This is a genomic window from Streptomyces sp. ISL-36 (assembly GCF_018614205.1).
In the GTDB taxonomy this organism is placed as follows: domain Bacteria; phylum Actinomycetota; class Actinomycetes; order Streptomycetales; family Streptomycetaceae; genus Streptomyces.
In genome coordinates, this window is the sequence record NZ_JAGGOS010000060.1 from 1 (window position 1) to 55786 (window position 55786).

Genomic DNA, 55786 nt, shown 5'->3' on the forward strand with positions numbered 1-55786 from the left:
GGTGCGGGGCTTTTCTGCGTTTAGGGTGGCGTGCATGCGCTATGAACTGGTCGTCTTCGACAACGACGGGGTGCTCGTCGACAGCGAGCCGATCTCCAACACCATCCTCGCCGGCTATCTGACCGAACTCGGCCACTCCACCTCCTACGAGGACTCGCTCCGCGACTACATGGGCGCCGCGGTCCACCGCGTGCACGACCTGATCGGGGAGCGGACCGGGCAGCGGCTGCCCCAAGATTTCGACGAGACGCTGCACGCCCGCGTTTTCGCCGCCTTCGAGCGGGAGTTGGAAGCCGTCGCCGGGGCGACGGACGTGCTGAAGCAGCTGGTCGAGGCCGAGGTTCCCTACTGTGTGGCCTCCTCCGGGAGCCATGAGCGGATTCGGGTCGGGCACCGGAAGACCGGCCTCGATGCCTGGTTCCGGGACGAGAACATCTTCAGCGCCGAGGACGTCGGCCGCGGCAAGCCGGCGCCGGACCTGTTTCTGCACGCCGCCGCCCGGATGGGAGTCGCCCCCGAGCGGTGCGTGGTGATCGAGGACAGCCGGCTCGGCGTCCAGGCCGCCCTCGCCGCCGGGATGGAGGTGTACGGATTCACGGCGATGACACCGCAGGACAGACTGGCGGGAGCCAACGGCTTCTTCGACGACATGGGGAAGTTGCTCGAACTGCTCCGCTGAGATTGATCCGGTGATCCACCTACCCATGGGTAGACCCGGGACCTACGCTGTGCCGCCATGACGGATGCGCGGTTGCGGCGTGGGCGGGGATCCCTGGCGGTCAGTTTCTTCGTGCAAGGGGTGACGTTCGCGCTCCTTGTGACCCGAATACCGGCGATCCAGGACCGGTACGGGATCTCCGACGCGCTGCTCCCGGTGTTCCTGGCGGCCGTGCCGATCCTGGCCGGTGTCGCCAGTGTGGTCAGCGAGAAGGTCGTGGCCAGGGTGGGGCCGGGGGTGGTGCTGCGCTGGGCGCAGCCGTTCGTCCTGCTCGCGCTGCTCGGGGTCGGCGCCGGCGACGAGATGTGGCAGGCCGCCGTGGCGCTCGGGGTGTTCGGTCTCGCGGTCGGCGCGCTGGACGCGTCCATGAACATGCTGGGGGTGAGCCTGCAGCGGGCGTACGGGCGGAGCATCATGCTCGGCTTCCACGCCGCGTACAGCCTGGGAGGGATCGCTGGAGCGTCGCTGGCGTGGGTGGGGGCCCACTGGGATCTGGCGCTGTTCGTCTCCTATCTGCCCGTGGTGGCGGTGCTGCTGCCCGTGGTGCTCGTCGCGAGCCGGTGGTACGTGGGTGGCGAGCCGGCGCCGGGGGCGGAAGAGGGAGCGAAGGCCGGCGGTGGGGTCGCGTTCAAGCTGCTGCTGCCGCTCTGTCTCGTTATGACCTTCGCGTACATCGGTGACTCGACGGTGTCGAACTGGTCCGCGAAGTATCTGCAGGACGTGCTCGGCAGCTCGGAGGAGCTGGCGACCGTGCCGTACAACGCGTACATGGTCACCACGCTGCTCGGGCGGGCCGTGGGCGACTTCGGTGTGCGGAGGCTGGGGGCCGCCGTGGTCGTGCGGTGTGGGGCCGTTCTCGCGGCGCTCGGATTCGCGGTCGTCGCGGCCGCTCCGGGGGCGTGGGCGGGGATGGCGGGCTTCACTGTCCTCGGGCTCGGGCTGAGCGTGATCGTGCCGCAGACCTTCGCCGCCGCGGGGCGGCTCTTCCCCGGGGCGAGTGATGCCGCCGTGGCGCGGCTGAACGTCTTCAACTATGTGGGGTTCCTGATCGGGTCTCCCCTCGTCGGGGCGCTGGGGGACGCGTGGAGCTATCGGGGGGCGATGCTGGTGCCGATGGTGTTGGTGCTGGTGACGGTGGCGTACGCCACGTCGTTCGGTTCTCAACGGGCCCGATACGGTGGCGGGCATGAGCGGCCGCGCACTGTTGATGTGGGATGAAGCTGTCACGGGGTACGACTTCGGGTCCGAGCATCCGATGGATCCGGTGCGGCTCGCGCTGACCATGGGGTTGGTGCGGGCGTACGGACTCGACCGTGCCGTGGACGTGGTGGCGGCGAAGCCGGCCGGGGACTCGACGCTGCGGCTCGTGCACCGCGAGGACTATGTCGCGGCGGTGCGGGCGGCCTCAGCGAACCCGCGCAAGGCGGACCAGGCGTACGGGCTCGGGACGGTCGACGATCCGGCCTTCGCCGGGATGCACGAGGTGTCCGCGTTGATCGCCGGGCAGTCGGTGGGGGCCGCGGAGGCGGTGTGGCGCGGCGAGGCCGGGCACGCGGTGAACTTCGCCGGTGGACTGCACCACGCGATGCCGGGGAGCGCGTCCGGGTTCTGCATCTACAACGACGCGTCGCTGGCGATCGCCCGCCTGCTTGAGCTGGGCGCGGAGCGGGTCGCGTACGTGGACGTCGACGTGCACCACGGGGACGGGGTGCAGGCGGCGTTCTGGGAGGACCCGCGGGTACTGACGATCTCGCTGCACGAGCATCCGCGGACGCTGTTCCCGCAGACGGGATGGCCGGAGGAGACCGGCGCGGCGGGGGCCGGCGAGGGGTCCGCGGTGAATGTGGCGCTGCCGGCCGGGACGGGGGACGCGGGGTGGCTGCGCGCGTTCCACGCGGTGGTGCCGGAGCTGATCGCGGACTTCCGGCCGCAGGTGCTGGTGACACAGCACGGGGCGGACACGCACTTCGAGGATCCGCTGGCGCATCTGGCGGTGTCGCTGGACGCGCAGCGGGCGGTGCAGACGGCGTGCCACGAGCTCGCGCACGCGCATGTGGAGGGCGGGAAGTGGGTCGCGCTCGGGGGCGGAGGGTACGCGGTGGTCGATGTCGTTCCGCGGTCCTGGACGCATCTCGTGGGGATCGCGGCCCATGCGGAGATCGCTCCCGAGTCGGTGATCCCGTCGTCGTGGCGGGACGAGGTGTACGCGCGGACGCGGCAGTTGGGGCCGGCGCGGATGACGGACGGGCGGTGGCCGGTCGGTTGGCGCGGCTGGGAGGAGGGCTACGACCCGGCGGACCGACTGGACCAGGCGGTGCTGGCGACGCGGCGGGCGGCCTTCCCGCTGCGGGGGTTGCTGGCGTAGCGGTCGCTCCGGCTCGCCGGATGTCCGCTTTCGGTTACGCCAACGGTGGGGAGGCGAACGGTTTCTGTCCCGGCGTCAGCTCCGCTCGGGCAGCATCGAGAGGGTGCTGAGTACCGGGGTGTTGCGGGCGCATTTGTTGGCGGCGGGGTTGGCGGGGAGGGTGGCGACCTCGCGGGAGGAGAGTCTGCGCAGTTACCGGCTCTTCGCCGCGCGGGACCCGCGGGTGATGCTGGGTCTCGATCCCCAAGGGGGCTGGGGGGAGGGCGATGTGCTGCGGCTCATGGCCGACCGGTGTGGGGTGTCGGGGGATCCGTCGTACCGTTCGGGGCCCGATGTCATCGATCCCGAGCGGACGCTGAGCGGTCTCGACGCGTTCGCCGCGCGGTTGGGCGCGGCGGCGCGGCGGCGGGCCCCGGTGCTGCTGGGGACCGGCCATCCGCATCGATTGCTGGGGTTCTACGCAGCGCTCGCAGACGCTTTGTCGGCGGTGGGATGTCTTGTCCTCACCCCCGCGCAGGGGAGATGTGTCGACATAACGACCCGGTTCGGTCTACGCACGCACATCCTCGACTACGTACGGGGTGTCGCCCTGGTGCGAGAACTCGGTGTGTCGGGCGCGGGGCGCGAGACGGGGGCGCACACTCACTCGCCGCTGCCGGTCAGGGCCGTCCTGGAGAGCGCTGTGGAGGGTGGCCGGCCGCTTCCGGAGCTCGTCGTCGGGGACCACGGTTGGGTCTGCGGTGCTGGTCAGCTGGGTATCGAGGCCATCGGGCTGGCCGATACGGACGACCCCGCGCTGTTCGTCGGTGAGGCGGAGGGGCAGGTGTCTGTGGCCGTTCCGCTTGATGACGCCGTCCGGTCGGATTACTACCGGCCGCTTACTCGCTATGTACTCAATCGAGCGTGTCTGTCACGGTAAACGGCCGATGGTTGCTCCTCTTCCCCACTCGTACCACCCGCCCCTAGTCTGGAGCGTGAGCGCACAGCGACGCAGGGTCACCGGAGGGGAAGCCGGTGGGCGTCGTGTGCGGAAGGTACAGGTGGGTCATGGCTGCTGGCGATCGGCCTCTCAACGAGGTCAAGTTTCTGACCGTGGCGGAAGTCGCCTCGGTGATGCGAGTGTCGAAGATGACCGTGTACCGCTTGGTGCACAGCGGTCATCTGCCGGCGATCCGGGTGGGCAGGTCCTTCCGGGTCCCGGAACAGGCGGTTCACGAGTACCTCAGGGTGTCTTTCGTGGGGGTGGAGACCGCGTAGCGAGCGCGCGGCGGGAGCGCACTCCCCCCTCGGATTACTAGTGCGGTGCTCGGGGCGGTAGGCTGACCCCTCGTAGGTCGTGTGGGCCCAGACGCCCCGCACCAGTGAAGAGAAGTGAGCGAGGGTAGTCGTGGGCTCTGTTATCAAGAAGCGGCGCAAGCGGATGGCCAAGAAGAAGCACCGCAAGCTGCTCAAGCGCACCCGCGTTCAGCGTCGCAACAAGAAGTAAGCGACGGCTGTAACGACGGCTGTTTGTGCGTCGGGCGTGGCCCTCCACCGTTTCGGTGGGGGGCCACGCCTTTTTCGGTCTTCTTGTCCACGGCGGTCGTGGCAGGGCGACAGCGAGGCGCTACGGTGGCGCACAGACCCCGGTGAGACGCCGGGGAGCAGACCGACGGAAACCCGACGGAAGGCGCGGATCTTGGGCAAGGTCGTGCTCGTCACCGGTGCGGCCCGGCATCTCGGGGGCCGTTTCGTACGGCGTGTCCAGCGGGACCCCGAAGTCGACCGGGTGGTCGCCGTGGACGCCGTGGCGCCGACGCACGACCTCGGCGGAGCCGATTTCGTCCGGGCGGACATCCGCCAGCCGGCCATCGCCAAGGTGCTCGCCGAGTACGACGTGGACACGGTGGTCCACATGGACGTCACCGGCACGGCGCTCGGCGCCGGCGGCCGGACGTCGGTCAAGGAGACCAACGTCATCGGCACCATGCAGCTTCTCGGCGCCTGCCAGAAGTCGCCCCGGATCCAGCGGCTCGTCGTCAAGTCCAGTACGAGCGTCTACGGCTCCGCGCCCCGCGACCCGGCCGTCTTCACCGAGACGACCCCGCCCAAGTCGCTGCCGAGCGGTGGTTTCGCCAAGGACGCCGTCGAGGTCGAGGGGTACGTACGGGGTTTCGCGCGCCGCCGTCCGGATGTGGCGGTGTGCGTGCTGCGGTTCGCGAACATCCTGGGGCCCAGGGTGGACTCGCCGCTGGCCGAGTATCTGTCGCTGCCGGTCATGCCGACCGTCTTCGGGTACGACCCGAGGCTGCAGTTCGTCCACGAGGACGACGTGATCGACGTCCTGGAGGTGGCCGCGCACGAGCCGCGGCGGGCGACGCTGAACAGCGGCACCTTCAATGTGGCCGGTGACGGTGTGCTGTTGCTGTCGCAGTGCGCGCGGCGGCTCGGGCGGCCGACGGTACCGGTGTTGCTGCCCGCGGTCACCTGGGTCGGCTCCGCGCTGCGGACGGTCGGAGTCACCGACTTCTCACCCGAACAGATCCGGCTCCTCACCCACGGCCGGGTCGTCTCCACCGTCCAGATGCGCGAGACGCTGGGGTTCGCGCCGCGGTTCAGCACGGCCGAGACCTTCGCGGACTTCGCCCGCAGCCGCGGTCCCGGACTGCTTCCGCCGGAGACGCTCGCAGGGGCCGTGGACCGGGTCGCGGCCCGGCTGGATCAGAAGGAGCCCACGTAACGATGGCGGACGCCAAGGTCATTCCGTTCGACGACGACCGTTCACGGGCGCGGAGGCGGCCTGCCAGGGCGGGCGGGGACGCCGCCGTACGCGCCCTGCCGGGGCAGCACGGGCCCGAGGAGACACCGAAGCCCCTGGAGCCCGTCGCGGAGCCCGTCGTGGACCCTGTGGAGCCCCAGGGCGTCGAGGGTGAGCCGCGCGGCGGCGAGCGACGTCCGCAGGGCGGTGGCGGCTGGGAGCGGCGGCTCGCCGGCGGACTGGCCTTTCTGCGGCGGCGGGTGACGGGTGAGTACGAGGTCGACGAGTTCGGTTACGACAAGGAGCTCACCGACCAGGTCCTGATGTCGTTGGTGCGGCCGCTGTACGAGAAGTACTTCCGGGTGGAGGTGAAGGGGATCGAGAACATCCCCGCCGAGGGCGGGGCCCTCGTCGTCGCCAACCACTCCGGGACGCTGCCGCTGGACGGGCTGATGATGCAGGTGGCCGTCCACGACAACCATCCGGCCGGCCGGCACCTGCGGCTGCTCGCCGCCGACCTCGTCTTCATGCTGCCGGTGGTGAATGAACTGGCCCGCAAGGCCGGGCACACTCTGGCCTGTGCGGAGGACGCCGAGCGGCTGCTGCAGGCGGGCGAGATCGTGGGAGTGATGCCGGAGGGGTTCAAGGGCATCGGAAAGCCGTTCAGCGAGCGCTACAAGCTCCAGCGCTTCGGCCGCGGCGGGTTCGTCTCGACCGCGCTGCGGGCCGGGGTGCCGATCGTGCCGTGCTCGATCGTGGGGGCGGAGGAGATCTACCCGATGCTCGGGAACGCGAAGACCCTCGCGCGGGTGCTCGGCTTCCCGTACTTCCCGCTCACGCCGACCTTTCCCTGGCTGGGGCCGCTGGGTGCGGTGCCGCTGCCGACGAAGTGGACGATCCAGTTCGGTGAGCCGATCGCGACGGACGGCTATCCGCCGGAGGCGACGGAGGACCCGATGCTGATGTTCAACCTGACGGACCAGGTGCGGGAACAGATCCAGCACACCCTCTACAAGCTGCTGGTGCAGCGGCGGTCGGTGTTCTTCTGAGCGTACGAAGGTGGGGTGCCCTCTCCTCCGAGAGGGCACCCCACCTTCGTCTCAGCGCGCGTCCTCGCCGTCGACGCCAATGCCCGGGAGCAGGCCCGGCAGCAGCGGGGGGAGGGTGACGTCCGGCATCGGCGGGGCCGACCGGTAGCCCGGGGGTGCCGGGAGGGTGTCCGTCGGCGGGGTGTCGAGCAGGTCGCCCGTGTTCCCGCCCAGCAGGCCGTCGTCCTGCGGTGAGCCCGTGCCCGAACCGGAGCCCGAGGGTGTGGGTCGGGTGGAGTCTGCGCCGCCCGCCGTGGGGGCGGTGGAGGAGGACGGGGTGTGCTGGGTGCGCATACTCGGGGTGTCCTGCGGGGAGCCGGTGCCGCCGGTGCCGACCGCGCCCTTCTCCGGAGTCCGCGGGAGGATCCCCTGGAGCGGCTCGACGTCTTCGTCTATGGCGACGAAGACGTCGTTCACCTCGTTGCCGACGTCCGTGAGCTGGACGGGCAGGCGGTCGCGCAGGCCGTTCCAGATGTCGCGGTGGGCCTGGGCGAAGGAGTTCAGCCGGGCCATCGGGGCGATGGCACCGTCCTTCACATACGCCTGACGCAGCAGTCGGTGGCCTTCCGAGGCGTCGTGCTTCATGCCGCCGAGGACCCGGCGGATCTCGCCGAGCGACTCGTGGTCGAGAGCGCCGGCGCGGCCTCGCTCCATGAGTCGACGGGCCTCGCTGAGCCGGGTCGATGCCTGGTCCAGATAGATCCCGCCCCGGTCGGCGTCGTCGTCCGCCATCCCGAGCTTGATGTCTTCCATGCCGCGCTTCAGCCCGTAGAGCGAGTCACCGGGAAGGGCGTCGGAACTGGCAGCGGCCACACCGCCGAACGCCCCCGCGGCCACACCGACCGTGAGGCCGCCCGCGGCGATGCCCTTCGACCAGCGGGAGCGGGGGCGCAGTTTCCTGAGCGGGGAGGCCCGGTGGGTCCCCCGCCCGCTGGATGTCCGCTGTTCCGGCACCGTAGGGCCCGCGGCCGCGCTCCCCTCCGCGAGCATCGCTTCCATGGCGGCGACGAGCTGGGCCCGTTGCACCACCTTGACCTCGGGGTCCATCGCCGGCTTCGGCAACTCGCCGAGGCCGTTCGCCAGGGCCAACAGCCGTCCCTGTTCGGCCGGTTCGGCCGACACCTCGGGCGGCTCGGCAGCCGCGCCCTCGGACGCCCGATCCTCCAGGGCCTGGGCGAAGGCGTTCGCCCGCCGGTGCGCCGATACGTTCGCGATCACTGGCGGCACCTCCTCTCGTCATGACGGTCGACTCCCCGGGGTGTCCGGAAGGTTGCACGCCTTGAACACATCCACCCGAACGAGTGAGTGGCTGTGGGCATGGCGTGACCACAGGGAGCCTGCATTCCGCACAACGAGCGGCGCGGCACTTGGGTTACGCGCGAAAGATGATCGGACCAGTGCGTCATCGAGGCGTCACCGACTGTGAGTTGGGCGGGGGGTCGGGGATGGGGGCGCGGTGGTGGGGGTGGCGCGGCGGTGGGCGCGACGCGGTCCGCGGTGGGTGCGCGTGTGGGGGGAGCGAAGCGGTCAGCGGGCGTCGTCCGGGAGCAGGCGGGCGAGGGTGCGTACGGCCCGGTACTGGAGGGTCTTGATCGCCCCCTCGTTCTTGCCCATGACCCGGGCGGTCTCGGCCACCGACAGACCCTGCAGGAAGCGCAGGGTCACACACTCCTGCTGCTGGGGGTTGAGTCGGCGGACGGCGTCGAGGAGCGCCGCGTTGGAGAGGGACTCCAGGACGGAGTCCTCGGGGCTGCGCTCGACCTCGTTGGCGTCCAGCATCTCGCCGGTGGTCACTTCCAGTCGGAAGCGGCTGGACTTGAAGTGGTCGGCGACCAGGTTGCGGGCGATGGTGACCAGCCAGGCGCCGAAGTCGCGGCCCTGCCAGGTGAAGGTGGAGATCCGGCGCAGGGCGCGCAGGAACGTCTCACTGGTGAGGTCCTCCGCCGTCGCCTTTCCGCCGACGCGGTAGTAGATGTAGCGGTAGACGGTGTCGCTGTACTGGTCGTACAGGCGGCCGAAGGCCTCGGCCTCACCGGCCTGGGCGCGCTCGACGAGGTCCATCATGCGCGCGCTGTCGCTGTCGGCGGTGGGGCGGCGGGCGGCGGTCGAGGTTCCGGTGCCGCCGCGGCTGCCCCGTCTGCCGACAGCGGCACCGCTCTCGGCAAGGGCATAGCAGGGACCGGCGGGTGCCGGTGCGGCGAAGGCAAAGGCGGGGACAGGGACGGCGTACGCGGTGGGGACGAAGCCGCGCAAGTGGTCGAGGACCGTTGCGCGCAGCGTAGCCAGGCCCGAGGCGTCAACCCCGACGTGTGGGTACACGGGACTCCCAGAGGCAGAGCTTCCATCACGTGCAGTGCGGGACCGTTCACTCGTCGTGGCGACGTGTGGGTTCCGTTGTGCGTCTGAGGAGAATAACGCTTCGTACAGGCAGCGCTACACCCAGTTGCTCAAATCATCGATTCCGTCGCTTCTCTTACCGCTTGCGGACGGTTCAAGGCGCACTTAGTGACCGATTGTTGATCGGATTGCTTCCGAGTGTGACTGCGTGCACGCACTGTTGTGGTCGAGTGCGGGGCGGCCGAATGATCTGGGCCGTTGCTGGGTAGGGAGCGGCGAATGGACCGGAGTCGACCTGTGCGGCGTTGTTCGACCACGTACGGGTGAGGGGCGCTGGTCCGGGGTTGTCGCAGATGATCGCAGCCGGAACGTATCGGCAGGTCGGCGGCGCTCCGAACGTGAGAGCGGGCGCGTGCCGGGTGGAAAGCGGGGTCAGCGGCGGCGGCGGTGAAGGGCGACCGCGGCGGCCGTGCCGCCCGCCAGCGCGCCGACGCCGGCCGCGGCGGGGATCCCGACCTTGGCCGCCTTGCGGCCCGTCCGGTAGTCGCGCAGCCGCCACTCCCGCGCCTTCGCGTACTTGCGCAGCTTGGTGTCGGGGTTGATGGCGTAGGGGTGCCCGACCAGCGAGAGCATCGGGATGTCGTTGTGGGAGTCGCTGTAGGCCGCGCAGCGGTTCAGGTCCAGGCCCTCGGCGGCGGCCAGGGCCCGTACCGCCTCCGCCTTGGCGGGTCCGTGCAGCGGTTCGCCGACCAGCTTTCCCGTATAGACGCCGTCGACGGACTCCGCGACCGTGCCGAGCGCGCCGGTCAGGCCGAGACGGCGGGCGATGATGGTGGCGGTCTCGACGGGGGCGGCCGTGACGAGCCAGACCTTCTGGCCGGCGTCGAGGTGGGCCTGGGCGAGGGCGCGGGTGCCCGGCCAGATCCGGTCGGCCATGTACTCGTCGTAGATCTCCTCGCCGATCGACATCAGCTCGGAGACGCGGTGGCCCTTGACGATGGACAGGGCGCTGTCGCGGGCGTCCTGCATGTGCTCCGGGTCCTCGACGCCGGCCAGCCGGAACCAGGCCTGCTGCCAGGCGAACCGGGCCAGCTCGCGTCGCTGGAAGAACTTCCGCTTGTACAGGCCGCGGCCGAAGTGGAAGATCGCGGCGCCCTGCATCACGGTGTTGTCGAGGTCGAAGAAGGCGGCGGCGTGGACATCGCCCACGACCGGGAACTCGGGCTCGGCGGGCTCGGCGGCAGCGGCCGCCTCCCGCTCCAGTTCGAGCTGCTGCGAGGTCTTCCGGGCAGCCTCGGCGGCGGCCTCGCCTGCCAGGACGCTGCGCGCGGTGGCGGAGCGCCTACGGGGGGTGAGCCATCCCAATGCGGCCATGCGGTGAGCATAGCCAGTCTGTTCGGTCCTTCCGGACGGGAAGGGATGCCATGGGGGTGAACACTCCGAGACCCTCCTGTTAAACGGATGGCGGGGGAGCAAGCTGGATAAAGGGGGTACACCGGCGCTCCGGGCGCGGCGCAGAATGGACGGCATGTTGGGACGGATGAAGAAGAAGGCCACCTCCGCCGCTCCTGTCGCGGCCTCGCGGACCGTGACGCTGATCGGGAAGCCGGGCTGCCATCTGTGCGACGACGCACGGGCCGTGATCGAGGCGGTGTGCGCCGAGACCGGGGCGCGCTGGGAGGAGAAGGACATCACCCAGGACGAGGCGCTGCACCGGGAGTACTGGGAGCAGATCCCCGTGGTCCTGATCGACGGTGAACAGCACACCTTCTGGCGCGTGGACGCCGGGCGGCTCCGTCGTGAACTGGGTGCCTGACCGGAAGACGGTTACCATCGTGGACGTTTTGCTGGCGTCCGGGGGCGGGGTCGTGAGGAGAGTGTGCGGTTTTGCCCCCTTCGGGTTCTCAACGGGCTGAGGCGCTCCACGGTTCCGTCATGACGCGAACCGGACGCGTGACCCCGGTCACTTTGGCCGGACAAAACGGACACCATCTTTGTGCACGCGTTCACAAAGACATAGCCTGCATTCGACGGGGCGGTCCTGGGACATATGGCCGCCTGCAGCCCCGCTCATCCCGCAGGAGCACCGTGGCAACTGGCCGAACTCACCGACCGGCGACCCGCAGCCGAGGAATTCCCGAGGCCACCGTCGCCCGCCTTCCGCTGTATCTGCGTGCGCTCACCGCACTGTCGGAGCGCTCCGTACCCACGGTCTCCTCCGAGGAGCTCGCAGCCGCCGCGGGGGTCAACTCCGCGAAGCTGCGCAAGGACTTCAGCTACCTCGGCTCGTACGGGACGCGCGGCGTCGGCTACGACGTCGAGTACCTCGTCTACCAGATCTCCCGCGAGCTCGGCCTGACCCAGGACTGGCCCGTCGTCATCGTCGGTATCGGTAACCTCGGCGCGGCCCTCGCCAACTACGGCGGGTTCGCCTCCCGTGGCTTCCGCGTCGCCGCGCTGATCGACGCCGACCCCGCCATGGCCGGTACGCCGGTCGCCGGGATCCCCGTCCAGCACACCGACGAGCTCGAGAAGATCATCGTCGACAACGGGGTCTCCATCGGCGTCATCTCCACGCCGGCCGGCGCCGCCCAGCAGGTCTGCGACCGGCTCGTGGCCGCCGGGATCACCTCCATCCTGAACTTCGCGCCGACCGTGCTCTCCGTGCCCGACGGCGTGGACGTGCGCAAGGTCGACCTCTCCATCGAGCTGCAGATCCTCGCCTTCCACGAGCAGCGCAAGGCCGGCGAGGAGGCCGAGGCCGAGGCCGCGGCCGTACCTTCCGCCACCGCGGCCCTCGGCGCGCCGACCGCGCCCGGCCGCAAGGGCACCGACCGCAAGGGACCCGACGGGGACGTCCCCGCCGTGATGCCGGCATGAGCCTCCTCGTCGTCGGACTCAGCCACCGCAGCGCCCCGGTCAGCGTCCTGGAGCGGGCCTCGCTCGCCCGGGACACCCAGGCCAAGCTGCTGCAGGACACCCTCGCCGCCGAACCGGCCGCCGAGGCCGCCGTCCTCGCCACCTGCAACCGCATCGAGCTCTACGCCGACGTGGACAAGTTCCACGCCGGTGTCGCCGAGCTGTCCACGCTGCTCGCCCAGCACAGCGGCGTCGGGCTCGAAGAGCTGACCCCTTATCTGTACGTGCACTACGAGGACCGGGCCGTCCACCACCTCTTCTCGGTGGCCTGCGGGCTCGACTCCATGGTCGTCGGCGAGGGCCAGGTCCTCGGCCAGATCAAGGACGCCCTCGCGCTCGGCCAGGACCTGCACACCGCCGGCCGGCTCCTCAACGACCTGTTCCAGCAGGCGCTGCGGGTCGGCAAGCGCGCCCACAGCGAGACCGGCATCGACCGGGCCGGACAGTCGCTCGTCACCTTCGGCCTGGAACAGCTGGCCGACGGCACGGACGTGGACGCCTGGGCCGCGGGCAAGCGCGCCCTGGTCATCGGCGCCGGCTCGATGTCCTCGCTGGCCGCCGCCACGCTCGCGCGCGCCGGGGTCGCGGAGATCGTGATCGCCAACCGCACGACGGCCCGCGCCGAACGCCTCGTACAGATCCTGACCGAGCCCGGAAGCGCGGGTGTGGCCGCACGCGCGGTCGAGATGGTTGCCGTCGGCGACGAACTGACACGTGCCGACATCGTCGTCTCCTGCACCGGAGCCACCGGACTCGTCCTGACCGGCGAGGCCGTCGAGACGGCGATGAAGGACCGTACGGCCCCGCTCGCGCTGCTCGACCTCGCCATGCCCCGCGACATCGACGCCGCCGCCCACCGCATGCCGGGCGTCCGGCTCGTCGACATCGAGTCGCTCGCCGATGCCTCGGCCGACGCCCCGATGGCCGCCGACGTCGACCAGGTGCGCGCCATCGTCTCCGACGAGGTGGCCGCCTTCGGCGCCGCCCAGCGCGCCGCGCACATCACCCCGACCGTGGTCGCCCTGCGCACCATGGCCGCCGACGTCGTCGCGGGCGAGGTCGCCCGGCTCGAGGGCCGGCTGCCCGACCTCGACGACAGGCAGCGCGCCGAGATCACCCAGACCGTGCGCCGGGTGGTCGACAAACTCCTGCACGCGCCGACCGTGCGGGTCAAGCAGCTGGCCAGCGAGCCCGGCGGCGCCGGGTACGCCGACGCGCTGCGGACACTCTTCGACCTCGACCCGGAGACGGTCGCCTCCGTCTCCCGGGCCGACCTGAATGACGCCGACGTCAAGAACCGAGGGCGAGTATGACCGAGAGGGCACTGAGGCTCGGGACCAGGCGCAGCAAGCTCGCCATGGCCCAGTCCGGGCATGTGGCCGATGCCGTCCGGCAGCTGACCGGCCGGCCCGTCGAGCTCGTGGAGATCACGACGTACGGGGACGTCTCCCGTGAGCACCTCGCGCAGATCGGCGGTACGGGGGTGTTCGTCGTCGCCCTGCGCGACGCGCTCCTGGCCGGTGAGGTGGACTTCGCCGTCCACTCCCTGAAGGACCTGCCGACCACCCAGCACCCCGACCTGGTGGTGGCGGCGATCCCCGAGCGGGAGGACCCGCGCGACGTGCTGGTCGCCCGGGACGGACTGACCCTCGACCGGCTGCCGGACGGCGCCCGGGTCGGGACCGGTTCGCCGCGCCGGATGGCCCAGCTCAACGCGTACGCGCGCAGCCACGGCCTGACCATCGAGACCGTGCCGATCCGCGGGAACATCGACACCCGTGTCGGATACGTGCACAAGGGCGAGCTGGACGCGGTGGTTCTCGCCGCGGCCGGTCTCAACCGCATCGGCAGGACCGACGAGGTGACCGACTTCCTGTCGGTCGACTCCGTCCTGCCGGCCCCCGGCCAGGGGGCCCTGGCGATCGAGTGCGCGGCGGCCGACGCCGACCTCGTCGCCACGCTCGCCGAGCTCGACGACCCGCACACCCGGGCCGCCGTGACCGCCGAGCGTTCCCTGCTCGCCGCCCTGGAGGCCGGCTGTTCCGCACCCGTGGGTGCGCTGGCCGACCTGCTGGCCGAGGATTCCGGCCGCGGGCAGATTGTCACTGAAATGCGCCTGCGTGGCGTCGTCGGTACCACCGACGGCTCGACGCTGGTGCAGCTGTCCACCACCGGTCCCGTACCCGTGTCGTACGACGAGGCGATGGCACTCGGACGCGAACTCGCGGACGAGATGCTCGCCAAGGGTGCGGCCGGTCTTATGGGGGAGCGAGCACATTGAGCCCCACCAGCCCCACCGTCATCCCCGCGTCCTCGGCCTTCCCCGGCCACGGAAGCGTCACCTTCCTCGGCGCCGGACCAGGCGACCCCGGACTTCTGACCCTACGGGCCGTCGAGGCCCTGGCCGGAGCGGACGTCCTGATCGCCGAGCCGGAGGTGCTCGAGGTCGTCCGCGGCCATGCGCGAGCAGGCGTGAGCACGCCTGAGCTGACGGTTGTTGACGAGGCGTCAACAACCGCCGGTGTCCCCGTGTTGAGGGATGCGACCAATCTTGTCATGGAGGCCGCGCGGGGCGGCAAGCGGGTCGTCCGTGCGGTGACCGGCGACCCCGGCCTCGACGGAAACGCAGGTCAGGAGATGCTGGCCTGCGCCGCCGAGGGCATCCCCTTCGAGGTCGTGCCCGGTGTCGCCACGGCGGTGGGCGTGCCCGCGTACGCCGGTGTCCCGCTGCGCGACGCGCAGGGCACCGACGTGCGGTTCGTGGACGCCCGTACCGCCGACGACCGGTGCTGGACCGAGGTCGGCGCCTCGGACGGGACCGTCGTCGTGTCCACCTCGCTGGACTCCGTGGCGGCGGCGGCCGGAGAGCTGGTGGCGGCTGGCCGTAAGCCGGACACCCCGCTCACCGTGACCATCGGCGGTACGACGACGCGGCAGCGGACCTGGACCGCGACGCTCGGCACGATCGCGCAGGTCTTCAAGCAGGGGAAGGTCCTCCCCTCGCCCGAGGGCCACCGGCCCGTCATAGCCGTGGTCGGCGAGCGCAGCGCACCGGCGCAGCGGGACCAGCTGGCGTGGTTCGAGTCGAAGCCGCTCTTCGGGTGGCGGGTCCTCGTGCCGCGCACGAAGGAGCAGGCCGCGTCGCTCTCCGACCAGCTGCGGAGCTACGGCGCCGTGCCGCACGAGGTTCCGACGATCGCCGTCGAGCCGCCGCGGACGCCGCAGCAGATGGAGCGTGCGGTCAAGGGTCTGGTGACCGGCCGCTACGAGTGGATCGCCTTCACGTCGGTCAACGCGGTGAAGGCGGTGCGGGAGAAGTTCGAGGAGTACGGGCTCGACGCCCGGGCCTTCGCCGGGATCAAGGTCGCGGCGGTCGGCGAGCAGACCGCGGCGGCGCTGGTCGACTTCGGTGTGAAGCCGGACCTGGTGCCGAGCGGCGAGCAGTCGGCGGCGGGGCTCCTGGAGGACTGGCCGCCGTACGACCCGGTCTTCGACCCGATCGACCGTGTCTTCCTGCCGCGGGCCGACATCGCGACGGAGACGCTGGTCGCGGGGCTGATCGAGCTCGGCTGGGAGGTCGACGACGTCACCGCCTACCGGACCGTGCGGGCCTCGCCGCCGCCGGCGGACACCCGTGAGGCGATCAAGGGCGGCGGTTTCGACGCCGTGCTGTTCACGTCGTCCTCGACCGTGCGGAACCTGGTCGGGATCGCCGGGAAGCCGCACAACGTGACCGTGATCGCGTGTATCGGTCCGGCGACCGCCAAGACGGCGGAGGAGCACGGGCTGCGGGTGGACGTGCTCTCGCCGGAGCCCTCCGTGCACAAGCTGGCGGAGGCGCTGGCGGACTTCGGTCTGCGGCGGCGCGAGGCGGCGCTGGAGGCGGGCGATCCGGTGACGCGGCCGAGCGAGCGGAGGCCGGGCGCGAGACGGCGCCGGACGACGTGACGCTTGTGGCGTGAGGCCATGAGTGTGACGTTCGTAGCGTGACGCTTGTGGCATGACGCTTGTTGTGTGACCAGGGGTGCGGGGCCTTGTGGAGGTCCCGCACCCCTGGTGCGTTGCGGGGGTGCGTGCGGGGGCCGGGGGTGCGGGTCGCACGGGGCGCCCGGCGAGCGCGGAGGTCCGGCGGGGTGTCGGTAAAAGCGGTCCTCGCGCGGGCGTAGCCTCGGGCGTATGAACTCGTACGGATCCTTTCCCGGGGCGCGGCCGCGGCGGCTGCGGACGACGCCCGCCATGCGGCGGATGGTGGCCGAGACGCGGCTGAATCCGGCCGATCTGATCCTTCCCGCGTTCGTGCGGGAGGGTATCGGCGAGCCCGTGCCGATCGCCGCCATGCCCGGGGTCGTGCAGCACACGCGGGACACCCTGCGGAAGGCCGCCGTGGAGGCGCTGGAGGCCGGGGTCTCCGGGATCATGCTCTTCGGCGTGCCGCAGGACGAGAAGAAGGACGCGGCCGGTACGGCGGGCACGGACCCGGACGGGATCCTGCAGGTCGCGATCAGGGACGTGAAGGCCGAGGTCGGCGACGAGCTCGTGATCATGTCCGACCTCTGCCTCGACGAGTACACGGACCACGGGCACTGCGGAGTCCTCGACGCGAGCGGGCGGGTCGACAACGACGCCACGCTGGAACGTTACGCCGAGATGGCCCAGGTCCAGGCGGACGCCGGAGTCCACGTCGTGGGGCCCTCCGGAATGATGGACGGACAGGTCGGGGTGGTCCGCGACGCGCTGGACACCATCGGCAAGGAGGACGTGTCGATCCTCGCGTACACGGCGAAGTACTCCTCCGCCTTCTACGGCCCCTTCCGCGAAGCCGTGGGCTCCTCGCTGACCGGGGACCGCAAGACCTACCAGCAGGACCCGGCGAACCTCCGCGAGTCGATGCGCGAGCTGGCGCTCGACCTCGAGGAGGGCGCCGACATGGTCATGGTGAAGCCCGCCGGGCCCTACCTGGACGTGCTCGCGAAGGTCGCCGAGGCCGTGGACGTGCCCGTGGCGGCGTACCAGATCAGCGGTGAGTACGCGATGGTCGAGGCCGCGGCGGAGAAGGGCTGGATCGACCGGGACAAGGCCATCCTGGAGACGCTGACCGGGATCAGGCGGGCCGGCGCGCAGATGATCCTGACGTACTGGGCGACGGAGGTCGCGCAGAAGCTCGGCCGCGGGGTCTGACGACTCCGCGTACGACACCTCGACAGGGGCGGAACCGCACTGCGGTTCCGCCCCTGTCGCTCTCGGGTACGTCGTCGTCCGCCCCGTCGTGGGCGGGAGAAGTCGTGGGTGGGAGAACATGCACGCCGCTGCCGTCCTAACGGACGGTGAGCATCTCCGCGAGGCGCGAGAGACCGTCGGCACCGTGGCCTGCCGCGATCGAGCGGTCCAGCAGGGCCTGCAAGGGCTCGAAGAGTTCGCCGCTGACGCCCTGGTCCTTGAACGCGGCGAAGATGTTGGGGAACGCGGCCTGGTTCACGGCCAGGCTGGAGACATCCGTCAGATGCTGTCCGGCATCCAGGTCCCGGGCGATCTCAGGGACGATGCCGAGCATCGCCGTGATCCACGGGACCAGCAGCCCGGCGTACTCCTCGGCAGGGATGTTCTCCGTACGGACGAGGGCCAGGGCCTGGACGACACCGACGAACATCCCGTACATGCCCGTCAGCAGGCCCAGGTCATTGAGGGCCGCGAGGCCCGGGTCCGTGCCGGTCCACTTGGTGCCGCCGAGGGCCGCGAGCGTCGGGCGGTGCGTCTCGTACGCCTCCTCGTCACCGCTGTAGAAGACGTACGCGTCCGGTCCTGCGATCATCTGCGGGACGGCCATGATGCCGCCGTCGATGTAGCGCGCGCCGAGCTCCTCCGCACGGGCGGAGAGCGAACGGGCCTGCGCCGGGGTGCCGTTCGTGAGGTTGACCAGGGTCCTGCCCGCGAGCTGCTCACCCGGGAGGCCGGCGAGGACCTCGTCCACGTTGTCGTTGGTCAGCAGGCACAGGACGACGAGCGGGCTCGCCGCCACCGCCTCCGCGGCCGTGGCGGCGGGCAGAGCGCCCTGCGCGACCAGCGGGCCGGTCCTGGACGGGGAACGGTTCCAGACGGTGACCGGGTGGCCGCCGTTCAGGAAGGCAGATGCGAGGGCGCTGCCCATCATGCCCAGGCCGAGGACGGAGACCGGGGCGGAGGCGGGGGATCCGGAGACCGCCGGGGCGGAGACGGGGGCGAAGGAAGGGGTGAAGGGCGTTTCGGGCATGGGGGTGCTCCAGGGCTTGGGATCGGGGCTTCGAGCCGTCCTGCGGCTCGCGTTCGATCCTTCTCCGGGGCGGTTCGTCCCACAAGTACCGACTTTTTGGTCAGCTACGCACCGGTTGGTAAGGAAGGGCCGGGCGGCGCACCCTGGAAGTACCTCAGGAGGTGGTCCTCGTGATGCACACACTCGTCGGATGGCACATCGAGATGGAATTCCAGGAGGACGGCGACCGTACGAAGGCCGCCGCCATGGTGCGGCTCGGTGACGGCACCGAGTTCCGCGCCCAGGGCACGGCGCACCGGCATCCGTCCGACCCGGAGCAGCTGCGGGTCGGCGAGGAGATCGCCGGCGCACGCGCGCTCATGGATCTCGCCTCGCAGCTGCTCCAGAAGGCGCACACCGAGATCGACGAGGTGTCGGGCAGGACGTCGCACCCGATCCGCTGACGTCCTGACGCCGGACGTCCCGACACGTCCCGACACCCCTCGCCGGGCGGCGCTGTCAGTACATCAGCGCGTCGTCCATGTCGTGCTGCCAGTACGAGACGGTGGCGTTGTCGTCGGCGTAGGTGCCGCTCGGCGCCGCGACGGTCCTGGCGGGCCCCACCGAGCCGCCGGAGCCGTCGCCCGGCGCGAAGTGCACGGAGATCTTCCGCACCGTACGGCCGCCGGTGGACTCGCCCGGGTCGCCGGTGAGGATGACGGAGGCGTAGCCGGACTCTCCGGGGGCGAGGGTGACGACGGCCTGCGGCTTGCTGTCCTGGAGCACGTGCAGGGGTGACTGGGCGTCGTCGAAGCCGACGAACGGGGCTCCGTAGGCGTTGCAGGGCCGGCTGCCGACGTTGGTGACGGTGAGCAGGAGATGGTTGATGGGCCGGCTCACCTTGCTGGCCGTCACCTTGGCCGTGGAGCCGGTGCAGGGTGCGGTGGTCGGCCCGCTGCCGTCGCTCGGGCGAGAGGTGGGGCGCGTGGTCGGCCGGGCGGAGGGCTTCGTGGTGCCCGCCGGCTTGTCGGAGCCCGGCCGCGCGGTCGGGGAGTGGGTCGCCTCCTGCGTGGGCGTCGTGGTGGCCGACGGCGTGGGGACAGCGGTGGTGGTGGCGGGCGGATGCGTCGGCGCCGTCGAGGTGGTGCCGTCCGCCTGGCAGGCGGTGAGCGAGAGCCCGGCGAGAAGAGCGGTCGCGGCGGCGGTGACGCGGATCGTGCGGATGGTGCGCATGAGTTCCCCCGTGAGCTGTTGGTGAGTCGCTGAGTTGGTGAGTGCTTGAGTGGCGGTTTGCTTCAGTGGCGGTTGATCAGAGCGATCACGATCGCCGCACAGGTGATCAGCACCGCCACCGCTACAGCGTCCGTGAGGCGGCTGTTCGGCATGGGTCACACCTTGCGGGCCCGGCCGAGCCACCCGCAATCGGCACGGGACAATGGGGGAAGCTGGAACGCTCGCACAGGCTGTGACCTGGGGAGACAACCCTTCCCTGGAACGCGTTCCCGGAACGGCGAAGCAAGGGGGAACGGGGCGAGTGGCCACAGAAACGGACGGTTTCGCGGATCGCGTGAGGGCGCTGAAGGAGCGATCCGGGCTCAGTTACGGGGTGTTGGCGAAGAAGCTCCATGTCAGTACGTCGACGCTGCACCGGTACGGCAACGGGGACGCCGTTCCCACGGAGTTCGCCCCGGTGGAGCGGCTGGGACGGCTGTGCGGGGCCTCGCGTGAGGAACTGGTCGAGCTGCACCGCAGCTGGATCCTGGCGGACGAGGCACGCAGACGGGGGAAGGGCGCTCCGGTGGTCAGCGAACCGGAGGCCGAGCCCGCGGCCGATTGCGAGCCCCGGTCCAACGGCGAGGGTCAGTCCGGCGGCGAGCCCGGGATCGGGCCCGAGCGCCGGTCCGGCTCAGGGGACGACCCCGGGACCGTCCTCACCGTTCAGCCGCCCTCTTCCCCAGCCCCTTCACCTGCCTCTGCCGCGAGCCGCAGACGCCTGCGCACGGTCCTTGCCGCCGCCGCGGTCGTCGCACTCGCCGTGCCCCTCTGGTACGCGGTGGGGAGCCCGGACGACGACGGCGGCGGCGCCCGGGGAGCGGCCGGGACCACCACCACCCCGCCGGTTCGCGGGCATGCCGACGCACCGGTGAACGTGGGCATCAGCGCGTACAACTGGGCCGCCCCCTGCGGTCAGTACTACGTCCTCGACCAGCGGCCCGGCCAGGTCCCGCCCCCACCCCCTCCGCAGGACACCCGCCCCTGGGCACGCGCTCTCGGCGGCGTGGACGGCGGCCATCTGCGGCTCCAGCTCACCGTCACCGGCCGCACCCAGGAGGCCGTGGTCCTGAGCCGTCTCCACGTACGTGTCGTGGAGCGCGGCGCACCCCTGAACCAGCCGGTGTACTCCATGGGCGAGGGGTGCGGAAGCGGCGTCACCCCGCAGACCTTCGACATCGATCTCGACGCCCCGCTCCCCTTCGTGAAGCCGGTCGCGGGCCAGGACGGCGACCTGGTGGTGCCGGCCAAGGACTTCCCGTACAAGGTGTCCACCGGCGACCCCCAGATCCTCAACCTCGACGTGCACACCGAGGCGCACGTCGCCGCCTGGTACCTGGAGCTGGACTGGAGCAGCGGCGAACAGCACGGGACGCTGCGCGTCGACGACGGCGGAAAGCCGTTCCGTACGAGCGCGGTCGAAGGGAAGACGATGTACGACTACTGGCCCGACAAGGGCGAGTGGGTCGTCCGCTCCTGACACGAAAAGGCCTCGGCACCGAACGGAACGGTGCCGGGGCCTTCGTACGCCGGACGTGTGTCAGAGACGCTCGGGGGTCCGGATGCCCAGCAGGGCCATGCCCTGGTGGAGGGTCCGAGCGGTCAGCTCGCACAGGAAGAGACGGTTCTCGACCTGCTCCGGGGTGTCCGCCTTCAGGACCGGACACTCCGAGTAGAACGTCGTGTACTGCGACGCCAGCTGGTAGAGGTACGCGGCCAGCTTGTGCGGGGCGTACTCCGCGGCGGTCTCCGCGATCAGCTCGCCGAAGCCGTCCAGGTGCAGGCCCAGGGCGCGCTCGGCCGGCGCCAGCGCCACCTCCGGGTGGGCGGCCGGCTTGGCCTCGCCCGCCTTGCGGAGGATCGACTGAATACGCGCGTACGCGTACTGCAGGTACACCGACGTGTCGCCGTTCAGCGACACCATCTGGTCCAGGTCGAACTTGTAGTCCCGCGCCGCCGACGTCGACAGGTCCGCGTACTTCACCGCGCCGATGCCCACCTGGGCAGCCCGCTCGGTGATCTCGTCCTCCGTCAGGTCCTGCGCCTTCTCACGGACCACGGACGCGGCCCGGTCGATCGCCTCGTCCAGCAGGTCCACCAGCCTTACCGTCTCGCCCTCACGGGTCTTGAACGGCTTGCCGTCCTTGCCCAGGACCGTGCCGAAGGCCAGCTGGACGGCCTTGACCTCGTCGTTCAGCCAGCCGGCCCGGCGGGCGGTCTCGAAGACCATCTTGAAGTGCAGCGACTGGCGGGCATCGACCACGTACAGCAGGGTCGACGCCTTCAGGTTCTGCACACGGTCCCGGATCGCCGACAGGTCGGTGGCCGCGTAGCCGAAGCCGCCGTCGGACTTCTGGACGATCAGCGGGGTCGGATTGCCGTCCGGGCCCTTGACGTCGTCGAAGAAGACACACAGCGCGCCGTTCGAGCGGACCGCGACGCCCGACTCCTCGAGGATGCGGCAGGTCTCCACCAGCATGTCGTTGTAGCCGGACTCGCCGACCACGTCCGGGTCGTTGATGTCCATGTCGAGCTTGTCGAAGACCGAGTAGAAGTAGATCTTCGACTCGTCGACGAACCGCTGCCACAGGGCGCGCGTCTGCTCGTCGCCCGCCTGGAGGTCCACCACCCGGGCTCGCGCCCGCGTCTTGAACTCCTCGTCGGAGTCGAACAGCGCACGCGAGGCCTTGTAGAGCCGGTTGAGGTTGGACATGGCCTCCTCACCGGAGACCTCGGCGTCCGACTTGTGGTCCAGCTCGTGCGGGTGCTCGATCAGATACTGGATGAGCATGCCGAACTGGGTGCCCCAGTCGCCGATGTGGTGGCGGCGGACCACCGTCTCGCCCGTGAACTCCAGGATCTGGACCATCGCGGCGCCGATCACGGCGGAGCGGAGGTGACCGACGTGCATCTCCTTGGCCACGTTCGGCTGCGCGTAGTCGATCACCGTCGTGCCGGCGTTCTCCGCGTACGGCACGCCGAGGCGGGCGTCGGCGGCGCGGGCGGCCAGCGTCCTGACGATCGCCTCGTCGGTGACCGTGATGTTCAGGAAGCCGGGGCCCGAGACCTCGATCTCCTTCAGCACGTCGTTCGCCGGGATCCCCGCGACGACCTTCGTCGCCAGCTCACGCGGGTTGCCCTTGAGCTGCTTGGCGAGCGCCAGGATGCCGTTGGCCTGGAAATCGGCCCGGTCGCTTCGTCGCAGCAGCGGGTCGGCGGAACCGGCCTCCGGCAGGGCTGCCGAGAGGCCTTCCGCGAGGCGCTGCTGCACGGTCGAAGCGAGGGAAGGGACCGAGGCCATGAGCTTCCGTTCCTGTGTCGTGGTCGTGGTGTTCCGGTTCCCGAGATCGGTTCCGGAAGGTCTATTTCGCTTGTCAAGTGTCCCATGGGTGGGCAACGTGTTTTCTCCGCCTGTGGACAACCTCGGAGTGCACCGTTCCGTCTGGGAGAATGGCTGACGTAAGGCTGCAAGGCATTCGAGGGAATCAAGGAAGAAGGACGTACCGACCGTGGCTCAGAGCAGCACCGAGACCGACTGGGTCTCCCGTTTCGCGGACGAGGTCATCGCCGAGTCGGAGCGACGTGCGCCTGGCAAACCGGTCGTCGTCGCCTCCGGACTCTCCCCCTCCGGCCCCATTCACCTGGGCAATCTCCGTGAGGTCATGACCCCGCACCTGGTCGCCGACGAGATCCGGCGGCGCGGGCACGAGGTCCGGCACCTGATCTCCTGGGACGACTACGACCGGTACCGCAAGGTGCCCAACGGCATTCCCGGCGTGGACAAGGAGGGGTACGAGCAGCACATCGGCAAGCCGCTGACCTCCGTCCCGGCCCCGCCCGGCTCGCCGTACCCGAACTGGGCCGAGCACTTCAAGGCCGCCATGGTCGAGTCGCTGGCCGAGCTGGGCGTCGAGTACGACCCGATCAGCCAGACCGAGCAGTACACGGCGGGCACGTACCGCGAGCAGATCCTGCACGCGATGAAGCACCGCGGCGACATCGACGCGATCCTCGACCAGTACCGGACCAAGAAGGCCCCGGCGAAGTCGCAGAAGCCCGTCGACGAGGCCGAGCTGGAGGCCGAGGAGGGCTCGGGCGCGGCCAGCGAGGACGACGGCTCGGGCGGCGCCGGCGGCTACTTCCCGTACAAGCCGTACTGCGGGCAGTGCGACAAGGACCTCACGACCGTCACGTCGTACGACGACGAGACGACCGAGCTGGCGTACACCTGCACGGCCTGCGGCTTCTCGGAGACCGTCAAGCTGAGCGAGTTCAACCGCGGCAAGCTGGTCTGGAAGGTCGACTGGCCCATGCGCTGGGCGTACGAGGGCGTGATCTTCGAGCCCTCCGGCGTCGACCACTCCTCGCCCGGCTCGTCCTTCGTCGTCGGCGGACAGATCGTCCGCCAGATCTTCGACGGCGTGCAGCCGATCGGCCCCATGTACGCCTTCGTCGGCATCAGCGGCATGGCCAAGATGTCCTCGTCGCGCGGCGGCGTACCGACCCCGGCCGACGCCCTGAAGATCATGGAGGCGCCCCTGCTGCGCTGGCTGTACGCGCGCCGCAAGCCCAACCAGTCCTTCAAGATCGCCTTCGACCAGGAGATCCAGCGGCTCTACGACGAGTGGGACAAGCTGGAGGCCAAGGTCCAGGACGGGACCGTGCTCCCGGCGGACGCGGCGGCGTACGCCCGAGCGGCGCGCACCGCGGCCGGCGAGCTGCCGCGCACCCCGCGCCCGCTCCCGTACCGGACGCTCGCCTCGGTCATGGACATCACGGCCGGCCACGACGAGCAGACCCTGCGGATCCTGACCGAACTGGACCCCGAGAACCCGGTCACGTCCCTGGACGAGGTCCGACCGCGCCTGGGTCGCGCCGAGAACTGGATCACCACCCAGGTCCCGGCCGACCAGCGCACCGTCGTCCGCGACGAACCCGACACCGAGCTCCTCGGCACCCTGGACGACCAGGGACGCGAATCGCTGCGCCTCCTCCTGGAGGGCCTGGACACCCACTGGTCCCTGGACGGCCTGACCACGCTCGTCTACGGCGTCCCGAAGGTCATGGCCGGTCTCGACCCCGAGGCCAAGCCGACCCCGGAGCTGAAGGTCGCCCAGCGCGCGTTCTTCGCCCTGCTCTACAAGCTCCTCGTCAGCCGCGAGACCGGCCCGCGTCTGCCCACGCTGCTGCTCGCGGTGGGTGCGGAGCGGGTGCGGAAGCTGCTCGGCGCATAGGCGCCGCCGTACGCAGGAAGGCCGCCGCCCCGGCTCCGGGCGGCGGCCTTCCGCGTTCTCCTCTGCATCCTTCGGACGAGGCCGAGTTCCGACGTGAGCACGACGAGAACGAGGCGGACGCCGGAGACCGTGGAGACATGAAGAACGACGCCATCAGAAACGACGCCATCAGAAACGAAGCCATCGCGGTCGTCGGCTGGATCTCCCTCGTCCAGGGCGGACTCGGCGCCGGCGGGCAGATCTTCGGAGACAAGGCCTGGGGCCTGCTCCAGAAGTGGTGGGACATCCCGACCGCCGGATACCTCGTCCTGGCGCTCGCCGGGATCGCCCTCGCGGCATGGGGCGAGACCGCGAAGAAGCGGGCCAGGGCCTGACCGCCCACGGGCCAGGGCCTGACCGCCCGCGGGCCAGGGCCTGACCGCCCACGGGCCAAGGCCCGACCGCCCGCGCAAGCGGTCAGGCGATGTGGTTCTCCGCCAGCTCCTGATCCATCCGCTGCCGCAGCCCCGGCATCAACTGCCTCAGCAGAGCCGCGCTCCGCGGGTGCTCCACGCCGTACTTGTCACTCAGCAGTATGTCGAGCTGCTCGATGCTCGGCGGCTGCTGGTGCTCGTCGAAGTACATCCACATCGCCTTGTACGCGGTCTCCGCGAGCTCGGACGTGGACAGCTCCGGGTCGACGTACTCCTCGTACTCCTGGAACGACTGCTCCTGACGCGGCCCCGGGATCGGCAGATCGTCCGGGCCCTGCGGCACGGCGACCGGCGTCGGCTCGAAGCCCTCCACGTACGTCGGGTCGAAGGCGCCCTCGTACGCCTCCGGAGGCAACTGCTGCGCCTGGAACCACGGGCTGTCGTGGTTCGCGGGAAGCTCCTGCTCCGGCTGCTGCTGTTGCAGCTGCTGCGGGCCGGGCTGCTGTGGCTGACCCGGGCCCAGAGGCAGCTGCGGCGCCCCCTGCACCTGGTGCGCCTGCACCTGCTGCACCGCCTGCACCTGCTGCACCGGCTGGGAAGCCGCCGGCTGCGGCGGGATCAGCGCCGGCTCCACGCCCGCCGCCGCAAGGCCGGCCGCCGCCGTCTCCGCCAGCGGCACCCCGTACTTCGCCAGCCGCAACGGCATCAGCGACTCCACCGGCGCCTTCCGCCGCCACGCCCGCCCGAAGCGAGCCTGCAGCCGCGCCTGATAGATCAGCCGGTCCTGCTCCAACTTGATGACCTGCTCGTACGAACGCAGCTCCCACAACTTCATCCGGCGCCACAGCCGGAACGTCGGCACCGGCGACAGCAGCCACCGGGTGAGCCGCACGCCCTCCATGTGCTTGTCGGCCGTGATGTCCGCGATCCGGCCCACCGCGTGCCGGGCCGCCTCCACCGCCACCACGAACAGCACCGGGATCACCGCGTGCATACCCACACCCAGCGGATCGGGCCATGCCGCCGCGCCGTTGAACGCGATCGTCGCCGCCGTCAGCACCCACGCCGTCTGACGCAGGAGCGGGAACGGTATCCGGATCCAGGTCAGCAGCAGATCCAGCGCGAGCAGCACACAGATGCCGGCATCGATGCCAATGGGGAAGAAGTAGGAGAAGTCGCCGAAGCCCTTCTCCACCGCGAGCTCGCGCACAGCGGCGTACGAACCCGCGAAACCGATACCGGCGATGATCACCGCACCGGCGACCACCACACCGATCAGAATCTTGTGCGTGCGTGTCAGCTGCACCGCGGCCACCCGCGATCCCCTCCCGTCATTCGACATCTCGCGGGCACAGCGTGGCACATGCGCGAGGAGCCCGGCCCCCGGGGGAGGGACGGGCTCCTCGAAAACACGTGCAAAAGCGGGTGTTCGCGACGCGCGCCGCTAGCTGCCGGCGCCGGCGACCGCCGCGACGGCCTCCTTGGCGGCCTTCACCGCACCATCCATCATCACTTTGTCGGACGGAGCGGACGCCCCCGCGTAACCGGCGCCGTTGTACGTCAGCAGCACCAGCACATTGCCCGTACGCGCCACGATCGAGGCGTACTTGAAGTCCTCACCCGTCTTACGCAGCTCGTACGCCACCGCCTTCGCCTGGTCGCCGACCCCCGGCACCTCGGTGGTGCGCAGCTTCTTGGCACCCTCCGTCGCCTGGACCTTGGCCAGCTCCTTGGTGAAGTTCTCCTGCGCACGCTCCTGGCCGCTGCCGAGCGAGGCATCCGACTCGTAGCGGTAGAAGGAGACGTCGAGCCAGCGGTACTGCGAGCCCTTCAGCCCCTTGTCCTCAAGGCCGTTCCACGAGCAACCGCCACGGCTCGTCGTGTCGCTGGAGGGAGCCGTCGTACCGTTCTTCGCCTTCGCCTTGGGCACCAGGCTCGCGGTCGTCTTCGCGGAGATCGACTTGCAGACGTCCGGCAGCTTCGTGAACTTCGCCGGCTCGACCGTCTTCGTCGACTGCTGGGCGCTCGGGGTGGCCGAGGACGACCCCTTGCCCTTGTCCGGGGCCGACCCGGAACCGTCGGAGTCCGAGGAGCAGCCGGCGACGACGAGCATCACCGGAACGGCTGCGCAGGCGAGTATGCGGGAGAGTCGCGGGGCTGATCGGTGCATGGTTCCTTCAGTCGCTTGTCGTACGGTCCGGCAGTGTTCGTCCGCTCCGGCCGGCTGCCGTACGGCCCGGCCGACGGCCACGGTACGCCGACACGTTACGTGGTCGCGGTGCGCTCACGGAGGGGGTCCGGGCGGCTACTCCTCCAGCCGCTCGGCGAGCAGACGGGCCAGACTCACCGCCTTTTCCTGCAGTTCCCTGCTGTCCGGGGCCTCCGCGGAACCGTTCGTCTGCTCCGCGTACTCGACCGTCACGATCACATTGGATGTGCGGAACACCACGCTCACCGTGCGGTGCCGACCGCTCGTCCCGACGCTCGCGAGCACGTCGTCGAGGAACGCGACCTGACCGAGACCCTGCAGCACGCGGGGCTCCAGGCCGGTGCCGGTGCCGGTCCCGGGGGCCGGCGGGGTGTCGGAGTCGGACGGCTGGGCGGGAGGTGTCGAGGCCGAAGGGTCGGCCGCGCCGGTGGCGGGGCTGCCGGACGGGCTGGTGCTGCCGGAGGGGCTGGTGGGGGCGGTCGTCGGCGGGGGCTGGGGGAGGTCCGCCGCGGTCTGCTTGCCGGCGAACACCTCCTGGGCACGGTCGTCGTCGCTGACGGCCGAGTCGTACGACACCACCCGCTCCATGTCGAGGAGGAGCCGGTGCGAGGCGTCGGGGGTGTCGGCCTTCCAGCTGCACCCGACGCGGCGGTCGGTGTCGTACGTGACGGCAGCGCTGCCGCGGTACGCCCGGTCGCGCTCCTCGTCGGGCAGCTGGGCGGCGCCGGGCAGCAGATCCCTGAGCGTGGCCTGCGGGACGGAGCCGCAGGGCTCGAAGAGCGTGCGGTAGCGGCCCGGGGGCGCCGCGGCCGCTGCGGGCCCGGCCTTGGAGTCGATGGCGGCGGTGTCGCTTCCGGTGCCGGAGGAGCAGCCGGTGAGGCCCAAGGCGAGCGCCATGGTCAGCGCTGTCAGACCGGGTACGTACGCCTGTCGCTGCACGCTCTCAGGCTCCCTTCTCCCGAAGACTTCCCCGAAAACTGTTTGCCGCCGGAGTCCGGCCGATGGACACAATGTGTATCGCACGCAACGCCGTCGATGCCGGTCCGTTGTCACTTGTACGGGCCTTGGTGCCGGTTTTTGCGTTTTCAGGCTTTTCGGGGGAATCGAGGAAGTATGTCGTATGTAGAGGTACCGGGTGCGAAGGTGCCCATCCGGATGTGGACCGATCCTTCCACGGTCGAGGGCGGCGCCATGCAGCAGCTCCAGAACGTGGCGACGCTGCCGTGGATCAAGGGCCTGGCCGTGATGCCGGACGTGCATTACGGCAAGGGCGCGACCGTCGGCTCCGTGATCGCGATGCGGGGGGCCGTGTGTCCGGCGGCGGTGGGCGTGGACATCGGCTGCGGCATGTCGGCGGTCAAGACGTCGCTGACGGCGAACGACCTGCCGGGCGATCTCTCGCGGCTGCGGTCGAAGATCGAGCAGGCGATTCCGGTGGGGCGGGGGATGCACCGGGACGAGGTGGATCCGAAACGGCTGTACCAGTTCCCGACGGCGGGGTGGGAGGGCTTCTGGTCCCGGTTCGACGGGATCGCGGACGCGGTCAAATTCCGTCGCGAACGGGCAGCAATGCAGATGGGAACGCTAGGCGCGGGCAATCACTTCTGCGAAGTTTGCATCGATGGCCAAGGGTCGGTCTGGTTGATGCTTCACTCGGGCTCGCGGAACATCGGCAAGGAGCTCGCCGAGTACCACATCGGTGAGGCGCGGAAGCTGCCGCACAACCAGGGGCTCGTCGACCGGGACCTGGCGGTCTTCGTCGCAGACACCCCGCAGATGGCCGCGTACCGGAACGATCTCTTCTGGGCGCAGGAGTACGCGAAGTACAACCGAGCGGTGATGATGGCGCTCTTCCAGGAGGTCGTCCGGCGGGAGTTCCGCAAGGCGAAGGTGACCTTCGATCCGGTCATCTCCTGTCACCACAACTACGTGGCGGAGGAGCGATACGAGGGGATGGACCTGCTCGTCACCCGAAAGGGCGCGATCCGGGCGGGCTCCGGAGAGTTCGGGATCATCCCGGGCTCGATGGGTACCGGTTCGTACATCGTGAAGGGTCTGGGGAACGAGGCGTCCTTCAACTCCGCCTCGCACGGCGCCGGCCGAAAGATGAGCCGGACCGCGGCGAAGCGGCGCTTCTCGACGCGTGATCTGGAGGAGCAGACGCGGGGCGTGGAGTGCCGTAAGGACTCCGGTGTCGTGGACGAGATCCCGGGCGCCTACAAGCCGATCGAGAAGGTCATCGATCAGCAGCGGGACCTGGTCGAGGTGGTCGCGAAGCTGAAGCAGGTCGTCTGCGTGAAGGGCTGAGCGGCTGCGGAGTGCAGAAGGGCCGACGCGTGTGCGTCGGCCCTTCGCTCGTTCCCGGTCGGTTCTCGTCAGAGCTCGCGGTGGACCTTGGTGTTGGAGGCCTGGGCACGGGGGCGGACGACGAGGAGGTCGATGTTGACGTGTGGGGGGCGGGTGACGGCCCAGGTGATGGTGCCGGCGACGTCGTCGGCGGTGAGGGGGTCGGGGACGCCGGCGTAGACCTTGGCGGCTTTTTCGGTGTCGCCGCGGAAGCGGGTGGTGGCGAACTCGTCGGTCTTGACCATTCCGGGGGCGATCTCGATGACGCGGACCGGGGTGCCGACGATCTCGAGGCGGAGGGTTTCGGCGAGGACGCGGGCGCCGTTCTTGGCGGCGACGTAGCCGGCGCCGCCTTCGTAGGTGGAGTGGCCGGCGGTGGAGGACAGGACGACGACCGTGCCGTCGCCGCTGGCGGTGAGGGCGGGGAGCAGGGCCTGGGTGACGTTGAGGGTGCCGATGACGTTGACCTCGTACATCTGGCGCCAGTCGTCGGGGTCGCCGGTGGCGACGGGGTCGGCGCCGAGGGCGCCGCCCGCGTTGTTGACCAGGACCGCGATCGTGCGGAAGGCGGTCGCGAAGGTCTGGACGGCTTCGCGGTCGGTGACGTCGAGGGCGTAGGCGGTGGCCTGGTGGCCGGCCTCGTTGATCTCGGCGGCGATCTTCTCGATGCGGTCCTTGCGGCGGGCGGTGAGGACCACGCGGTATCCGGCCGCGGCGAGTTGCCTGGCGGTGGCGGCGCCGATTCCGCTGCTCGCTCCGGTGACGATGGCGATGGGGGTACCGGCGGCAGTCATGACGTGCTCCTCGCGCGTGTGGTCGATTACGTCGCTCGCTGGTCAGGATAGGCGGCGGCCGGTGGTCAGCGGGCTCGCGGGGCGTACATGATCACGGCCATGCCGGCGAGGCAGATCAGTGCTCCGGTGACGTCCCAGCGGTCGGGGCGGTAGCCGTCGGCGACCATGCCCCAGGCGATCGAGCCGGCGACGAAGACCCCGCCGTAGGCGGCGAGGATCCGGCCGAACTCGGCGTCGGGCTGGAGGGTGGCCACGAAGCCGTAGACGCCGAGGGCGGCGACTCCGGCGCCGATCCAGATCCAGCCGCGGTGTTCGCGGACGCCTTGCCAGACGAGCCAGGCGCCGCCGATCTCGAAGAGGGCGGCGAGGACGAAGAGGGCGGCGGATCGGGCGATGAGCATGGGGACAGGGTGGCAGGTCCGGGGGGACACGCGGGCTGACGGATAGTCAGAACATATGCGGGACAATCGGTATCTTCAGGGCATGAGTGTGATGAGCAAGGTGCTGCTCGGTCTGGCCCTGACGGGCACGGTCGTGGTCGGCGTGGGGGAGAGTGCCCGGGCTGTCGGGCCGGCACCGGTCGCCGTCGAGCCGGTACCGGTCACGGCCGAGGCGGACCTGGCCCACCACGGCCATGTCTCTCTCTGGGAGAGGCGACTGGGGGTCTGGTTGGTCAGCGAGAACCATGGGCCGTCCCATGTGTCCCAGGCGACGGTCCGGCTCGCCTTCTCCGAGCCGCTGGCCGGTGGGCAGGAGCTTCCTCCTTCCTGTCTGTGGGGGAGTGATCGGGTGGTGGTCTGCCGCACGGGTGAGCTGCGGGCCGCGGGGGCGGCAGGCGAGCTGGCGCTCGATCTGCGGACGGCGGGCTCTCCGGACGAGGTGACCGTCGACATCGGCACCGTGTGGAGCGACGGCTCGACCGACCGGAATCCGAAGAACGACCGTCATCGGGTCCTTGTGCTCGCGACGGGTGATCCCTACGTCTTCTGACATCATCGGAAGGTGTGGCCGTCGGGGCGGACCAGGAGCGTGGTGCGCCGGGCGGGGTCGGTCCAGGTGGCCCGTACGACCCGGGCCGGGGAGGCAGGGGAGGCAGGCAGGGCCGGCTTCGTGCCCTCGGGGGCGATCAGGACGAACTCGCCCGCGCGGAGCAGTTCGTAGAGCCTGCCCTCGCGCAGGGTCAGGTCGGGGACGCGCCGGCCCGTCCGGCCGTAGGCGATGCCGAGACCGCTGATCGCGCCCATGGCCTTGTCGGCGGCGGGGCGGAAGGTGTTCAGGAGGCGCGTCGCGAGCGCGCGGGCGGTGCGCAGGAGGGGGTCGCGGGCCATGGCGAGCCGGACGATGGCTCCGCTGCTGCGCAGTACCGCCGCGCCGACCGGGTGGCGTTCGGTCTGGTAGGTGTCGAGTAGCGCCTCGGGGTCGGGGGCGTCCCCGCGCAGGACGGCGGCGAGTTTCCAGGAGAGGTTGGCGGCGTCCTGGAGGCCGGTGTTCATGCCCTGACCGCCGGCGGGGGAGTGGACGTGGGCGGCGTCGCCGGCGAGGAGGACGCGGCCCGAGCGGTAGGCGGGGGCCTGGCGTTCGTCGCTGTGGAAGCGGGAGATCCAGCGGGCGTCGTGCATGCCGTAGTCGCTGCCGAGGGCGCGGCGGGCGATGTCGCGGACCTCGTCGAGGTCGACGGGTTCGCTGTCGGGGACCTGGCGGGTGCGGTTCCAGCCCATCACGCGGTACCAGCCGTCGCCGAAGGGGGCGATGAAGGCGAAGGCGTCCCGGGCTCCGTTGACCGTGAGGAGTCCTTCGGGTTCGTGGGTGAGGCGGACGTCGGCGAGGACGAGGGAGCGGATCACCGAGGTGCCGGGGAAGGGGAGTCCGAGGGCGGCCCGCACGGTGCTGCGTACGCCGTCGGCGCCGACGAGGTAGCGGGCACGGAGGGTGAGGGGTGCGCCGCCGGGGCCGGTGAGTTCGGCGGTGACCGTGTCGGTGTCCTGGCTCAGTGCGCGCAGTTCCGTTCCGTACCGGAAGTCCACACCTGTGGACAGGGCGCGGTGTTCGAGGAGTCGCTCGACTTCGTACTGCGGGGTGATCAGGAGGTAGGGGAAGCGGGAGGGCAGCCGGGTCAGGTCGAGGGTGAGGTGGCGGAAGAGGCGCAGCTGGGTGAGGGGGGTGCCGGTGGAGACGAGGTCGTCGGCGAGGCCGCGGGCGTCGAGCTGTTCCAGGGTGCGGGCGTGGACGCCGAAGGCGCGGGTCATGTTGCTGATGCCGTGGGGTCGGCGCTCGATCAGCGTGGCGCGCAGTCCCGCGGCGGCGAGGTCGCCGGCGAGCAGCATGCCGGTGGGGCCCGCTCTGATGACGAGGACGTCCGTGTCCAGGTGGTTCATGGCTGCCTCCAGGTGTGCCATGCCAACTCCTGTTGGCCAACAAGTGTTGGTCAACGCTTGTTGGCAAATGTAGGCGCCGCGCCGATGGCGTGTCAACACCTGTTGGCCTACAGTTGTTGGCATGACGACAGCCCGCCGCTCCGACGCCACCCGTGCCGCGATCCTCGAAGCCGCTCGCGAGCGGTTCGCCTCCGACGGCTACGAGCGCGCCACCATCAGGGCCATCGCCCGCGACGCCGGGATCGATCCGTCGATGGTGATGCGCTACTACGGCAACAAGGAGGGGCTGTTCGCCGCCGCTTCCGAGTTCGAGCTGCATCTTCCGGAGCTGGGCGCCCTGCCCTCCCGGCACATCGGCGCGGTCCTGGTCACGCACTTCCTCGACCGCTGGGAACGGGACGACGTCCTGACCGGGCTTCTGCGGGTCGGCGTCACCAACGCCGCGGGTGCCGAGAGGATGCAGGCGATCTTCGCCGAGCAGCTCGGGCCGGTCGCCCTCGGCGTCTGCCCCGACCCCGCCGAGGCGCCCCGCCGCGCGGCCCTCGCCGCCTCGCAGATCCTCGGCATGGCGCTGGCCCGCTATGTGCTGAGGCTGCCGCCGGCGGTCGAGATGTCCCGAGAGGACGTCGTCGCCTGGCTGGGGCCGACCGTGCAGCGCTACCTGACCGCGCAGCAGCCATAGAGCGGCAGGTCGCTGCTTCGTACACTTTCTGCATGCCGCAGAAGAGTTCCGTCCGCCGGGACGGTCTGATGACCCAGCTGTACGACGAGTCCCGCCGCTACATGGCCTCGTACGCGCTGTTCAACCAGGCCGTCGCGGACCATCTGCGGCTGCACCCGACCGATGTCCAGTGCCTGAACCTGCTGTCGCTGGAGCCCGGCCCCGTCACCATCGGCCGGGTCGCCGAGCTCACGGGGCTGACCACCGGCTCGGCGACCCGGCTCGTCGACCGGCTGGAGCGGGCCGGCTACGTCACGCGCGAGCGGGACGCCGAGGACAGGCGGCGCGTGCTCGTGGCCGCCGTGCCGGAGCGCATGGCGGAACTGGGCGCGTTCTGGCGGCGGCTCAACGGGGCCTGGGGCGCGATGTTCGACGCCTACAGCGATGCCGAAGTCGCCCTGCTCATCGCCCATATGCGCCGGACCGTCGAGCTCAGTGCCCAGCAGATCGAGCGGCTGCGTACGGGCGAGATCGACTGATCCTGCGGGCGCGATGTGCCGGGCGGGATGCGCCGGGCGGGATGCGCCGGTCCGGAGGCGCCGGTCCGGACGCGCCGGGCAGTCGCTCAGCGGGCCGCCGCGCCGCCGAACTCGCGCAGTGCGTCGGTGACGATCGCCTCCAGGCGGGCGTGGTGCGCGCCCCGCCAGTACACCCGCTCGCACTGGGTACACCGCGCGAAGACGTCGTACGTCTTCTGCGTGCCGTGCTCCAGCCGCTCGCGCACCGAGTCCTTGTCGGCGTCGGTGAGCCGCCCGTTGCACGCGGTGCAGCGGGTCCAGGGGGCCAGGGCGGGGGCGAACCGCTCCAGTACGTCCCGGAGTTGGTCTTCGGGCCGGTCGCTGTACACATAGGCGCCGGCCCACAGCTCCCGGCGGCGCAGCAGCCCGCGATCCCGCGAGAGCATCACGCGCCGCTCCTTCGCGGAGAGCGCGGCCAGGGCGGCATCCCCGATGTCCTGGCTCTCGTACGCCGCGTCGACACCGAGCAGCCGCAACCGCCGTGCCAGCGTGCCCAGGTGGACGTCGAGGAGGAACCGGAGCGGGGCCCCGGGCACCGGCTGGGGGCGCTCGACCCCCTCCACCTCGACCGTCTCGCCCGCCGCGGGGATGTGAGAGGCCTCGACCGGACGCCCGTCCACCAGCAGTCGCCCGGCCTCGGTGAGCGGGACCCCGAGCGACTCCACGACATGGCCGAGGGTCGAGGCGCCGTCGGTCGTCACGGCGGTGCGCCCCGAGCGCCGGTCCGCCGGGACGAAGAGCCGCAGGCCGGGGGCGAAGCTGATGAGGATCTCCGGTCCGTTCACGGGGACAGGATGTCACCGGGGCCCGGCAGGCGGCCAGGTTATTCGGCCGCCGAGGATCCGGGGCTCAGGGGCGGAAGGCGTCGGCGTGGTCGGCGGCCCACTCGGCGAAGGTGCGGGCCGGCCGGCCGGTCACCTCCTCGACCGTCCGGGTCAGGGGCACCGGGCTGCCGTCGTGCGAGCCCCAATACGAGAGCAGGGCGTCGGCGAAGGGCTCCGGGAGGAAGGGGGCGACGGACTCCTTCCACTGCGCAGGCGTGACGGCAGCAGCGGTCGCCGGGCGGCCCGTCACCTCGGCGAGTATCGCCAGCTGCTCCGTGAAGTCGAGCGACTCCGGGCCGGTCAGCAGGGGAGCGGAGCCCCGCAGCCGGGGCTCGGTCAAGGCCGCGAACGCGACCTCGGCGATGTCCCTCTCGTGGATCGGATCGCCGTGCGACCCCGGGTACGGAAGCTCCACCGCGCGTGAGGACCTGATCGTCGACGCCCACTGCAGGGCATTGGCCGCGAAGGCGCCCGGCCGGAGAAGGGTCGCCTCGAAGGCTCCGTCGGCCGCCGCGGCCGCCAGCGCGCGCTCGACGGCCAGGTGGGAGGAGGCGATCGGGTTCTCGGCGGCGTCCGGGGCGAGCACGGAGCTGGAGGAGAGGAGCACGACGTGCTCGACGCCGGCGGCTCGGGCCTGCGCGACGAAGGCGTCGATGTGGGAGGCCTCGGCGTACAGGAAGACGGAGTCGACGCCGTCGAGAGCGACGGCGAAGTCCGCCGGATCGGCGAGATCGCAGCGGACGGCCTCGATGCCGTCGGGTGGGGAGAGATCCGCGGGGTTCTTGGAGGCGGCCCGGGCCTTGATGCCCGCGGTGTGGAGCAGTCCGAGGAGGGTCGAAGCGACGCGGCCACGGCTTCCGGTGACGAGAACGGTCATGGGAGAGGTCCTTCCTGGAGGAATCCCCGCACGGTCGACTGCGCGGAGAAGAATCTGTGTCACGCAGATAAATATCCCGGCGGGGCCCCGGCCCGTCAACCCGGATAAAACCCCGAGACCCCTCAGGGCCCGTCGCCGAGGGGGTACCGTCCCGCTATGAAGATCATCGACCTGGAGCCCGGCGACCGGCGCCTCGACACCGACCTGCTCCCCGTCCTGCGCGAGCTGCGCCCCCACCTCACGGCTCCGCTCTTCCACGAGGTCTACGGGAACGGGCACCCCCAGGGCCTGCGCTTCACCGCCGTCTACACGGACGACGGTGCCTGCGTGGGCGTCGCCGGCTGGCGGATCGTCGACAACACCAGCGCGATCCGCAAGCTCTACGTCGACGACCTGGTCACCGCGGCCACCGCCCGCTCCACCGGCGTCGGGAACCGGCTCCTGTCCCACCTCGAGGAGCGGGCGCGCGCCGCCGGCTGCCACGAACTGAACCTCGACTCCGGCACCCAGCGCACCGGAGCGCACCGCTTCTATCTGCGCGAACGCTTCGACATCGTGGCCTTCCATTTCGCCAAGCCGCTGGACCCCCAGGACGGCTAGAGAAGGCCGTCCTGGGCACGGTCCGGATCCAGGTCCAGGCGCCAGTCGTTGCAGCGCAGCGGATGGCCCGGCGGGTAGTCGACGACACGCTCGCCGAGCAGCTCGAAACCGGCCTTGCGGCACACCGCGTTCGAGGGGCCGTTGTCCGCCGACGGGAAGGCGTGCAGGAAGCGGTACATGTGCTCGGCCCGCGCCAGCTCCGCCACCGCCCGCGTGGCCGCCGTCGCGAGGCCCCGCCCCTGGAACCCCGGCAGCACCGTCCACCCCGTCTCGTACACCGGCTCCCCGTCCCAGGTCTGCCTCCAGAAGCCGACGGAGCCCGCCGGTATCTCCTCGGGGAGCGACACGATCCGGAACATCCGTCCGGCGCCCGTGCGGGCTGCGCTCAGATCCACATAGCGCCGGTGCCGCTTGGCGAGCGCCTCGTCGCTCTCCGGACCACCGAGGTGCACCATGAGCGCCGGTGCGTTCATGGCACGCAGCAGGTCGAAGTCGCCCTCGGACCAGGGCTCGAGCCGTACGGGAGCGGCGTGGGTGTCCATGTCCGCACTGTAGGTCAGGGGTCCGACACCCGGCGGGCGTACGCGGTCGGCGGGACCCCGACCGTCGCCGTGAAATCGCGGACGAGGTGGGCCTGATCGCTGTACCCGAGCTCGGCGGCGAGCCGGGCCCAGTCGAGGGAGCCAGGCGGCCGGGCGGACTCGGCGCGCTCCAGGGCCTCGTGGATGCGGTAGCGCAGGATGACCCATTTCGGGCCGACGCCGACGCAGTGCGAGAAGAGCCGCTGGAGCGACCGGCTGGACAGGCCCTGGGCGCGGGCCAGTTCGGACACCCGGCGGATCGAGCGGTCCGTCCGGACCTGCTCCACCAGGGCCATGGCCTGCTCGGCCTGCGGATCGGGCGCGGGTCCGTGAGCCAGCAGGTAGGCGTCGAGCGCCGCCACGCGCGCGTGGTCGGACTCCGGGTCGAGCACGGCGGCCGTCGCATCGTCAGCCGGCGCGCCGCGGGCGCCCGCCCCGGCACCCGCGAACACCTCGTCGAGCGGGACCCGCCGCCCCGTCCACCGCGACACCGGCCACGCGGGAGCGAACGGCCGGAAGCCACCGGGCCGGAACTGCACCCCGCAGACCCGGCCGACGCCCAGGAGTTTCTGCGTGAACAACTCGAGCCCGATCCCGGAGACCTCCGCCGAGGAGACCGACTCACCCGGCCCGCCGTCCGCGCCGCCCTCGTACCGCTGGAAGACGACGTTCACGGACGGATGGGGGACGACATGGCTCGCGTACGGCTCGGACAGCGTCCAGTCGATGAGCCAGTAGTGCTCCAGATACGGCCGCAGCTCCGGCGCCGGCTCATGACGGCGGAACCGGACGCGTGCGAGGAGCTCGGCGGCGTCCACGATGCCCCGGGTGTCACGGCGCGGGCCGAAAGCGGTCATGCGTCGCAGAGTAGATGTCGGGTATGGGGAGTGGCGTGTTTCTTCAAGACGGCACTGGGAAGGATCACTTAGCGTCACCCCATGACGAACCAGGCATATCCCCTCAGTGAGCTGCTCGGCACCGCCGCCGCCCAGGCCGCCCCCGTGGTGCGCGGCATCGCCGACGAGGACCTCGGCGCGCCCACGCCCTGCGCCGAGTACGACGTACGCGACCTGCTCAACCACCTCTTCCACGTGGTCGTGAACTTCCAGGCCCTCGCCGCCAAACAGCCGTCCGACTTCTCCGTAACCCCCGACTACCTGCGGGACGCCGACTGGCGCACCCGTTTCGAGACCGAGACCGGGAAGCTCGTCGAGGCGTGGGCGGCGCCCGGGGCCGAGGAGGGCACCACAGGCGCGATGAACATGCCGGCCAGGACCGTCGGATCGATGGCGCTGCTCGACCTGACCGTGCACATCTGGGACCTGGCCCGCGCCACCGGCCGGTCTTTCGAACCGGACCCGGCCGTCGTCGAGGGCCTGGCGGAGGAGGTGGACCGGATGGCACCGACGGCGCGGAAGATGTACGTCTTCGGCGAGGCGGTGGAGCTGCCGGAGGACGCGTCCCCCTTCGAGCGGCTGCTGGCGACGACCGGCCGGGACCCGCGCGCGTGGGCCTGAGGCCCCGCGTCCGGCGGATCGTACGACGCCGCGAGGGGCGGCGCCGGGCGACGCGAGCCCGGTAGGGGGCCGGACCGAGCCCCCGAGGCCCTCTTGTGCGGGCACGTGCAGCGATTCAAGGTGGCGGGGGAGAGGGAGATTTCCGGCCGGGAGGGAGCAGCCGCATGTCGGACACAGGGGCGTGGGGGTTCACCGACGACAGAGGCGTGGCGCTGACCGCCGCACGCACGCCCGAGCGGGTGGTGGCCTATGTACGGGCCGGGGCGGCCCTTCTGGACCTGGGGGTGACGCCCGTCGCGGTGTACGGCTCCGGGCACGACGGCGACGTGATCGATCCGGTCAAGGCGGGGGGACTGGAGGCGGCGGGCGTCCTGTACCTCGGGCCCGGACGGAGCCTGGACGAGCAGGTGCTGCGGGAGCTGCGGCCCGACCTGGTCGTCGACGTCACCTACGACGGCAAGAGTCCGTACGCGCTGGACGAGGCTGTCGCCGACCGGCTCGGGGTTCCGTCCGCCGCGCTCTGCGTCGGCAACGAGCTCATGTTGCCGACGATCATCGGGCGCTTCGGCGCGTTGGCGGCGGCGCTGAGGCCGACCTCGACGGTAGCCTCTCCCGGCCCCGGCTCCGGCCTGACGTCCGGCCCGGGTCCCGGTACCGGCTCCGCCACCGACTCCCTCGCCTCCGCCGAGGAGGCCCTGCGGGTCGCCGCCGGGCGGACGGACGTCGCCGTGCTGGCGCTCTCCGGCGCGGGGAGCGACCAGGTCCACCTGGCCCGTCCGCACGCCTGGCCCGAGCTGGCCCGGCTGCTCGAGCTCGGCGCCCGCCTCCTCGAACCCGGACAGGGCCCGGGCGCCAACTGGCTCACCGCCGACTGGGAGCACGCCGCCCGGCTCGCCCCCGACCTGGTGCTCTTCGACAGCCGGGCCAACGCCATGGCGCCCGACGCGTTCCCGCCCGTGGGGCACGCGCGCGTGGCGCCCTGGAACCCGGAGATCCCGCCGAGCCCGGCGGCGTACGCCCGTTTCTTCCACGCCGTCGCCGAAGCCCTCGACGCCTAGCCCCCTGCGCTCCCTGCCACCTGCCCCCTGCGCCCCCTGCGCACCGTGCGTCTCCCGGGCCGCCGGCCTTGCCGCCTTGCAGCCTCCCGCCTTCCGCCTCCCGCCTACACCAGTACCGACGCGTCCTCTCCCAGGCGGGCGCGGAGGGAGCCCGCGAACTCCTCGGCGCGGGCCAGTTGGGCGCGCAGTTCCGCGACGCGTGCGGTGGCGGCCCGTTCGTAGGCGCGGACCCGGGCGACGAGGGCGGACCGCTCGTCGGGCGAGAGCTCCTCATCCGTGCCGGGGCGGTCCGCTCCGAGGCGGTCCAGGGCGGTGAGCAGGTCACGTGTCTCGTCGAGCGTGAAGCCGAGGGGCCTCATCCGGCGGATCACCATCAGCCGGTCCACATCGGCGTCGGTGTAGAGCGGGAAGCCGCCCGGGGAGGACGCGGAGGGGACGACCAGGCCACTGTCCTCGTACTGGCGGATGGACCGCAGGGACAGCTCCGTCCGCGCCGCGACCTCGCCGATCTGCATGGGTTCGCCGACCATGCGCATTCTGCTCACGATGTGCGTCCTTCCTCGTGCGGAATCCCAGGGGCGCGGATACCGCCCGCTTCGTGCCGATTGTCCTAACTTCAGCACTTATGAGAGCGGGAAGTGCGGCGAAACGCCTGCAACGCGGAAGGTCGGCGGACGCTCAGGGCCAGACCAGGCAGTACGGCTGGTGCCCCGCCTCGTGGAGGCGGTGGGAGAAGTCCTGCCATTCGTGGAGCAGCTGGTAGACGTTGAAGGCGTCCCGGGGGCCGCCGCGGTCGGGGACCGTGGACCAGATGAAGGCCGCCGCGCCGACCGACTCCTCGCCGATGCCGCGCAGCGGGTCGACCACGGTCATGGGCAGCTTCACCACGGCGTAGTCGGGGTGAAGGACGACCAGCTCCAGCGGGGGCACCTTGTGCAGGGGCATGCCCTGGATGCCCGTGAGGACCATCGCGGCTATCGTCTCGGGCTTGATCTTGGTGAACATGCCGCCCATGCCGAGCTCGTCGCCGCCCAGCTCCTCCGGGCGCATCGAGATGGGGACGCGGGCCGCCGTGGCGCCGTCGGGTGCGCCGAAGTACTTGTACGTCACACCCAACCGGCCACTCCCGCCCCCCGTCATGGGTCCTGTCGGTTCAGACGTACCTGAGATGCCCGGCGTTCCTGAGGTCCCTGAAATTCCTGATGCGCCCGAGGCGCCCGGCGTTCCCGAAGATCCTGCCGGGCCGGTGGACTCTTCCGTACGCCGTCGCCGGTGCTTCCCCCGACGGGCAGGCTCCGGACCCAGGTCGTCCGTCCCCTCGCCCAGTCCGCCACCGCGATGCATATCTCCACCCGACTGCTTTTTAGGCAGCACGACCCCGCCGCGCAAGCCGATCATCGTGACAGTGACCTCCCCCACGCTCTCGCGGTGAAACACCTGTCCGCAAGAACGTCCGGCCCTCTGACACCATGGATTCCGTGAGCCATCCCTATGACGCCCCAGTTTCGCAGACGCGGAGGATCCACGCCCCGGCGTAATTTCACAGGGTGCCCACGCCGTCTCTCCGTACTCGCAGACTTACTCGCAGGTCAGGACCACAGTGCCGTATTCATACGAAGCCCCAGTCTCACAGACGCTTTTCGACCGCGCGTCCCTCGTGACGCCCGGCGGCGTGAACTCACCGGTGCGCGCCTTCCGGGCCGTGGGCGGTACGCCCCGGTTCATGGTGTCCGGTACCGGCCCGTACCTCACCGACGCGGACGGTCGCGAGTACGTCGACCTCGTCTGCTCGTGGGGGCCGATGATTCTCGGTCACTCCCACCCCGAGGTGATCGCCGCGGTGCAGGCCGCCGTCGCCCGTGGCACCTCCTTCGGCACGCCGGGGGAGGGCGAGGTCGCCCTCGCCGAGGAGATCGTCGCCCGGATCGCGCCGGTCGAGCAGGTCCGGCTGGTCTCCTCCGGCACGGAAGCCACGATGTCGGCGATCCGGCTCGCCCGCGGTTTCACCGGCCGCGCCAAGGTCGTGAAGTTCGCCGGCTGCTACCACGGGCACGTGGACGCGCTGCTCGCCGCGGCCGGCTCCGGTGTGGCCACCTTCGGGCTGCCCGACACGCCCGGCGTGACCGGTGCGCAGGCCGGGGACACCATCGTCCTGCCGTACAACGACCTGGAGGCGGTCCGGGCCGCGTTCGCCGCGCACCCGGGAGAGATCGCCTGTGTGATCACCGAGGCCTCGCCCGGCAACATGGGCGTCGTGCCGCCGGCGGAGGGGTTCAACGCCGGCCTGAAGCAGCTCTGCTCCGACAACGGCGCGCTGTACATCTCCGACGAGGTGATGACCGGTTTCCGTACCTCCCGCGCCGGCTGGTACGGCATCGACGGTGTCGCCCCCGACCTGATGACCTTCGGCAAGGTCATGGGCGGCGGCTTCCCGGCCGCGGCCTTCGGCGGCCGCGCCGACGTCATGGGGCACCTCGCCCCGGCCGGCCCGGTCTACCAGGCGGGCACCCTCTCCGGTAACCCGATCGCCACCGCCGCCGGCCTCGCGCAGCTGCGTCTGCTCGACGCGGCGGCGTACGAGAAGGTCGACGCGGTGTCGAAGGAGATCCAGGGGCTGGTCACCGGCGCGCTCACCAAGGAGGGCGTCGCGCACCGGCTGCAGACCGCGTCCAACATGTTCTCCGTCTTCTTCACGGCCGACGAGGTCCGGAACTACGACGACGCGAAGAAGCAGGAGGCCTTCCGCTTCAACGCCTTCTTCCACTCGATGCTGGCCGACGGGGTCTACCTGCCGCCGTCCGCCTTCGAGTCCTGGTTCGTCTCCACGGCCCACGACGAGCGGGCGATCGAGCGGATCGCCGCCGCCCTGCCCGCCGCCGCCCGCGCCGCAGCGGAGGCCACGGCATGACCGCCGCCAGCAGCAGTGACATCACCGTCGTCCACCTGGTACGGCACGGCGAGGTGCACAACCCCGACGGTGTCCTCTACGGCCGCCGCTCCGGTTACCACCTCTCCGAGCTGGGGCGGCAGATGGCCGACCGGGTCGCCGAGCACCTGGCCGGCCGGGACATCACGTACGTCGTGTCCTCGCCGCTGGAGCGCGCCCAGGAGACGGCTCAGCCGGTGGCCAAGAGCCACGGTCTCGACCTGGCCACGGACGAGCGGCTGATCGAGGCCGCCAACGTCTTCGAGGGCAAGACCTTCGGCGTCGGCGACGGGGCGCTGCGCAAGCCGGGCAACTGGAAGCACCTCACCAACCCCTTCAAGCCGTCCTGGGGCGAGCCGTACATCGAGCAGGTCGTGCGGATGATGGGCGCGCTGGACGCGGCGAAGGACGCGGCCCGCGGTCACGAGGCGGTCTGCGTCAGCCACCAGCTGCCGATCTGGATCGTGCGCAGCTTCGTCGAGAAGCGGAAGCTGTGGCACGACCCGCGGCGCCGGCAGTGCACGCTGGCCTCGCTGACCTCGTTCACGTACCAGGGCGACAGGATCGTGTCGGTCGGGTACAGCGAGCCGGCGCGGGATCTCGTACCGGCGCATCTGCTCGCGGGCGCGAAGCCGGTCAAGGGGCAGTCGAAGGCCTTCGGCGCCTAGCTAGGGTTCCCGGCCTGGGCCTGGGCCTGGGCGTGGGCGTCGGCGTCGGTGGTCCTCGGCCCGTTCGGGTCGGGCCCGTGGCGGTGAGTGATTCTCGGTCCGTTCGGGCCGGGTCGCGCGTACGTTCGTACGGCAGTGCAGTGGGAACACCGGCGGGGCGATCGGACGGCAGGAAGTCGTCCGGTCGCCCTGGAATTTTTGTGCTAATTCCCGGAACCTCCGCGTTCCGCCCGGCATCTCACTCATTGTCGGTTCGGATGGCCATTCGGTCATACGTCAGCGCGAATGGGGACGTCATGCGCGGGATCAGCGGAATCAGCCGCAGGGGGCTGCTCGGGGCGGGCGTTGGAGCGGCGGCGGCGATGGGGATCGCCGCATGCAGCCCCAACAATCAGGACAAAAACGGACGTTCCGGTGGTTCTGGTAAGGGGGGTGACGGTCCGGGGGGTCCGAGCACTCCCGCCCCGACCCAGGACGACATCAAGCTGATCGGCGACGGTTCCACCGCCGACACCGGAAGGCAGCCGCACCAGCCCGACGCCCCCGTCCCGCTCGAACCCGGCCAGACCCCGCCCCAGTTCGTGATCTTCTCCTGGGACGGCGCCGGCGAGGTCGGCAACGGACTCTTCCCGCGCTTCCTCGAACTCGCCAAGAACCACGACGCGGCGATGACCTTCTTCCTCTCCGGGATCTACCTCCTCCCCGAGTCGAAGAAGAGCCTCTACCGCCCCCCGAACAACCGCGTCGGGGCGTCCGACATCGGCTACCTCACCGACGACCACATCAAGGACACCCTCAAGAACGTCCGCCAGGCGTGGCTCGACGGGCACGAGATCGGCACCCACTTCAACGGCCACTTCTGCGGCGGCTCCGGCTCCGTCGGCAACTGGACCCCCGCCCAGTGGCAGAGCGAGATCGACCAGGCGGCGAAGTTCGTCACCGAGTGGAAGACGAACAGCGGCTGGACCGACCTCGACCCGCTGCCCTTCGACTACAGCAAGGAGCTCATCGGCGGCCGCACCCCCTGCCTCCTCGGCCAGGACAACCTCCTGCCCACGGCGAAGCGCCTCGGCTGGCGCTACGACGCCAGCTCGCCCGGCGGCCGCCAGATGTGGCCGGTCAAGCGCCAGGGGATCTGGGACCTGCCGCTGCAGGCCGTGCCGTTCCCCGGCCACTCCTTCGAGGTCCTCTCCATGGACTACAACATCCTCGCCAACCAGTCGAAGAACACGACCAAGGGCATGCCCTCGCGCTATCCCGGCTGGCGCAAGCAGGCCACCGAGGCCTATCTCGCCGGATTCACCCGCGCCTACGAGTCCAATCGCGCGCCCTTCTTCATCGGCAACCACTTCGAGCAGTGGAACGGCGGCATCTACATGGACGCCGTCGAGGACGCGCTCAAGGGCATGGCCGGCAAGAAGGACGTCCGGCTGGTCTCCTTCCGGCAGTTCGTGGACTGGCTGGACGTACAGGACCCGAAGATCCTCGCCAAGCTGCGTTCGCTCGAGGTCGGACAGTCTCCGACCGGTGGCTGGAACAAATTCCTCAAGCCCGCTTAAGCCCCCTTCACAAGTGGCTTTTACGGGCACATAGGGGGGTGCCCAAGATCCCCCAAACGCCCATGCGAAACTTTTCACATGAGCCTTAGCCGTGCCCCTCGACGCACCTTGCTCGCCGTCGGAACGCTGTCGGTCGCCCTCGCTCTGTCGGCCTGCGGCTCGGACACGAACGGCAAGTCCGGCGGCGGCGGGGACACCCACTTCGTCACGAACACGGGCGGTATCTCCACCGTCGCCAAGGGCGAGCGCACGGCGACCAACGAGATCGTGGGCAGGACGATCGAGGGCGAGCCGCTCGACATCGCCGACCTCAAGGGCAAGGTCGTCGTCCTCAACGTCTGGGGCTCCTGGTGCGGCCCCTGCCGCGCCGAGGCGCCGCACTTCGCCAAGGTCGCTGGCGAGCTCAAGTCGAAGGGCGTGGAATTCGTCGGGCTCAACACCCGCGACTTCAACAAGCAGCAGGCGATCACCTTCGAGGACGACTACGAGGTGCCCTACCCGAGCTTGTACGACCCCTCCGGGAAGCTGATCCTCAACGGATTCCCCAAGGGCACGCTGAATCCGCAGGCCATTCCGTCCACCGTCGTGCTCGACAAGGAGGGGAAGATCGCCGCCCGCTCCCTCATGGCACTCGACGAGAAGAAGCTGCGCTCGATGATCGAGCCGCTTCTCGCGGAGAAGTGACGTGAATCAGACGGTCTTCAGCGGGGCCCTCCTGCTGGCCCTGCCCATCGCCGTGCTCGGCGGCCTGGTCTCCTTCTTCTCCCCGTGCGTCCTGCCGCTCGTGCCCGGCTACCTGTCGTACGTGACCGGCGTCACCGGCACCGACCTGGCCGAGGCCAAGCGCGGCCGGATGGCCGCCGGCGCCTCCCTCTTCGTCCTCGGCTTCTCCGCCGTCTTCGTCTCCGGCGGCGCGCTCTTCGGCTACTTCGGGTGGACGCTCCAGGAGCACCGGGACGTGCTCAGCAAGGTCCTCGGAGTGCTCATGATCGTCATGGGCCTCTTCTTCATGGGCCTCATGCCCTGGTTCACCCAGCGCGAGTTCCGCATCCACAAGAAGCCCGTCGCCGGTCTGGTCGGCGCGCCGGTGCTCGGCGCGCTCTTCGGCATCGGCTGGGCCCCCTGTATCGGCCCGACCCTCGCCGCCGTCAACGCGCTCGCCACGGAGCAGGCCAGCGCCGGCCGCGGGGCGCTGCTGACCTTCGCGTACTGCGTCGGTCTCGGCCTGCCCTTCGTCCTCGCCGCGGTCGCCTTCCGCAAGGCGCTCGGCGCGTTCGGGTGGGTCAAGAAGCACTACGCGTGGGTCATGAGGATCGGCGGCGGCATGATGATCCTGACCGGGCTGCTCATGCTCACAGGCGCGTGGGACACCATGGTGTCCACGATGCAGGGCTGGTCCGACGGCTTCACGGTGGGGATCTGAGAGTTCCGATGAGCAAGACCGAAACCGAAACACACGATCTCGGCGAGGCCGGAGCTCAGCTCTCCACCGCCCCCAAGGAGGAGACCGCCGTCGGCGGTCCCACCCTCGGCGTCGTCGGCTGGATCCGCTGGTTCTGGCGGCAGCTGACCTCCATGCGGGTCGCGCTGATCCTGCTCTTCCTGCTCTCCCTCGGCGCGATTCCCGGCTCCCTCATCCCGCAGACCAGCGCGGACGAGCTGAAGGTGCAGACCTTCAAGAACGCCCACGAGACGCTCACGCCGATCTACGAGAAGCTCCAGCTGTTCGACGTCTACAGCTCGGTGTGGTTCTCCGCGATCTACATCCTGCTGTTCGTCTCCCTCATCGGCTGCATCGTCCCGCGCAGCTGGCAGTTCGTCGGCCAGCTCCGCGGACGGCCGCCGGGCGCCCCCGGCCGCCTGACCCGGCTGCCCGCGTACACGACCTGGCGTACCGCTGCCGAGCCCGAGCAGGTCCGTGAGGCCGCGCTCGCCCTGCTCAAGGGGCGCCGCTTCCGCGCGCACACCATCAAGGACGCCGTCGCCGCCGAGAAGGGCTATCTGCGCGAGGCCGGAAACCTCCTCTTCCACATCGCGCTGATCGTGATGCTGGTGGCGTTCGCCTGGGGCCAGCTCTTCAAGTCCGAGGGCGGCAAGCTGATCATCGAGGGCGACGGCTTCTCCAACACCCTCACCCAGTACGACGACTTCAAGTCCGGCTCGCTCTACAGCACCGACGACCTCGCGCCGTTCAGCTTCCAGCTGGACAGCTTCACCGGTACGTACGAGAAGAACGGCCCTCAGCGCGGCACCCCGCGCACCTTCGAGGCGGCCGTCACGTACGCCGAGGGGGGCGGCGCGGACAAGAAGGCGGTCATCCGCGTCAACGAGCCGCTGAAGGTCGGCGGCTCCAAGGTGTATCTGATCTCCCACGGGTACGCGCCCGTCGTCACCGTCAAGGACGGCCGCGGCAAGGTCGTCTTCCACGGCGCCGTCCCGCTGCTGCCGTTCGACAACAACATCACCTCGACCGGCGCGATCAAGGTGATGGACGGCTACCGCGACAAGAACGGCAAGAAGGAGCAGCTGGGCTTCCAGGCCTTCTTCGTGCCGACCTTCGCGGGCGCCGGCAAGGGCGACATGTTCTCTCAGTTCCCGGCGCTCGACTTCCCGGTCATCGCGCTCACCGGCTTCCACGGCGATCTGCGTGTGGACTCCGGCCTGCCGCAGAACGTGTACCAGCTGGACAAGTCCAAGATGACCCAGTTCAAGGACAAGGACGGCAACAAGCTCGCGCAGCGCATGCTGCCCGGCGAGACCATGACGCTCCCCGACGGTGCCGGCTCGATCACCTTCGAGAAGGACATCAAGGAATGGGCGAGCTTCCAGGTCTCCCAGCAGCCCGGAAACGGTCTCGCCCTCGCCGGTGCGATCGCGGCGATCGCCGGCCTGTCCGGCTCGCTGTTCATCCAGCGGCGCCGGGTCTGGGTCCGGGCCGTACGGGGTGAGGACGGCGTCACCGTCGTCGAGATGGCGGGCCTCGGCCGCAGCGAGTCGGCCAGGCTCCCCGAGGAGCTGGCCGACCTCGCGGTCAGGCTCCACGCACAGGCGCCGACCGCGCCGGAACCCGCAGAAGACGACCCCGCGGACACCCCCGCGGGCGACACCGCGGACACCCCCGCGGACGACCCTGCCGCCACCCCCGCGGGCCACCTCGCGGACAACCCCGCGGGCCACCCCGCGAACGACCCTGCGGACAACCCCGCGGACGACACCACAGACCTCGCAGAAGACCCCGCAGACGACCCTGCCGAAGCTGAAGCCGAAGGGGCTGAGAAGTGAATCTCGCCGCCGTGAGTCTCGCTGCCGAGACCAACGAGAGCCTGGCGCGGATGAGCGATGTGCTCATCTACTCCTCGATGGCCGTCTACACGCTGGCCTTCTTCGCCCATATCGCCGAGTGGGTGCTCGGCAGCCGCAGCAAGGTCGGCCGCACGGCCGCCGCGCTGACGGCGACGGACACGACGGCCGCCGCTCCCGCCGTCACCGTGCAGGTGAAGCAGGCGGGTGGCGCCGCCGTCCTCGACAGGCCCAAGGTCGTCACCCGGTCCGCCGCCGGTACCCGTGACGTCCCCGACGGCCCCGGCGCGGCCGGCGGCACGGTCCAGGGCGATCTGTACGGCCGTATCGCCGTCTCGCTCACCGCGCTCGCGTTCCTCGTCGAGGCGACGGGCGTGGTCTTCCGCGCCCTCGCGGTGCAGCGGGCCCCCTGGGGCAACATGTACGAGTTCTCCACCACCTTCTCCACCGTGGCGGTCGGCGCGTACCTCGGCTTCCTCGTCGCCAGGAAGAACGTCCGCTGGCTCGGCCTGCCGCTGGTGACGACCGTCCTGCTCGACCTCGGCATGGCGGTCACCTGGCTGAAGACCCCCAGCGACCAGCTCGTCCCGGCGCTCGACTCGTACTGGCTGTGGATCCACGTCTCCACCGCGATCTTCTGCGGCGCCGTCTTCTACCTCGGCGCGGTCGCCACCCTGCTCTACCTCTTCCGCGACTCCTACGAGAACAAGCTCGCGACCGGCGGGAACCCCGGCTCCTTCGCCCGGTCCGTGATGGAGCGGCTGCCGTCGGCGGCCTCCCTGGACAAGTTCTCGTACCGGGTCAACGCGGCGATCTTCCCGCTGTGGACGTTCACGATCATCGCGGGCGCGATCTGGGCCGGCGACGCGTGGGGCCGCTACTGGGGCTGGGACGCCAAGGAGGTCTGGTCCTTCATCACCTGGGTCGGTTACGCCGCGTACCTGCACGCGCGCGCCACGGCCGGCTGGAAGGGCCGCAAGGCCGCGTACATCGCGCTCATCGCCTTCGCCTGCTTCCTCTTCAACTACTACGGCGTCAACATCTTCGTGACCAGCAAGCACTCCTACGCCGGCGTCTGAGCTGGCACGCCATCTGCCCCGGGGCCACGCTGGAGGTATGAGCGAGATCCCCCGGGGCAGGTGTGAGACCCACGACGGAGACGCGCATCTGCTGAGGTTCGTGGTCGACCTGCCGCACGCGATGGTGCGGGTCTGGGCCGCCGTCGCCACGCCGGAGGGCCTGCCGCAGTGGCTCTGTGCCGCGGACCCGCTGGAGCCCCGGCTCGGCGGCCGGGTGACCTTGCGATGGCTGAACGGGGACACGGTGGTCTCCGGGCGGGTGACGGCCTGGGACCCGGAGTACGTGGCCGAGTACACCGTCGACCCGCCGCACGGCCGGATCCGCTTCCACCTGGAACCGGGCGGTGACGGCGCAGGTGCGGGCGGAGGTGCGGGCGGAGGTGCCAGGGGCGACGGGGGCGGGGACGGTTCGACCGTGCTGCGGTTCACCAACGAGATCCGTGGGACGGCGGACGTGAGGCTGGACATGCTGGCGGGGTGGCACGACCACTTCGAGCGGCTGGGTGAGGCGCTGGCGGGCCGGCCCACCGACTGGCGGTCCTGGACGCCCGAGCGGTGGCAGCACCTGAGGGACCTCTACGCGCGGGACGAGGCACCCTGGCCCAAGTGGGTGCCGTAGTCCCCCCGCCGGTCGGGGAGCCGTAGTCCGCCCGCCCGCCGGTGTGATTGCCGCAGTCACCCCCGCCGGTGTCATTGCCGCAGTCACCCCCGCCGGTGGCGGAGCCGGGTCACCCCCGCCGCGGCGGGAGGCAGTTCTCCGAGGGCGGCCTGCCCTCCGGCCAGGCGATCTGGACGAAGCGCTGCGTGCCGTCCAGGGACAGTTCCACGATCGGGACCGCCTTGTTGAACGGGTTGCCGAAGTTGTCCAGGCAGATCCAGCCGCTCGCGCCCTCGACCCGGAGCGAACCCTTCACCTGGGGCCACTGCGTGACCACGTCCGCCAGTTCCGGGTACTGACTGCCCTGCGGGGTCGCCTGGCGGATCGCGTGGACCGCCGTGGCCATCGCGTCGTACGCGACGATCGCCTGGCCGTCGGAGAGGGAGACCGGATCCTTCGAGGCTTTGGCGATGTCCGCGAGGAACGTCTCGTACGCCGCCGTCGAGCCGCCGGTCCCCGGGACGGGCCGGCCGGGGGTCGGCTTCCAGGCGTCGGGATGGGCGAGCGAGGCGTAGCGGACGGTCAGCTTCGCCTTCAGCGCCGCCCGGTTCAGCGTCCGGTCCGCCCCCAGGTACGAGCCCTCGTCGCCGGTCAGGACCGTGAAGGGGCGCTCGGCGCACCCGCGTGCGCCGAGCGCGTTGATGAACTGACGCAGCTGGGTGTGGCGGCCCGCGAAGAAGACGGTCTCGGCGCGGGTGTCGCAGATCAGGTGGGTGATCTGGCGGAAGGTGTTCGCGGTCGTGTCCTCCTCCGTCGGATCGGCGGGTGAGGTGAACAGCTGCGGTTCGTACGGCGCGCCCTTCAGGGAGGCGGCGAACGCGGACTTCAGGGTGTCCGTGTAGTGGTCGCCGGTCCGGGTGTCCTGGACCAGCAGCGCTTTCGACGCCTCCACCTTGCCGAAGTGGGCGAGCGCCTTGGCCTCGTCGCCGTTGGTGGGGGAGACGCGGGCGAGGCCGGGGTAGCGGTTGTTCCCCGCCCCGGGACCGTTGGCGATGTCGTCGGCGGTGATCGTGGTGCCGACGACGGCGATGCCCGCGCCGGTCAGGGCCGTCACCGCCTCCCGTATCTCGGTCGAGGAGGTGGCGACGCCGGAGACCGCCCGCAGCCGGTCCGGCCCGCCCGTCATCGCCCTCAGCCGGTCGACCGTGGTACGCCAGTGGGCGTTGCCCTTGCCGGTGTTGGCGAGGACGAGCCGGATCTTCGGAGTCTCGCTGTTCGACTCGTGGTTGGCCCGGTACTGCCGGGCGAAGGCGCCCTGGACCTCACGCAGGACCTTGACCCGCATGCCGATGTCCGTGGAGGTCAGCGGCAGGAGCAGGGCGACGGTCGCGTACTCGCCCGGCTTGAGCGCGCGGTTCTCGTCGCGGATGCGCCCGGCCACCTCGGTCAGCGTCGGGACGCCGAAGTCGTGCCCGTCGCCGTTGACGCCGATGCACTCGGTGCTGCCCTGGGGGCGCTCGACGCCCGGGGCGCAGGAACGGTCCTCCGGGGTGGTGGCGCGGTCCACGACGTACCCGATCAGGGTGCCGAGGACGGCCAGTGCCACCACCGACGTGAGGATCTTCTGGCGGGTGGTGAACCAGAGGCGGTAGCGCAGCCGGTTGGCCATGGTCCTCAGACTCCGTTCTCCGCGCCAGGCGGCAGCGAGAGCTCCCGCCAGGCGCGGATGTCCCTCGGCCAGTGGGTGGCCGCGTCCCACAGCTGACTGTTGCCCGTCAGATGACGGCCGGAGAGGTGGCGCAGCTCGTGCGTCAGTCTCTCGATCACGTCGCCGTCGGGCAGGGCGAGCGGATCGGTCAGCAGCCATATGGCGTGCAGCAACCGTCGTACGCACAGGCGCAGTTCGGCGGTGTCCGCGGTGTCCGCGGTGTCCGCGGAGTCGGCCCGCCCGGCGGACCCGGTGGAGCCGGTCGGCCCGGTCGGTCCGGTGGAGCCGGCGGACCTGGTGGACCCGGTCGGCCCGGCGGACCCGGTCGGCCCGGCGTCGAGGCCGGCCGGCAGCCCGGGGACCGGTCCCTGGCCGAGCGCGATCGCCCGGCGCGGGTCGGGCCCGCTCCGGTGCTGCTCCCGCGGGTAGGGCGCCGAGGCGATGAACCGCAGCCGCCCCAGCCAGCCCAGGATGTCCTCCTCGGGGAAGGTGAGCCGCAGATGGGTCACGGCCTCCTCGGTGCGGCCGAGCGCCAGTTCCTGGTGCAGCCGGTACGGGCCCGGTTCGGGTCCGTAGTGGCGGTGCAGGGTCTCGTGGACCGCCCGCCACGCCGCGTACGCGGGGTGGTCGGCGTCGTGGAAACGCAGCCGGTGCAGGAGCAGGGCCCGCAGCAGGGGGTCGGCGACGAAGTGCTCGGGGCCCTCGGGCCAGTCCTCTGCGCGCAGCACGTCCCGTACGCGCAGGGCGGTGTCCCCTTCCGGGTACTCGCCGCGCAGCCGGGTCCTGGCGAGCAGCCGGGCCGACTCCTCGTCGTGGGCGGCGGCGAGCACGGCGAACGGGCCGGGGCTCGGCACCGGCAGCAGCTCGCCCAGGAGGGTGGCGGCGACCGGCGCCGGCGGGGAGTCCTCGCGCAGCTCCACGGTGAGGTCGAGGAGCGCGCCCGGGGTGAGCGAGGCCTTCAGGCGCGCGGGCGCCTCTCCCGCCGCCCGGCCGAGCAGCATCACGCCGAGCGGCCGTCCGCCGGTCAGCCGGTGGACCGCGCGGGCCAGTTCGGCGGGGGTCCGGCCGGCCGGGTCGAAGCGGTCGAAGGCGGTCTGGGTCTGGGTGGGGGAGAGCGGGGTCAGTTCGACGGCGAGGATGCCGGAGGTGATGTCCGTGCCCCGGATGCAGGGGGCACGGTGGGCGGTCTCGGGCAGCCGGAGGCGGGTGGCGCGCCGCAGGCCCTCGTGGTCGGCGACCCGGGAGGTGGCGAGGACCACGACAAGGTCGCGACGGCCGTCGGCGCGGGCCCGCAGGATCGGTTCGACCAGGCGGCGGCCGAGCGGCTCGTGGGCGTTGTCGAGAAGCAGCACGGGCCGGCCGCGGCGGGTGCCGATCCGGGTCAGGCCGGTGTAGGCGCGGCCCAGGTCCTCGATGAGCGCGCCGACGAGGAAGTCCTCGGCCTCGCGCCGGCGCCGGCCCTCCTGCTCGAAGTCGATCGCGAGCTGCTGCAGACCGGCCTTGCCGCGTCCGCCCGCGTTGCGGTAACTCCCGTACCAGTTCTCGGCCTTCTGCCGGAAGCGGCCGAAGACCTCCTCCAGGACCGTCTCGACGGTCGCCTCCGCGAGGAGCCCGGCCATCGGGGCGGTGGCCTCGGCGAAGTTCGCGGCGAGCTTGGTGAGCACCTTGGTCACCCAGGTGGTGGCGGCGCCCTTGGCGGCGTCGACGGTGGCGAGGACCGGTCCGAGCCGCTGGAGATCGTGCCGGGCCCGCTCGTCGTCCTCCTGGGACCAGCCGATGGACGCGACCGCGACCAGGCCGAGGGCGAGCCGAGGGAACTGCACCGGCCTGGCCGCGTGGACCTTCGGCGCCAGCTGTACGGCGAGCTCGGCGAGCGCCCCCGTGAGGTCGTTCCAGCCGGGGCCGTGATCGGCGGGGCGCTCGATGTGCGCGCAGTCGAGCAGGGCGAGCGGGGTGGTCCCCTTGTAGGTGTCGCGGACCTTCTTGAGCAGGGCGGTCTTGCCCATGCCCCGGCCGCCGGTGAAGACGGTGATGGGCGGGTCGTCCCCGTGCTCGTACGCGACGCGCTCGAAGGTGACCGGTTTCAGGCCGGTCAGCCGGGCGGCGAGCCCGGTGTCGTGGAGGACCGCCTCCCGGCCGTACAGGTCTCTGTCCACCACGTCCCCCGCATTCCCACCAGACGTGCCCCGTCACATCTCAAGTGCAGCTTATCGACAGGCTGTTGGGAAGGCGTGCGGCTTTTCGACACCGGTGTGCGGGTGTTGTCATTCCGTGGCGATGGCGTCGAGCTGCGCGCGCAGGTAGGCGTGGGATTCGATGCCGTGGATCGTGGTCCCGGGGTCGCACTCGTAGAAGTACACCAGCGAGATCAGCTCCTCCGTGGGGGCGTCGGCCGGCGGCGGCAGCACCCGGTGGCGGCCGGAACGCCAGCGTCCACCGGTCCAACCGGCCATCAGGTCACCGATGTTGATCGTGAACGCCTCGGGATCGTACGGCGCGTCCTGCCAGCCGGCGGCCTCGGTGTGGACCTGCAGCCCGCCCTTTCCGGCCTGCCGGTCCAGGACGGTGACCGTGCCGAAGTCGGTGTGGGGGCCGATCCGGAACTGTCCCGGCTCGGGCTCCCCCGTCCGCTCCCGCCCCGGATACCAGTTGATGTTGAAGCCGAAAGTGGGGTGGCCGGTGTGGCGGGTGAAGAAGTCGGGCTCCTCGCCGAGTGCCGGTCCGAGGAGGTCCAGGATGCGGTCCGACAGCGCCCGCATCTGGCGCAGATACGTCTCCACCAGCGGCTTCAGCTCCGGTACCTCGGCGGGCCAGGTGTTCGGCAGGAACCACTCGGCGTCCACGGCCGGGTCGCCGGTCGGCTCGTCCGCCGCGAAGGAGAGCGATTCCTTCAGGTCCGGCGGGGTCGCCGTGCCCTCCGCGTACCCGTTGGCCTCCGCGCCGGGGCCGAGCCAGCCGCGTCCGCCGACCCTCACGGCGTACCGCTCCTTGACGGCGGCGGGGAGGTGGAAGAAGCGGCGGGCGGTCTCCCGGATCTCCGCACGCAGGGCGGGGTCGACGCCATGCCCGGTGACCAGCAGGAAGCCGGCCTCGCGCAGAGCGCGGTCGATGGCGCCGGTGACGGCCTCGTTCCCCGTGACCGCCCCGGGCCCCGCCCCGTGCCCCGTGCCGGCGCCGGTGCTCGCGTCGGCGAGGTGGATGGTCGGAATGCGGATGTCAGTCATCGCCGATGTCCTCGTTCCAGAGCGCCGGATGCCGGTCGATGAATCCCCGCATGAGTGCGACGCACGCCGGATCGTCCAGCACCAGGACCTCGACCCCGTGCTCCGCCAGCCAGTCGTGCCCGCCGTGGAAGGTCTCCGCCTCCCCGACGACCACCCGCGAGATCCCGAACTGCCGCACGAGCCCGGAGCAGTACCAGCAGGGCGAGAGCGTCGTCACCATCGTCGTCCCCCGGTACGAGCGCTGCCGGCCCGCCGCCCGGAAGGCGTCCGTCTCCGCGTGCGCCGAGGGGTCCCCGTCCTGCACCCGCCGGTTGTGCCCGCGCCCGAGGAGCGTGCCGTCGGCCCCGTACAGCGCGGCCCCGATCGGAATCCCACCTTCGTCGAGCCCCGCCCGGGCCTCGACGAGTGCGGTCGCGAGCCACTGCCGCGCCAGTTCCTGGTCCATGCCGGGATGCTTCCCCGGTGGACCCGGACCGTCACACCCGCTCGCTCCTTCACCGCGATCAGACTCGAGCGCAACTGGGGGAGACGCGCGCAGCAGCCTCTTCCTGCCGCTGGACGCTCGTGCGTGCCGCGGTCAACTCTCGTCCGTCGGCAGTGGATCGGCGACGAATGTCCCCTTGCCGTGAACAGTCAGGATCAGGCCTCGTTCGCGCAGGACTCGGGCTGCACGACGGACGGTCAGGTAGGCGACCCCGTACTCCTCGGCGAGGTCGCGCTCGGCGGGCAGGCGGGCGCCCGGGGCCAGCTCTCCGGCTGCGATGCGGGCGCCGATGTGGTCGGCCACCGCGACGTAGACCAGCTGGGGGCCCTGCGGGTCGAACTCGGGGATCTGGCTGCGGTCGGTCACCCAACCAACGTAAGCACCGAATACCTGTACGGACCATTAGTAAGCTATGCAGAGCTATACATGCCTCGTAAGGTTGGTAGCGCGAAAACCCCGGCGAGGTGGCAAGACCTCCCGGGGCATGGCCACCAACTACTCAAGGAGTTGA

56 protein-coding genes are annotated in these 55786 nt (G+C 70.8%); 33 read left to right on the forward strand and 23 right to left on the reverse strand.

Annotated elements, in window-relative coordinates:
- The first annotated feature begins 34 nt into the window (after window positions 1-34).
- From J7E93_RS16295 to J7E93_RS16330, 8 genes are all read left to right on the forward strand, one after another.
- The gene (locus J7E93_RS16295) at window positions 35-679 is read left to right on the forward strand and encodes an HAD family phosphatase (RefSeq protein ID WP_215069935.1); all 645 of its coding nucleotides are present in this window, start codon (window positions 35-37) and stop codon (window positions 677-679) included.
- A gap of 57 nt (window positions 680-736) precedes the next feature.
- Window positions 737-1936, forward strand: a complete 1200-nt coding sequence (locus J7E93_RS16300; RefSeq protein WP_215069937.1) for an MFS transporter — start codon at window positions 737-739, stop codon at window positions 1934-1936.
- Window positions 1905-3083, forward strand: coding sequence for an acetoin utilization protein AcuC (locus J7E93_RS16305; protein ID WP_215069939.1), 1179 nt, complete (start codon window positions 1905-1907; stop codon window positions 3081-3083). Before J7E93_RS16300 ends, J7E93_RS16305 begins: the two co-directional genes overlap by 32 nt.
- 103 nt (window positions 3084-3186) lie before the next feature.
- Window positions 3187-4002: a phosphatase gene (locus tag J7E93_RS16310; protein WP_215069941.1), complete on the forward strand. Its 816-nt coding sequence runs from the start codon at window positions 3187-3189 to the stop codon at window positions 4000-4002.
- 128 nt (window positions 4003-4130) lie between these two features.
- Complete coding sequence (locus tag J7E93_RS16315) at window positions 4131-4340, forward strand: helix-turn-helix domain-containing protein (RefSeq protein ID WP_215069943.1); 210 nt, start codon at window positions 4131-4133, stop codon at window positions 4338-4340.
- Between the two features lie 130 nt (window positions 4341-4470).
- On the forward strand, window positions 4471-4569 hold the full coding sequence (locus J7E93_RS16320; RefSeq protein WP_003948845.1) for a 30S ribosomal protein bS22: 99 nt from the start codon (window positions 4471-4473) through the stop codon (window positions 4567-4569).
- A 192-nt stretch (window positions 4570-4761) separates the two neighbouring features.
- On the forward strand, window positions 4762-5802 hold the full coding sequence (locus J7E93_RS16325; RefSeq protein WP_215069945.1) for an NAD-dependent epimerase/dehydratase family protein: 1041 nt from the start codon (window positions 4762-4764) through the stop codon (window positions 5800-5802).
- 2 nt (window positions 5803-5804) lie between these two features.
- On the forward strand, window positions 5805-6869 hold the full coding sequence (locus J7E93_RS16330; protein ID WP_215069947.1) for a lysophospholipid acyltransferase family protein: 1065 nt from the start codon (window positions 5805-5807) through the stop codon (window positions 6867-6869).
- A gap of 51 nt (window positions 6870-6920) precedes the next feature.
- Here J7E93_RS16330 and J7E93_RS16335 read toward each other — a convergent pair whose 3' ends face one another.
- The 3 genes from J7E93_RS16335 to J7E93_RS16345 form a co-directional block, all read right to left on the reverse strand.
- Entirely contained in the window at window positions 6921-8126 is a 1206-nt protein-coding gene (locus J7E93_RS16335; protein WP_215069949.1) for a DUF5667 domain-containing protein, read from the reverse strand.
- A 309-nt stretch (window positions 8127-8435) separates the two neighbouring features.
- On the reverse strand, window positions 8436-9227 hold the full coding sequence (locus J7E93_RS16340) for an ECF subfamily RNA polymerase sigma factor, BldN family (protein WP_215069951.1): 792 nt from the start codon (window positions 9225-9227) through the stop codon (window positions 8436-8438).
- 450 nt (window positions 9228-9677) lie between these two features.
- Window positions 9678-10619: an HAD family phosphatase gene (locus J7E93_RS16345; RefSeq protein ID WP_215069953.1), complete on the reverse strand. Its 942-nt coding sequence runs from the start codon at window positions 10617-10619 to the stop codon at window positions 9678-9680.
- 145 nt (window positions 10620-10764) lie between these two features.
- Here J7E93_RS16345 and J7E93_RS16350 point away from each other — a divergent pair, with 145 nt between their 5' ends.
- From J7E93_RS16350 to hemB, 6 genes are all read left to right on the forward strand, one after another.
- A complete protein-coding gene (locus J7E93_RS16350) occupies window positions 10765-11061 on the forward strand; it encodes a glutaredoxin family protein (RefSeq protein WP_215069955.1) in 297 nt (98 codons plus the stop codon).
- Window positions 11062-11333: 272 nt separating this feature from the next.
- A complete protein-coding gene (locus J7E93_RS16355) occupies window positions 11334-12125 on the forward strand; it encodes a redox-sensing transcriptional repressor Rex (RefSeq protein ID WP_215069957.1) in 792 nt (263 codons plus the stop codon).
- The gene (locus J7E93_RS16360) at window positions 12122-13477 is read left to right on the forward strand and encodes a glutamyl-tRNA reductase (protein ID WP_215069959.1); all 1356 of its coding nucleotides are present in this window, start codon (window positions 12122-12124) and stop codon (window positions 13475-13477) included. The genes J7E93_RS16355 and J7E93_RS16360 overlap by 4 nt, the downstream gene beginning before the upstream one ends.
- A complete protein-coding gene (gene hemC / locus J7E93_RS16365) occupies window positions 13474-14445 on the forward strand; it encodes a hydroxymethylbilane synthase (RefSeq protein ID WP_215069960.1) in 972 nt (323 codons plus the stop codon). The genes J7E93_RS16360 and hemC overlap by 4 nt, the downstream gene beginning before the upstream one ends.
- The gene (locus J7E93_RS16370; RefSeq protein WP_215069962.1) at window positions 14442-16112 is read left to right on the forward strand and encodes a uroporphyrinogen-III synthase; all 1671 of its coding nucleotides are present in this window, start codon (window positions 14442-14444) and stop codon (window positions 16110-16112) included. The genes hemC and J7E93_RS16370 overlap by 4 nt, the downstream gene beginning before the upstream one ends.
- 228 nt (window positions 16113-16340) lie before the next feature.
- Entirely contained in the window at window positions 16341-17342 is a 1002-nt protein-coding gene (gene hemB / locus J7E93_RS16375; RefSeq protein WP_215069964.1) for a porphobilinogen synthase, read from the forward strand.
- 136 nt (window positions 17343-17478) lie between these two features.
- Here hemB and J7E93_RS16380 read toward each other — a convergent pair whose 3' ends face one another.
- On the reverse strand, window positions 17479-18411 hold the full coding sequence (locus J7E93_RS16380) for an NAD(P)-dependent oxidoreductase (protein ID WP_215069966.1): 933 nt from the start codon (window positions 18409-18411) through the stop codon (window positions 17479-17481).
- A 173-nt stretch (window positions 18412-18584) separates the two neighbouring features.
- On the opposite strand from J7E93_RS16380, the gene J7E93_RS16385 reads away from it, so the two are divergent.
- Window positions 18585-18854 (forward strand): DUF1876 domain-containing protein, encoded by a 270-nt coding sequence (locus J7E93_RS16385; protein WP_215070104.1) that lies wholly within the window; start codon window positions 18585-18587, stop codon window positions 18852-18854.
- Window positions 18855-18909: 55 nt separating this feature from the next.
- Here J7E93_RS16385 and J7E93_RS16390 read toward each other — a convergent pair whose 3' ends face one another.
- On the reverse strand, window positions 18910-19623 hold the full coding sequence (locus tag J7E93_RS16390; RefSeq protein WP_215069968.1) for a DUF4232 domain-containing protein: 714 nt from the start codon (window positions 19621-19623) through the stop codon (window positions 18910-18912).
- 301 nt (window positions 19624-19924) lie between these two features.
- On the opposite strand from J7E93_RS16390, the gene J7E93_RS16395 reads away from it, so the two are divergent.
- Window positions 19925-21142: a helix-turn-helix transcriptional regulator gene (locus J7E93_RS16395; protein ID WP_308368676.1), complete on the forward strand. Its 1218-nt coding sequence runs from the start codon at window positions 19925-19927 to the stop codon at window positions 21140-21142.
- Window positions 21143-21202: 60 nt separating this feature from the next.
- On the opposite strand, the gene argS is transcribed toward J7E93_RS16395, so the two are convergent.
- The gene (gene argS, locus J7E93_RS16400) at window positions 21203-22963 is read right to left on the reverse strand and encodes an arginine--tRNA ligase (protein WP_215069971.1); all 1761 of its coding nucleotides are present in this window, start codon (window positions 22961-22963) and stop codon (window positions 21203-21205) included.
- 208 nt (window positions 22964-23171) lie between these two features.
- Between argS and lysS the strand changes: the two genes are divergently transcribed.
- Together lysS and J7E93_RS16410 are read left to right on the forward strand one after the other, a co-directional pair.
- A complete protein-coding gene (gene lysS / locus J7E93_RS16405; protein ID WP_215069973.1) occupies window positions 23172-24896 on the forward strand; it encodes a lysine--tRNA ligase in 1725 nt (574 codons plus the stop codon).
- A 137-nt stretch (window positions 24897-25033) separates the two neighbouring features.
- The gene (locus J7E93_RS16410) at window positions 25034-25270 is read left to right on the forward strand and encodes a hypothetical protein (protein ID WP_251066629.1); all 237 of its coding nucleotides are present in this window, start codon (window positions 25034-25036) and stop codon (window positions 25268-25270) included.
- 82 nt (window positions 25271-25352) lie between these two features.
- Here the strand turns inward: J7E93_RS16410 and J7E93_RS16415 are convergent, their stop codons facing one another.
- From J7E93_RS16415 to J7E93_RS16425, 3 genes are all read right to left on the reverse strand, one after another.
- The gene (locus J7E93_RS16415) at window positions 25353-26624 is read right to left on the reverse strand and encodes a DUF2637 domain-containing protein (RefSeq protein WP_215069975.1); all 1272 of its coding nucleotides are present in this window, start codon (window positions 26622-26624) and stop codon (window positions 25353-25355) included.
- A gap of 129 nt (window positions 26625-26753) precedes the next feature.
- The gene (locus J7E93_RS16420) at window positions 26754-27479 is read right to left on the reverse strand and encodes a DUF3558 domain-containing protein (RefSeq protein WP_215069977.1); all 726 of its coding nucleotides are present in this window, start codon (window positions 27477-27479) and stop codon (window positions 26754-26756) included.
- A 135-nt stretch (window positions 27480-27614) separates the two neighbouring features.
- Window positions 27615-28457, reverse strand: a complete 843-nt coding sequence (locus tag J7E93_RS16425) for a DUF3558 domain-containing protein (protein WP_215069979.1) — start codon at window positions 28455-28457, stop codon at window positions 27615-27617.
- Window positions 28458-28631: 174 nt separating this feature from the next.
- On the opposite strand from J7E93_RS16425, the gene J7E93_RS16430 reads away from it, so the two are divergent.
- Window positions 28632-29825, forward strand: a complete 1194-nt coding sequence (locus J7E93_RS16430) for an RtcB family protein (RefSeq protein WP_215069986.1) — start codon at window positions 28632-28634, stop codon at window positions 29823-29825.
- 68 nt (window positions 29826-29893) lie between these two features.
- Here the strand turns inward: J7E93_RS16430 and J7E93_RS16435 are convergent, their stop codons facing one another.
- Window positions 29894-30658 carry an SDR family NAD(P)-dependent oxidoreductase gene (locus J7E93_RS16435; RefSeq protein ID WP_215069989.1) on the reverse strand — a complete coding sequence of 255 codons (765 nt, stop codon included), beginning with the start codon at window positions 30656-30658 and terminating at the stop codon, window positions 29894-29896.
- A 65-nt stretch (window positions 30659-30723) separates the two neighbouring features.
- The gene (locus tag J7E93_RS16440; RefSeq protein ID WP_215069991.1) at window positions 30724-31059 is read right to left on the reverse strand and encodes a YnfA family protein; all 336 of its coding nucleotides are present in this window, start codon (window positions 31057-31059) and stop codon (window positions 30724-30726) included.
- 82 nt (window positions 31060-31141) lie between these two features.
- Between J7E93_RS16440 and J7E93_RS16445 the strand changes: the two genes are divergently transcribed.
- Entirely contained in the window at window positions 31142-31648 is a 507-nt protein-coding gene (locus J7E93_RS16445; protein ID WP_215069993.1) for a hypothetical protein, read from the forward strand.
- 2 nt (window positions 31649-31650) lie between these two features.
- On the opposite strand, the gene J7E93_RS16450 is transcribed toward J7E93_RS16445, so the two are convergent.
- The gene (locus J7E93_RS16450; RefSeq protein ID WP_215069995.1) at window positions 31651-33054 is read right to left on the reverse strand and encodes an FAD-dependent monooxygenase; all 1404 of its coding nucleotides are present in this window, start codon (window positions 33052-33054) and stop codon (window positions 31651-31653) included.
- A 100-nt stretch (window positions 33055-33154) separates the two neighbouring features.
- Here J7E93_RS16450 and J7E93_RS16455 point away from each other — a divergent pair, with 100 nt between their 5' ends.
- Window positions 33155-33715 carry a TetR/AcrR family transcriptional regulator gene (locus tag J7E93_RS16455; protein WP_215069997.1) on the forward strand — a complete coding sequence of 187 codons (561 nt, stop codon included), beginning with the start codon at window positions 33155-33157 and terminating at the stop codon, window positions 33713-33715.
- Window positions 33716-33747: 32 nt separating this feature from the next.
- The gene (locus tag J7E93_RS16460) at window positions 33748-34233 is read left to right on the forward strand and encodes a MarR family winged helix-turn-helix transcriptional regulator (protein WP_215069999.1); all 486 of its coding nucleotides are present in this window, start codon (window positions 33748-33750) and stop codon (window positions 34231-34233) included.
- Between the two features lie 86 nt (window positions 34234-34319).
- On the opposite strand, the gene J7E93_RS16465 is transcribed toward J7E93_RS16460, so the two are convergent.
- Both J7E93_RS16465 and J7E93_RS16470 read right to left on the reverse strand, forming a co-directional pair.
- Window positions 34320-35057, reverse strand: a complete 738-nt coding sequence (locus tag J7E93_RS16465; protein ID WP_215070001.1) for a Mut7-C ubiquitin/RNAse domain-containing protein — start codon at window positions 35055-35057, stop codon at window positions 34320-34322.
- 64 nt (window positions 35058-35121) lie between these two features.
- Window positions 35122-35973, reverse strand: a complete 852-nt coding sequence (locus tag J7E93_RS16470) for an NAD(P)H-binding protein (protein ID WP_215070003.1) — start codon at window positions 35971-35973, stop codon at window positions 35122-35124.
- A gap of 156 nt (window positions 35974-36129) precedes the next feature.
- Between J7E93_RS16470 and J7E93_RS16475 the strand changes: the two genes are divergently transcribed.
- Window positions 36130-36573, forward strand: coding sequence for a GNAT family N-acetyltransferase (locus J7E93_RS16475; RefSeq protein ID WP_215070004.1), 444 nt, complete (start codon window positions 36130-36132; stop codon window positions 36571-36573).
- On the opposite strand, the gene J7E93_RS16480 is transcribed toward J7E93_RS16475, so the two are convergent.
- Both J7E93_RS16480 and J7E93_RS16485 read right to left on the reverse strand, forming a co-directional pair.
- Entirely contained in the window at window positions 36570-37115 is a 546-nt protein-coding gene (locus J7E93_RS16480) for a GNAT family N-acetyltransferase (RefSeq protein WP_215070006.1), read from the reverse strand. The genes J7E93_RS16475 and J7E93_RS16480 overlap by 4 nt on opposite strands.
- 14 nt (window positions 37116-37129) lie before the next feature.
- The gene (locus J7E93_RS16485; RefSeq protein ID WP_215070008.1) at window positions 37130-38011 is read right to left on the reverse strand and encodes a helix-turn-helix domain-containing protein; all 882 of its coding nucleotides are present in this window, start codon (window positions 38009-38011) and stop codon (window positions 37130-37132) included.
- 81 nt (window positions 38012-38092) lie between these two features.
- Between J7E93_RS16485 and J7E93_RS16490 the strand changes: the two genes are divergently transcribed.
- Entirely contained in the window at window positions 38093-38671 is a 579-nt protein-coding gene (locus tag J7E93_RS16490) for a TIGR03086 family metal-binding protein (RefSeq protein ID WP_215070010.1), read from the forward strand.
- 164 nt (window positions 38672-38835) lie between these two features.
- Complete coding sequence (locus J7E93_RS16495; protein WP_215070012.1) at window positions 38836-39729, forward strand: ABC transporter substrate-binding protein; 894 nt, start codon at window positions 38836-38838, stop codon at window positions 39727-39729.
- Between the two features lie 104 nt (window positions 39730-39833).
- Here J7E93_RS16495 and J7E93_RS16500 read toward each other — a convergent pair whose 3' ends face one another.
- Window positions 39834-40259, reverse strand: coding sequence for a MerR family transcriptional regulator (locus J7E93_RS16500; RefSeq protein ID WP_215070112.1), 426 nt, complete (start codon window positions 40257-40259; stop codon window positions 39834-39836).
- Between the two features lie 148 nt (window positions 40260-40407).
- The gene (locus J7E93_RS16505; protein WP_215070114.1) at window positions 40408-41073 is read right to left on the reverse strand and encodes a hypothetical protein; all 666 of its coding nucleotides are present in this window, start codon (window positions 41071-41073) and stop codon (window positions 40408-40410) included.
- Between the two features lie 256 nt (window positions 41074-41329).
- Here J7E93_RS16505 and hemL point away from each other — a divergent pair, with 256 nt between their 5' ends.
- The 8 genes from hemL to J7E93_RS16545 all read left to right on the forward strand — a co-directional run bounded on the left by hemL (window position 41330) and on the right by J7E93_RS16545 (window position 49880).
- Window positions 41330-42637: a glutamate-1-semialdehyde 2,1-aminomutase gene (gene hemL / locus J7E93_RS16510; RefSeq protein ID WP_215070014.1), complete on the forward strand. Its 1308-nt coding sequence runs from the start codon at window positions 41330-41332 to the stop codon at window positions 42635-42637.
- Window positions 42634-43323 (forward strand): histidine phosphatase family protein, encoded by a 690-nt coding sequence (locus J7E93_RS16515; protein ID WP_215070016.1) that lies wholly within the window; start codon window positions 42634-42636, stop codon window positions 43321-43323. The genes hemL and J7E93_RS16515 overlap by 4 nt, the downstream gene beginning before the upstream one ends.
- A 305-nt stretch (window positions 43324-43628) precedes the next feature.
- On the forward strand, window positions 43629-44882 hold the full coding sequence (locus tag J7E93_RS16520; RefSeq protein WP_215070116.1) for a hypothetical protein: 1254 nt from the start codon (window positions 43629-43631) through the stop codon (window positions 44880-44882).
- Window positions 44883-44960: 78 nt separating this feature from the next.
- Window positions 44961-45566 (forward strand): TlpA disulfide reductase family protein, encoded by a 606-nt coding sequence (locus J7E93_RS16525; RefSeq protein ID WP_215070018.1) that lies wholly within the window; start codon window positions 44961-44963, stop codon window positions 45564-45566.
- Window position 45567: 1 nt separating this feature from the next.
- On the forward strand, window positions 45568-46305 hold the full coding sequence (locus tag J7E93_RS16530) for a cytochrome c biogenesis CcdA family protein (protein WP_215070020.1): 738 nt from the start codon (window positions 45568-45570) through the stop codon (window positions 46303-46305).
- Window positions 46306-46313: 8 nt separating this feature from the next.
- Window positions 46314-48164: a cytochrome c biogenesis protein ResB gene (locus J7E93_RS16535; RefSeq protein ID WP_215070022.1), complete on the forward strand. Its 1851-nt coding sequence runs from the start codon at window positions 46314-46316 to the stop codon at window positions 48162-48164.
- A gap of 11 nt (window positions 48165-48175) precedes the next feature.
- Window positions 48176-49261 (forward strand): c-type cytochrome biogenesis protein CcsB, encoded by a 1086-nt coding sequence (ccsB, locus tag J7E93_RS16540; protein ID WP_215070023.1) that lies wholly within the window; start codon window positions 48176-48178, stop codon window positions 49259-49261.
- 37 nt (window positions 49262-49298) lie between these two features.
- Entirely contained in the window at window positions 49299-49880 is a 582-nt protein-coding gene (locus J7E93_RS16545; protein ID WP_215070032.1) for an SRPBCC domain-containing protein, read from the forward strand.
- A gap of 109 nt (window positions 49881-49989) precedes the next feature.
- On the opposite strand, the gene J7E93_RS16550 is transcribed toward J7E93_RS16545, so the two are convergent.
- From J7E93_RS16550 to J7E93_RS16580, 5 genes are all read right to left on the reverse strand, one after another.
- Window positions 49990-51528 carry a hypothetical protein gene (locus J7E93_RS16550; RefSeq protein WP_215070034.1) on the reverse strand — a complete coding sequence of 513 codons (1539 nt, stop codon included), beginning with the start codon at window positions 51526-51528 and terminating at the stop codon, window positions 49990-49992.
- Between the two features lie 5 nt (window positions 51529-51533).
- A complete protein-coding gene (locus J7E93_RS16565) occupies window positions 51534-53723 on the reverse strand; it encodes a collagen-like protein (RefSeq protein WP_308368680.1) in 2190 nt (729 codons plus the stop codon).
- Between the two features lie 108 nt (window positions 53724-53831).
- Window positions 53832-54791, reverse strand: a complete 960-nt coding sequence (locus J7E93_RS16570; protein WP_215070036.1) for an isopenicillin N synthase family oxygenase — start codon at window positions 54789-54791, stop codon at window positions 53832-53834.
- On the reverse strand, window positions 54784-55236 hold the full coding sequence (locus tag J7E93_RS16575) for a nucleoside deaminase (protein ID WP_215070037.1): 453 nt from the start codon (window positions 55234-55236) through the stop codon (window positions 54784-54786). The genes J7E93_RS16570 and J7E93_RS16575 overlap by 8 nt, the downstream gene beginning before the upstream one ends.
- A gap of 132 nt (window positions 55237-55368) precedes the next feature.
- Window positions 55369-55641: a winged helix-turn-helix domain-containing protein gene (locus tag J7E93_RS16580; RefSeq protein WP_215070039.1), complete on the reverse strand. Its 273-nt coding sequence runs from the start codon at window positions 55639-55641 to the stop codon at window positions 55369-55371.
- Between the last annotated feature and the right edge of the window lie 145 nt (window positions 55642-55786).

Excerpts from the sequence above, each read along its gene's own strand:
- J7E93_RS16435 (WP_215069989.1), bottom strand. The coding sequence starts at position 30,658 with ATGACTGCCGCCGGTACCCCCATCGCCATCGTCACCGGAGCGAGCAGC.
- J7E93_RS16455 (WP_215069997.1), top strand. The coding sequence starts at position 33,155 with ATGACGACAGCCCGCCGCTCCGACGCCACCCGTGCCGCGATCCTCGAA.
- hemB (WP_215069964.1), top strand. The coding sequence starts at position 16,341 with ATGAACTCGTACGGATCCTTTCCCGGGGCGCGGCCGCGGCGGCTGCGG.
- J7E93_RS16470 (WP_215070003.1), bottom strand. The coding sequence starts at position 35,973 with ATGACCGTTCTCGTCACCGGAAGCCGTGGCCGCGTCGCTTCGACCCTC.
- argS (WP_215069971.1), bottom strand. The coding sequence starts at position 22,963 with ATGGCCTCGGTCCCTTCCCTCGCTTCGACCGTGCAGCAGCGCCTCGCG.
- J7E93_RS16430 (WP_215069986.1), top strand. The coding sequence starts at position 28,632 with ATGTCGTATGTAGAGGTACCGGGTGCGAAGGTGCCCATCCGGATGTGG.
- J7E93_RS16300 (WP_215069937.1), top strand. The coding sequence starts at position 737 with ATGACGGATGCGCGGTTGCGGCGTGGGCGGGGATCCCTGGCGGTCAGT.
- J7E93_RS16480 (WP_215070006.1), bottom strand. The coding sequence starts at position 37,115 with ATGGACACCCACGCCGCTCCCGTACGGCTCGAGCCCTGGTCCGAGGGC.
- J7E93_RS16315 (WP_215069943.1), top strand. The coding sequence starts at position 4,131 with ATGGCTGCTGGCGATCGGCCTCTCAACGAGGTCAAGTTTCTGACCGTG.
- J7E93_RS16345 (WP_215069953.1), bottom strand. The coding sequence starts at position 10,619 with ATGGCCGCATTGGGATGGCTCACCCCCCGTAGGCGCTCCGCCACCGCG.
- J7E93_RS16410 (WP_251066629.1), top strand. The coding sequence starts at position 25,034 with ATGAAGAACGACGCCATCAGAAACGACGCCATCAGAAACGAAGCCATC.
- J7E93_RS16475 (WP_215070004.1), top strand. The coding sequence starts at position 36,130 with ATGAAGATCATCGACCTGGAGCCCGGCGACCGGCGCCTCGACACCGAC.
- J7E93_RS16545 (WP_215070032.1), top strand. The coding sequence starts at position 49,299 with ATGAGCGAGATCCCCCGGGGCAGGTGTGAGACCCACGACGGAGACGCG.
- J7E93_RS16490 (WP_215070010.1), top strand. The coding sequence starts at position 38,093 with ATGACGAACCAGGCATATCCCCTCAGTGAGCTGCTCGGCACCGCCGCC.
- J7E93_RS16550 (WP_215070034.1), bottom strand. The coding sequence starts at position 51,528 with ATGGCCAACCGGCTGCGCTACCGCCTCTGGTTCACCACCCGCCAGAAG.
- J7E93_RS16570 (WP_215070036.1), bottom strand. The coding sequence starts at position 54,791 with ATGACTGACATCCGCATTCCGACCATCCACCTCGCCGACGCGAGCACC.
- J7E93_RS16295 (WP_215069935.1), top strand. The coding sequence starts at position 35 with ATGCGCTATGAACTGGTCGTCTTCGACAACGACGGGGTGCTCGTCGAC.
- J7E93_RS16485 (WP_215070008.1), bottom strand. The coding sequence starts at position 38,011 with ATGACCGCTTTCGGCCCGCGCCGTGACACCCGGGGCATCGTGGACGCC.
- J7E93_RS16440 (WP_215069991.1), bottom strand. The coding sequence starts at position 31,059 with ATGCTCATCGCCCGATCCGCCGCCCTCTTCGTCCTCGCCGCCCTCTTC.
- J7E93_RS16330 (WP_215069947.1), top strand. The coding sequence starts at position 5,805 with ATGGCGGACGCCAAGGTCATTCCGTTCGACGACGACCGTTCACGGGCG.
- J7E93_RS16535 (WP_215070022.1), top strand. The coding sequence starts at position 46,314 with ATGAGCAAGACCGAAACCGAAACACACGATCTCGGCGAGGCCGGAGCT.
- J7E93_RS16350 (WP_215069955.1), top strand. The coding sequence starts at position 10,765 with ATGGACGGCATGTTGGGACGGATGAAGAAGAAGGCCACCTCCGCCGCT.
- J7E93_RS16385 (WP_215070104.1), top strand. The coding sequence starts at position 18,585 with ATGCACACACTCGTCGGATGGCACATCGAGATGGAATTCCAGGAGGAC.
- J7E93_RS16380 (WP_215069966.1), bottom strand. The coding sequence starts at position 18,411 with ATGCCCGAAACGCCCTTCACCCCTTCCTTCGCCCCCGTCTCCGCCCCG.
- J7E93_RS16450 (WP_215069995.1), bottom strand. The coding sequence starts at position 33,054 with ATGGCACACCTGGAGGCAGCCATGAACCACCTGGACACGGACGTCCTC.
- J7E93_RS16505 (WP_215070114.1), bottom strand. The coding sequence starts at position 41,073 with ATGCATCGCGGTGGCGGACTGGGCGAGGGGACGGACGACCTGGGTCCG.
- J7E93_RS16390 (WP_215069968.1), bottom strand. The coding sequence starts at position 19,623 with ATGCGCACCATCCGCACGATCCGCGTCACCGCCGCCGCGACCGCTCTT.
- J7E93_RS16445 (WP_215069993.1), top strand. The coding sequence starts at position 31,142 with ATGAGTGTGATGAGCAAGGTGCTGCTCGGTCTGGCCCTGACGGGCACG.
- J7E93_RS16525 (WP_215070018.1), top strand. The coding sequence starts at position 44,961 with ATGAGCCTTAGCCGTGCCCCTCGACGCACCTTGCTCGCCGTCGGAACG.
- J7E93_RS16460 (WP_215069999.1), top strand. The coding sequence starts at position 33,748 with ATGCCGCAGAAGAGTTCCGTCCGCCGGGACGGTCTGATGACCCAGCTG.
- J7E93_RS16500 (WP_215070112.1), bottom strand. The coding sequence starts at position 40,259 with ATGGTCGGCGAACCCATGCAGATCGGCGAGGTCGCGGCGCGGACGGAG.
- J7E93_RS16495 (WP_215070012.1), top strand. The coding sequence starts at position 38,836 with ATGTCGGACACAGGGGCGTGGGGGTTCACCGACGACAGAGGCGTGGCG.
- J7E93_RS16420 (WP_215069977.1), bottom strand. The coding sequence starts at position 27,479 with ATGCACCGATCAGCCCCGCGACTCTCCCGCATACTCGCCTGCGCAGCC.
- hemC (WP_215069960.1), top strand. The coding sequence starts at position 13,474 with ATGACCGAGAGGGCACTGAGGCTCGGGACCAGGCGCAGCAAGCTCGCC.
- J7E93_RS16575 (WP_215070037.1), bottom strand. The coding sequence starts at position 55,236 with ATGGACCAGGAACTGGCGCGGCAGTGGCTCGCGACCGCACTCGTCGAG.
- J7E93_RS16515 (WP_215070016.1), top strand. The coding sequence starts at position 42,634 with ATGACCGCCGCCAGCAGCAGTGACATCACCGTCGTCCACCTGGTACGG.
- J7E93_RS16360 (WP_215069959.1), top strand. The coding sequence starts at position 12,122 with ATGAGCCTCCTCGTCGTCGGACTCAGCCACCGCAGCGCCCCGGTCAGC.
- J7E93_RS16305 (WP_215069939.1), top strand. The coding sequence starts at position 1,905 with ATGAGCGGCCGCGCACTGTTGATGTGGGATGAAGCTGTCACGGGGTAC.